Raw genomic sequence first — 57671 nt, forward strand, 5'->3', positions numbered from 1 at the left:
CTTCAATGCCCTGACGCAGCCGGCCCCGCCTTCGCCGCAAACGGCGGTTTCGCCAGCCACACCAGCACAATCAAGCCCATGAACGCCCACCCCAGCAACGTGAAGTAATCCACGGTGGAGAGCATGTACGCCTGGCTGGTCAGCACATGATCGAGCTGCGCATACGCCGGATTGCTCGCCCCGCCGAGGCTGTTCAGCGCCTCGCGGGTAGCCGGCTCGTAGGTGCTGATGCTTTCGCTCATATAGGCATGGTGCTGATCGGCCCGGCGAATCCAGATCCAGGTCGTCAGCGACGCCGCAAAACTACCGCCCAAGGTCCGCAGAAATGTCGCCAGGCCCGCGCCGTCGGCGATCTGGCTCGGTGGCAGGTCCGACATCAGAATGCTCAAGGTCGGCATGAAGAACAGCGCCACGCCAATTCCCATGAACAACTGCACCAGAGCGATGTGCTGGAAGTCCACTTCGTTGGTAAACCCGGCACGCATGAAGCAGCTCAGGCCAATCGCCAGGAACGCCAGCCCGGCCAGCAGCCGCAGGTCGAATTTATGTGCGTACTTGCCGACAAACGGCGACATCAGCACCGGCAGAATCCCGATCGGCGCCACCGCGAGCCCCGCCCAGGTTGCCGTGTAACCCATCTGGGTTTGCAGCCATTGCGGCAGAATCAGGTTGATCCCGAAGAACCCGGCGTAACCCAACACCAGCACAATCGTGCCGATGCGGAAGTTGCGGTGAGCGAATAGCCGCAGATTGACCACCGGGTGCTTATCGGTCATTTCCCAGATCACGAACACCGCCAGCGCAATCACCGAAATCGCCGCGCCGATGAGGATGAAGTTCGACTCGAACCAATCCAGATCGTTGCCCTTGTCGAGGATCACCTGCAATGCGCCGACGCCAATGATCAGGGTGATCAAGCCGACGTAATCCATCGGTTGGTAGCTGGTTTGCACTGGCCGCGCCTTGAGTTGCTGGCGCACCACCATCACCGCGAAAACACCGATCGGCACGTTGATAAAGAAGATCCACGGCCAGCTGTAGCTGTCGGTAATCCAACCACCGAGGATGGGGCCGGCAATCGGCGCCACCACCGTGACCATCGCCAGCAACGCAAGGGCCATGCCGCGCCTGGCGGGCGGATAGACGGCAATCAGCAGCGTTTGAGTCATCGGGTACAACGGACCTGCCACCAGGCCTTGAAGCACCCGAAAGCCAATCAGCTCCGGCATTGAGGTCGAGATACCGCATAGGAACGAAGCCAGCACGAACAGGATCGTCGCCCAGAGAAACAGCTTCACCTCGCCGAAACGCCGGCTGAGCCAGCCGGTCAGCGGCAGCGCGATGGCGTTGCTGACCGCGAACGAGGTAATCACCCAAGTGCCCTGCTCCGAACTCACGCCGAGGTTGCCGGAAATCGTCGGCAACGCCACGTTGGCGATGGTGGTGTCGAGCACTTGCATGAAGGTCGCCAGCGACAGGCCAATGGTGCTGAGCAGCAGGCTGGGCGGCGTGAAAGACGCGTTATTGCTCATCGCAAATCCTTTGGAGCTGAATTTTTTGGAGCGGGGGCTCCTGTGGCGAGGGGGCTTGTCGGAACGCCGCATCGCCCCGTTGGGTCGCGAAGCGGCCCTGGAAGATGGGACTGCTGCGCAGTCCAACGGGGGCGAGCCCCCTCACCACAAAGGCTCACTCCCACAGGGTCGGTGTGATGACCGATCAGCGTTGAACGGTTTTGCTGAGCGCAGCGCTGTTGTCATGGATCAACTGAGTGATCATCGCGTCGGCCTCGGCCAATTGACGGTCGTAGACATTGGTGCTGAACGAAGCCTTTTGCGGCGACTGTTGCGCCAGCACCGGGCCGCTCTGGTCACGCAGGTTCACATCGACCTGAGTCGACAGGCCGACCCGCAACGGGTGCCTGGCCAGTTCTTCGGCATTGATGTGAATCCGCACCGGCACCCGCTGGACGATCTTGATCCAGTTGCCGGTGGCGTTCTGCGCCGGCAGCAAGGCAAACGCGCTACCGGTGCCGGCACCGAGGCTGTCGATGGTGCCGCTGAACTTCACGTCGCTGCCGTACAGGTCGGCCTCGATGTCTACGGGCTGGCCAATGCGCATATCACGCAGCTGGGTTTCCTTGAAGTTGGCGTCGATCCACAGCTGATCCAGCGGAATCACCGCCATCAATGCGGTGCCCGGCTGAACGCGTTGGCCCAGTTGTACCGAGCGCTTGGCCACGTAACCGGTGACCGGCGCGATCAAGGTGCTGCGGGAGTTGTTCAGGTAAGCCTGACGCAATTGCGCGGCAGCGGACATCACGTCCGGGTGTGACGACACTACGGTGTCATCGACCAGGGCACTGGTGGTTTTGAGTTGCTGCCTGGCGTTGGCCAGGGCGTTTTGCGCCGAGGTCAGGTCGTCGCGAGCATGGGACAGTTCTTCCTGGGAAATCGCCCCGCCAGCGGCGAGGTTTTTCCGGCGATTGAAGTTGTCCTGAGCCTTTTGCACTTCGGCCTGCTGCGCATTGACCTGGGCTTTCATGCCGTCGACGTTGCTGTACAAGCCGCGAACCTGACGCACGGTGCGGGCCAGATTGGCCTGGGCACTTTGCAGGCCGACTTCGGCGTCGTTCGGGTCGAAGTTGATCAGCACCTGGCCTTCGTGAACCAGGTCGCCATCGTCGGCACCGATGCTGACCACAGTGCCGGTGACCAGCGGAGTGATTTCCACCACGTTGCCGTTTACATAGGCGTCGTCGGTGCTTTCGTTCCAGCGCCCATAGAGTTCGTGATAACCCCAGACGCCGATGCCGGCGAGGATCACCACGATCGCGAGCGCTGACAGCATGACTTTGCGTTTACGCGAATTGCGGGTGTCTTGTGCGTTGTCAGGGGTGGGTGTTGTTTCGGCAGTGGCCATGACAAATACCTCGAATCAGTTGTTCAGCGTGGCTGGGGTTGCATTGGCGGCGGCCAGGGTTTCGCCCTGGAAGCCGCCGCCCAGCGCCTGCATCAGTTGGATCGACAGGTCGATCTGCTCGGCATTCAGGTTGGCCAGCTGCCGCTGGGCCTGGAGCAGTTGCTGCTCGATGCTGAGCACGTCCAGGTAATTCCCGATGCCGGAACCGTACCGCTCAACCACCGTGTTGTAAGAATCCTGAGCAATGTCGGTGGCGCGCTGTTGTGCCCCGATCTGCCGGCCGATATCGCGCAGCTGGTTGATGGTGTCGCTGACGTCGCCCAGGGCTTTCACCAGGCTTTTGTTGTACTGCGCCACCGCGAGGTCGTAATCGGCATCGCGGGAATCGAGGTCGGCGCGCAGGCGGCCACCGTCGAAAATCGGCACCGAGATCGTTGGTGCAATGTTGAAGAAGCGACTGGCCGAACCGAACATCGCATCGCCCAGCAACGACTCGGCACCGGCCGCGGCGCTCAGGTTGAGGTTGGGGTAGAAGCGGGTTTTGCCGGCATCGATGTTCTTGCTCGCCGCCTCGACCCGCCAACGCGCGGCCACCAGGTCTGGACGCCGACCGAGCAACTCGGCCGGCAGCACCGATGGCAACGCGACGGCGCTGGCCTGGAGGATTTTCGGCCGGGCGATTTCGTTGCCGCGATCCGGGCCTTTGCCGAGCAAGACGGCCAAGGCGATTTTCGCGCTTTGCAGGCGTTTTTCGGCATCGATCAGGCTGGCTTCGGAGGTGGCTTCCAGGCTTTCGGTTTGCTGGAACTGGTATTGGCTGTCGATCCCCGAGCTCAGGCGACGCTGGCTCAGGTCGAGCATTTGTTTGGTGCGCTTGAGGTCTTCATTGGCCAGGTCGTAGACAATATGCGCCTGCCCCAGATCGCTGTAGGCGCGAGCCACGTCGGCGGACAACGTCAGCTGAGCGGCCTGTTGATCGACTTCGGCAGCACGGGCCTGGCCCAATGCTGCTTCCCAGGCATCACGCTGGCCGCCCCAAAGGTCAAAGTTGTAATTGAAACTGGCGCTGATGTTGCGCACGGTGGAGTACGCATCGCCCTCGCCCCTCGGGTCCTGATCCCGAGCCAGACGCGAACGGCTGACGCCGGCACTGGCATCGAGGGTCGGCATGCGCGCGGCATCCGCTGCGTAAGCGGCGGCACTGGCCTGGTGAGCGCGGGCGTCGGCGATTTGCATGTCGGGGCTGTCGTGCAGGGCTTCGCGGATCAAGCCGTCGAGCTGTGGGTCGCCGAGGCTCTTCCACCAGTCGCTTTTCGGCCAGGCCGCGGGCGACAGGGTTACACCGCTGAGGGATTGTCCGGCCTTGAGGGTTTTCGCATCGAGGCTTTTGCCTTCGGTGGTCAGTCCGCTGTAGCTGGCGCAACCGGCCAGGGTCATGGCCGCCAGCACCAGGCTCAGGCCGGCACGCAGGGTTTTACTGCTCATTTGTCACCTACCCGCAGCAGGGTGATCGAGTCACCGGCGGCCACCAGAATTTTCTTCAGGATCTGTTCCAGGGTTTTCAACTCCTCTGGGGTGATCGCGCCAGCCAGTTCATTCATGGCGTCGGCGCCGATCTCCGGCAGGCGGTCAGTCAACTGCTGGCCTTGTTCGGTCAACACCAACTGAACCTGACGGCGATCCGCTTCGGAGCGTTGGCGGGCGAGGAAGCCTTTCTGTTCCAGGCGGTCGAGCATGCGGGTCATCGATCCGCTGTCCAGCGACAGGTGACGACACAGCTCGGCGGGGGTATCGACGCCGAACTGGGCCATGATGATCAGCACTTTGAACTGCGCGGCAGTGATGCCGTGGGGTTCCATGTGCGTGTCGATGATCCGGTCCTTGAGCAGCGCAGCGCGCCCGAGCAGGAGACCGAGATGGCACGTGTGGAATTCGTCTGGGGTGAAATGCTTCATCTGACCACCAATTAGCTGCCTAGGCAGAGAATGTATGTCGAGATGTTACTGCCTAGGCAGCGAATGTCAACGTAATAGTTAGGTTGCTTGCTATTTGGTTGATCAATGGCTGGTGAGTGATCGTTCCCACGCTCTGCGTGGGAATGCCTCAACGGACGCTCTGCGTTCGGCTTGGGAAGGGACGCGGAGCGTCCCGGGCTGCATTCCCACGCGGAGCGTGGGAACGATCATCGCGGGCAAGTTCGCTCCCACAAGATTCAAGGTGATCTCTGTGGGAGGTTGCTTGCTATTTGGTTGATCAATGGCTGGTGAGTGATCGTTCCCACGCTCTGCGTGGGAATGCCTCAACGGACGCTCTGCGTTCGGCTTGGGAAGGGATGCGGAGCGTCCCGGGCTGCATTCCCACGCGGAGCGTGGGAACGATCAAGGAATGAAGTTGCATGTTTTGGGGCCGCTACGCGGCCCAACGGGGCGATGCGGCGTTCCGACAAACCCCCTCGCCACAGGGACCGCGCGGGGGTTTAGAAATCCCGCTTGTAGAAGATGTCCAGCGAACTGGCCACGCCGCCCGCTGCTTCGAGGTAGACCTTCTTGCTCAGCTTGTAACGCAAGGCGATGGTGTTGGCCGGTTCGAACACGCCAACGCCATAACGCAGGCTGAGCTTCTCGGAGATATTGCCGCTGGCGACCACGCTGGTGGCGTTGCCGCTACCCTCGGTATCGAGCTGGAAATCCTGAATCCCGAGGTTTTTCGCCAAGCCGCTGGTCACCCCCGAACTGCCCATCAAGCCCAGCCCGAGCGCCGCTTGAGCCAACATGTTGTTGTCCTCACCGTTGGTGCTCAGCGGGCGCCCCAGCACCAGATAGGACAACGCCTGTTCCTGGCTCATCGCCGGCTCGGAGAAGATCTGTGTGGTCGGCTGCTCGGCGCTGCCGCTCAGGCGAATGCCGGCGATCACGTCGTCGGTCTGGCGAATCGCTTCGATGTCCAGGTACGGCTGATCGATCGGGCCGGCAAAAAGCAAACGCGCCCGGCGTACGGTCAACCGCTGACCGTAGGCGCGATAACGCCCATCGTTGAGCCAGAGCTCGCCGCGGGTGTCCATGTTGTCGCCGATGTGCACATGACCTTGCAGGTTGGCGGTCAGGCCAAACCCGGCGAAGCTGAGTTTGTCCTGGCCGACCACCACATCGATATCCATCGCCATGGCCATCGGGGGTTTGCCCTCTTCGGTCTGCTGGCCGACGATCACCGTGTCATCGGACACCTTGACCGTCGATGGCGGCAACTCGCGCACGGTGATCTCGCCTTTGGGCACCAATACCTTGCCGACAATCGCCAGTTTGTCGTCCTTCACCGAAATCTTCAGGTCCGGCGCCATTTCCAGCTTGGCGTAGGGCTCGACGGTGACCGGCAATTGCGTACCTTTGAGCGCCAGATCCACCACCAATGCCTGACCCCAGGCGATGTTGCCGCTCAAAGTGCCCTGCCCGGTCTTGCCGCTTTTCCAGCCGCCGTTCAATTGCACGGTTTCGCCAGCAATCACGGCTTGAAGTTGCAGCGCTTCGAGGTCCATCGGCAGTTCAGGCCCGGAAATCTCGCCGTCGATGAGCAGCAGATTGCCGTTGACCTGCGGCGCCAGCAGCGTACCGGCGAGCGTGCCGCTGCCATTCAAGCGTCCGGTCAGTTTCTCGACCATTGGCACGAATGGCCGCGCCACCGACAGGTCCAGACCATTCAGGCGGAACGAGCCGGTCAGTGGCTTGTCCTTCGGCAACGGATTGATCTGCGCCTGGAGCATCAGTTCACCCAGCTTGCCGCCGACGAAATTGAGGTCAGTGTCGATGCGCTTGGGCGTGAGTTTGCTGTTGAGTTTCAGGGTCTGGTACGGGAAGTCCAGCCACTGGTCCTTTTCCTTGATGCGCAACGTGCCGCCGCTGGCATCGACGCTGATCAGGCCGTTCGGGCCGCTGGCCGGCAGGTCCAGTTGCAGGTCGGCGTTGAGCCGGCCCTTCCAGGCGAAATCCTTGGGCAACCACTGCGCCAGGCTGTCGATCGGGAACTGTTTGAGGTGATAACGCAGCTTCGGCTCAGGCATCAGGCGCTGGTCCTCACCGCACAGGCTGGCCGGGCCGGATGTCCAGCAATGGGCGCCGAAGTTGATCTTGCCGTCCGCCAGCCGTTCCAGCTTCGCCGGACCTTGCAGCTTCCAGTCCTGACCGCCGGCCTGGATATCGCCGCTGGCCAGGCGTCCACGCCAATTGCCTTGGTCCAGATTGCCGTCGAGGCCGAGCGCGAGTTTTAGCTTCGGCCCTTGCAGGTCGAGGGCGAGTTTCTGGTTTTTGATATCGCCCTGGCCGCTGGCGGTCAGCGTCCCCAGTGACGTTTCACCAGCCCGAATGCCGCTGCCCTTGAGGTCGATTTTCGCCCGTTGCGCGCTATCGAGGGTGGCGTCCAGATTCAGGCTTTGCAGGCGATTGTCTTCGAAGGCCAGTTGCGTGCCTTGCAGCCCGAGCTTGCCTTGCGGGGCCTTGAGTGTTCCGGCGACATCGACGCGACCATTGAGCTGACCGCGCAGTTGCGGCCACAACTGAGCCAGGCGCGGCAGCTTGATATCGATCTGACCGGCGAGCTTCTGTTGCAGGCTGCCCTTGCCGTTGATGCTGTTGTCGCCGAGGCGAACTTGCAGCGCGCTGAGGTTCCATTGCTCGCCACCGCCATCGGCTTTGGCCTGGATCACTGCCGGTTGACCGCGCAGTTTGCCTTTCAAGTCGAGATCAGCCGTCAGGCTGAGTGTTTCATTCTTCATCTCGCCCTTGCTGCGCAACGGTCCGGCCAGGATACCCGGCAACTCCGCGACCCAGTACGCCGGGTTGATCGCCGACAGGTCCAGCGCCGTGTCCCAGGCAATGCCATCGGCGAATTGCAGGTTCAGGTGCCCTTCGGCCTTGCCCTGCCCGGCTTCGAGTTGAAATTGTTGCAGGTAGATTTTCGTCAGGTCGCCGCTGAACGGGCTGGTCAGGCTGAATTCTCCGGCCGGGCCGTCGAGTGCCGCTTTGAAGCTGCCGAGGTATTTACCGTCGGTGTAGGAGACTTCACCATTGAAACTGCGCAATGCCACTTCAGGTTCGTCGATCAGTGGATAGAGGCTGTGCCACGGGAAATCCAGCCAGTCGATTTTGGCATCGGCGCTCAGGCCTTTGCTCCAGTCGAGGTTGCCGGTGAGCTTCAGGCTTTGCTTGTCGTTGGCCGTGAGGTCCAGTCCGGCGATCTGAGCGCCATTGGCGTCGACCTTGCCTTGCAGCAACAACGCGACGGGGCCTTTTTCGCCCGGCAACGTGGCTTTGCCGAGCAACTGGTAACCGTTTTTCAGGTCGCCGTCGCCGGTGAGTTCCAGTTGGTTGAGTTGCAGGGTGTCCGGCAGATCGGCACCGGGCTTGAAGCCGTCAGCGGTGATCCGTGCCTTGGCCGGCAGGTTCTCCACCAGTGGTTGCAGCTCCCCGGTCAATTGCCCGTTCAGGTAACCGCTGCTGTCGGCTTTCAGGTTCAGGGTTTTCAGCAGATCGCCGTCGACCTTCAGGGCCAGCGTCCAAGGCGCGGTGCCGGGGGCTGGCAGGGTCAGTTGGCCTTGCGCCTTGAGCGGCCAGTTGCCGCTGGGTTGCAGCAGGCCTGAAAGATTCAGGCTCAGGTCATCCCTTTGCAAATGAACGGAATCGATCTGCAGACCGTTGGCCGTCCAGTGCGCCGCCAGTTGCAGGCCCTTGAGTTCTTCGCTGCCGTTGAACAGCAGGCTGCCGACCTGGACGTCGCCCAGTTCGATGGCCAGCGGCAAATCCAGGTCCGGAAGTTCGATCGAACCGCTGCTGTCTTCATCCGTGCCCGGTGGAAATTGCAGGCTGACTTGATCGGCCTTCAGTTGCTCGATGCACAGTGCCATACGCGTCAGGCACAGCGGCGACCAGGCGAAAATCACCTTGCTCAGCTCAACCCGGCTGGTGTCTTGCTGCCACAACACACGGTCGGCGCTCCACTGTCCGCCCAATCGGCCCTGATAATTTTCCACGGTCAGACCCGGCACGAACCCCAACGCCCAGCGGCTGCCCGTCGCCGTACCCAGCACGGTGGTCACGGTCAAAACGACCAGCATCAGCAGCGCCAGAATCGCCAACAGCGTTATTTTCAAACCACGCTTCACAGCTCAGGCCCCATGGAAAAGTGCAGTCGAATGCCGCCGTCGTCGTCCATCGCATGGGCCAGGTCGAGGCGAATCGGCCCTACCGGAGAAACCCAGCGCACGCCGATACCGACGCCGGTCTTGAGGTTCGGCAGTTCGAGGGTATTGAAGGAGTTGCCCTGATCAATGAACGTCGCGACCCGCCATTTTTCGGCTACGGAGTACTGATACTCGACGCTGCCGGCAACCATGTAACGGCCCCCGATGCGGTCGCCCTCGGAGTTTTCCGGGGACAGGCTCTGATAGTCGTAGCCGCGCACGCTCTGATCGCCACCGGCAAAAAAGCGCAGCGATGGTGGTACCGATTTGTAGCCGTTGGTGGCGCTGCCGCCGACCTGCACCCGACCGAGGAAGCGGTGTTTGTCGAAGACCGTGGTCAAGCCCTTCACCAACGCGGTGCCGTAAAGCAGGTTGGTGTCGGAACCCAAACCTTCCTTGGCCACTTTGGTCTCGAATTCCAGGCGATAACCGTTGTGCGGGTCAATGCGGTTATCACTTTTAAGGTAGGAATAGCTGACGCCAGGCATCAGCAACGTGCTGAGCCCCGAGTCGTCACCAAGCCTGTATTCCTCGCGTTGCCATTTGAGCGACACCACTCGCTGCCAACCGCTGGGCAGCTTGCTGTGCCACTCGGGACCGATGGTCAGCAGTTTGCTCAGGGAGTCCTTGTCGGCGATTTCTTCGTTCTGATAGCCACCGGCGAACCGCAGCTTGTCGGTCAGCGGCGGGTCCAGGGGAATGTCGTAGAACACACCGACGTTCTGCCGAGGCGCCGAGACTTCGGTTTCCCAGCCATAGCTGTGCCCCTGAGGGTTGACCCAGTGCCGCGTCCAGTTGGCCTTGACCCGTGGGCCGACGTCGGTGGAATAACCCAGCCCGAGACCCATGGTCCGTGGTTTGCGGGTTTCGAGTTTGACGTCCACCGGGATCACGTCGTTCTTGGACGCCGTCGGCGCCGCATCCACCCGTACGCTTTCGAAATAGCCACTCGACTGCATGGCCTGGCTGAGCTCAGCGATCAGTTCGGAGTCGTAAGGCGCCCCCTCCTTGAATGGCACCATGCGTTGTAGCAGGTCCTCGTCGAACGGCGTGTCCCCTTCAAAACTGACTTTGCCCAATGAATAACGCGGGCCGCTGTTGTAGACCAGTTCGATATCGGCGACGCCGGCTCGCGGGTCGACCAACAATTTCTGGCTGCTGAAATAACCACTGAAAAAGCCAAAACGCGAGGCCTGATTCTGAATCAGGCGCTTGGCGTCTTCGTAATGGCCATGGTTAAGCACTGCGCCGGTTTTCAGCGTATTGCTTTTGGGCACACGGAATGATTTGAGGGAGGCAGCAGGGCCGTCGACGCGAATGGTGACGTTGCGCAAATGCACCGGCTCGCCGGGCTCGATGTTCAGCACCAGGCGCGGCGTCTTGCCGCCCTTCACATCCGAGTCGATCTGCGGCTGGTAATAACCCAAGGCCTGGGCGGCCTTGCGCGCCTGTTCTTCGGCGCCACGACTGAAGCGCAGCAAGGCTTCTTCGTCTCGATCGCCGAGGTTGCCAATATAGCCCTCTATATTGGCTTTCAGTTCATCGTTGGACGGTTTGATCCGCACATCCAATTCACTTTGCGCCAGTGCCGCGCAGCTGGTAATCAGCATCAGCGCGCCACTGGTAATTCTTCCTGGAAACTTCATAGGCGCGGATGCTATCACGAGCTTGGGAGCGTGATAGAGCCTGGCGTGCACCGAAAGTTCGACCTTTATGCCGTTGCTGTTTGTAACACCTGCGGATTGGCGTGGAAAAACACGTGTTCGCGAATCGGTCCTACGGCGACCTCACCGATTTCCTCGTAGCCCTGACGCTTATAGAACTCCAGATAACGAGGATTCCCGGTATCCAGGATCACACCCTCGGAGTGCTCATCCACCGCGCACCAGTTGTGCACCGCTTGCAGCAATTGTTCGCCGAAGTGTTTGCCCTGGAATTGCGGATGAACCCCCAGCAATGGCAGCAGGTGTACCGAGTCGGACGGCACGCAAGCCATCACCGCATCGTGATACTCGAGATAGCGTCGGGTGCAGCGAAACCCGGTGCTGAGCACCATGCGCAGACGCCAGGCCCAACTCTCTGTGATGCCAAGGCGACGTTGCGGCGGCGCGATCAACGCGATGCCGATCAACCGGTCGTTGACCAGCAGGCCGATGGCCGGCAAGTCCTGAAGAAAGTGTTGTTTGACCAGCTCGCGCACGGTGGCGCGGACCCGCTGTTCATAACCGGGGCGCTCCGCTTCGAACAGGTAGCCGAACGTCGGCTCATGCCGGTAAGCCTGGTACAGCAATGAACGTGCTTCGCGGGAATAGCCGCTGTCGAGCATGTGAATATCGGCGATGACAGTGGAAGTTTCGGGCATAACGGTTGATCTCCCCTGGCACAGGTCAGATGACTGCGCTCTTCTGGTTACGAGCCTATAGCGCTGGCACAGTTCCTTGCTGATCCGAATCAGTGTTGGTTGTGATGCCGCCATCGTCGGAACGCCGCCCGGAACCGGCTCGCTCCCACAAAGGTATAGACCAGACTCCTAACCTGTGGGAGCGGGCTTGCTCGCGAAGGGGCCCTCACCGCCAATATAGATCTGACAGAACACAGTGAATCCCCTCACCCCAACACTGGCCCCATTCCTACATGTCAGCTAGCATCGCCCTTTTGCCAGGACTGCCGACCATGAAGATCGTCTCCTTCAACATCAACGGGCTGCGCGCTCGCCCTCATCAGCTGGCGGCGCTGATCGAAAAGCATCAGCCAGATGTGATCGGACTGCAGGAAACCAAGGTGCACGACGACCAATTCCCGCTGGCCGAGGTTCAGGCGCTGGGCTATCACGTGTATTTCCATGGTCAAAAAGGTCATTACGGCGTCGCCCTGCTCTCGCGCCAGGAACCTATCGCGCTGCACAAAGGTTTCGTCACCGATGAAGAAGACGCTCAGCGCCGCTTCATCTGGGGCACGTTCGCCGACACCAATGGCGTGCCGGTGACCATCATGAACGGCTATTTCCCACAGGGCGAAAGCCGCGATCATCCGACCAAGTTCCCGGCCAAGGAACGTTTTTACAGCGATCTGCAGCAGTTGCTGGAAAGCCAGTTCAGCAACGATCAGCCAGTGGTGGTGATGGGCGACGTGAACATTTCCCCTGAAGACTGCGACATCGGTATCGGCCCGGACAACATGAAACGCTGGCTGAAAACCGGCAAATGCAGCTTCCTGCCGGAAGAACGCGAGTGGATGGCCCGGCTGAAGAACTGGGGCCTGGTGGACAGCTTCCGTCACTTGAACCCGGAAGTGGCCGACCGTTTCAGCTGGTTCGACTACCGTAGCCGCGGTTTTGAGGATGAGCCCAAGCGTGGCCTGCGGATTGACTTGATCATGGCGTCCCACGGGTTGTTGCCACGGGTGAAGGACGCAGGTGTGGATTACGAACTGCGCGGGATGGAAAAACCGTCGGATCATGCGCCGATCTGGCTTGAATTGAGCTGATCCGGTTTCGCTGATCGTTCCCACGCTCTGCGTGGGAACGATCCGTCACACCCTGTCATCTTTCAGAAACCTTACTGACTTATTCTCCCGGCACTTCCTTTGGCTTATAAGGTGCCGGCATGACGCTGCGCGTGTTGTTCCTGTCGATGCTGTGCGCCTGGCTGCCGCTGACGGCTTCGGCTGGCGCATTGCCGACGCCCAAGACTGGCCCGGTGCTGCGCATCCAGGGTTCCAACACCATTGGCGCGGCACTGGGCCCGGCGCTGGTTGAAGGGTTGATGCGCGAACAGGGCCTGCTCAAGGTTCACAGCGAGGCCCCGGACAAAGCCAACGAACTGCGCGTCATCGGTGAAACTGATCAGGGCCGCCGGGTCGCGGTGGATATTGCGGCCCACGGTTCCAGTACCGGTTTCACCGCCCTGAAAACCGCCACCGCCGACCTCGCCGCCTCCTCGCGTCCGATCAAGGACAGCGAACGGGCAGACCTCGCACGCTTGGGCGATTTTAAAAGCGCCGGCGCCGAGCAGGTCATCGCCATCGACGGCCTGGCGATCATCCTTCATCCGCAAAATCCATTAAGTGAACTGAACACCGAACAACTGGCGCGAATCTTCAGCGGCGAAGCAAAAACCTGGGAAGAACTCGGCGGCAGCGGTGGGACGATTCATCTCTATGCGCGGGATGACCAATCGGGCACCTACGACACGTTCAAGGAATTGGTCCTCAGTCGTCGTGGGAAAACGCTGAGCAGCGCTGCGAAACGGTTCGAATCCAGCGAGCAATTGTCCGACGCGGTTAGCCTGGACCCGCAAGGGATCGGCTTCATCGGCCTGCCTTACGTGCGTCAGGCCAAAGCCGTGGCGATTGCCGATGGCCAATCCCAAGCCATGTTGCCGCTCAACAGCTTGATCGCCACGGAAGACTATCCATTGTCGCGCCGGCTGTTCTTTTACCTACCGCCCAACGGCAAAAACCCTTGGGCCGCCGCATTGGTGGCGTTTGCCCAAAGCAGCAAAGGTCAGGCGATTGTCGCGGCCAATGGTTTTATCGCCCAGACCGTCCAGGCCATGACGGTCACGCCAAATGCATTGATGCCGGAGGGTTATCAGGCGCTCAGTCGCCATGCCCAGCGCCTGACCGTTAATTTCCGTTTCGAAGAAGGCAGTGCGATGCTGGACAACAAGGCGCGGCAGGACCTGTCGCGGGTGCTCGACTATATACAGCAGCACGAGAAGACCAATCGGCAGGTGACACTGGTGGGGTTTGGCGACGCCAAAAGTGATCCGGCGCGGGCCGATCTGCTGTCGAAACTGCGCGCCATGGCGGTGCGGCGGGAACTGGTGAAAAGCGGCGTGGTGTTTCGCGAGATTCGTGGTTTTGGCGCCGAGATGCCGGTGGCGGCCAATAGCGCAGATGAAGGACGAATCAAGAATCGGCGGGTTGAGGTTTGGGTGTATTGATGCCTCGGCTGATTCAGAAACACCCTTTGCGGTAAGTGGGCGTCCTGTGGCGAGGGGGCTTGTCGGAACGCCGCACCGTCCCGTTCGGCTGCGAAGCAGTCGTAAAACCGATGAATGCAGTCTTCCTGAAAAACGCGGGCAACCGGTTTGGGGCGGCTTCGCCACCCAACGGGGGCAAGCCCCCTCGCCACAGGTTTTCGTTTGCCTCAAGAATTCCTTGAGCCGTTAGCCAAGCAGTTTCTGCAACTGCGCCGTGGTATCCACCGCGCCCATGGTCTTGGCGGCATCCAGCGCAGACACGCCATTGGCGTCCTTGGCTTTCGGGTCGGCGCCTTTGCTGATCAGGTAGTCGACAATTTCCACGCGATTGAACATCGCCGCCATCATCAGCGCAGTGCGACCGTCGAAGGACGAACCTTCCACTTGCGCGCCGCCTTCAACCAGTGCCTTGACCACCGCCAGATCACCCTTGAACGCCGCGCCGGCAATCGGGCTCTGGCCGTTGTCGTTACGGATTTCCGGGTCGGCCTTGTGTTCGAGCAGGACTTTCACCGTCTCCACATGGCCGTGGTAAGCGGCCAGCATCAGCAGCGTATCGCCCTTGTGGTTACGCAGGTTCGGCGGCAGGCCCTTGGTCAACAGCGCAGCCATCATGGCCGCATCGCCCTCACGCGCCTTGTTGAATACCTGTTCGGCAAATTCAGCGGCTTCTTCGGGGGACATCTGGCGGCTTTGGTCGGACATTGGGCACTCCACGTTCTGTTATTCGCAAAGCCGACAGTTTCCCGAGCAGCCCCGAGGCTGTCACTTCTTTTTTCTCATGGACGGCCATAGCCACATTCAATAGCGCTGCATTCAATAACGAAAAGCGCCGCCGTGAATATCCGCCAGCAACTGCGGAGTGACCTGCACGTAAGTCTGGGTCCCTGGCAGCCAGGCATAGATCGGATCATCACCGGTCTTGCCGGGGTCGAAGGCTTCATCCTTGAGCCGGGTCTTCTGATATTTGAAAGTACCGGTAGTCTCCATTTTCACTTTCACCCGCAGGAACAACGGCACCGCATAGGCGGGCATTTGCTCACGGGCGAACGCCAGCAGTTCACTGAAATCCAGGGTCGCCAGGGACTCGGCTGGCGTTATCGCCGCCATCCCGGCACGCCCGTTGGTGTTGCGGATTTCCACGCCGTAGGCCACGGCTTCGGAAATATGCGGGTGTTGCAAAAGAAGGTTCTCGACTTCGGTGGTCGAGACGTTTTCGCCCTTCCAGCGGAAGGTATCTCCCAGCCGGTCAACAAATTGCGCGTGACCGAAACCGATGTTGCGCAGCAGGTCACCGGTATTGAAGTAACGGTCGCCCTTCTTGAACACGTCGTGCAACACAACCTTTTCGGTCTTCTGCGGATCGGTGTAGCCGTCCAGCGGTGCCTTGTCATCGATCTTCGCCAGCAACAGCCCCTGCTCGCCTTTGGCGACTTTGCGCATGAATCCGCTGGCATCCCGAATCGGCGCGCCGCTGTCGTGGTCGTAGGCCGCCAACTCCCATGACATCAGGGAAAAACCGACGGTGTTGTCAAAGTTGAGGATGTTAGTGAAGCCGATGTTGCCGTCGCTGGCGGCGTACAGCTCACAGATATGGTTGACCCCGAATCGTGTCTTGAACTCGCCCCATGCGCCGGGGCGCAGGCCATTGCCGATCATCTTCGTCACGCGGTGCTGGCTGTCGTCGGCGCTGGGCGGTTGATCCACCAGGTAGCGGCACAATTCACCGACGTAACCGAGGGTGGTCGCGCGGTACTTGCGCACGTCGCTCCAGAACTGACTCGCGCTAAACTTGCGGCGAATGGCAAAGCCCGAGGCGCCACTGATTGCCGAGCCCCAGCACACGCACAACCCGGTGGCGTGATAGAGCGGCAAGGTGCAATAGACGACATCCTCCGGGCGCATATTCAGGGCGATCAGGCCGAAACTCGTGGAGCTGCGCATCCAGCGGCCGTGCTTGAATACCCCGGCCTTGGGCAAGCCGGTGGTGCCCGAGGTGTAGATATAGAAACAAGGGTCGTCGAAAAAAACCTGCTGACTGCTGGCGGGGTTGGCGCTGGAGCTGTCGGCACTGGCGGTCATCAGGTTGATGAACCCGTCGGGCGCAATGCCCGGATGACTGAAGGTGTCTCGATCAGCGACAAACCAGCTGCGCGTCGCCTCGATCGACACCCGTTCGCGAACCGCCGAAAACGCCGGCACCAACTCTTCTCCGACGATGATCGCCGCGGGTGCCACCAGGTTCAGGCTGTGAGCCAGGGTATCGCGGGTCTGAGAAGTATTGAGCAAGGCACTGATCGCGCCGACCTTGGCCACTGCCAGGATCGTCACCAGCAGTTCCGGGCGATTCTCGATAAAGACCGCCACCACATCGCCCTTGCGGATGCCTTGGGCAATCAGATGATGGGCAATGCGATTGGCCCATTGGTTGACCTGAGCATACGTAAGCGCCACTTCGCCCTGCAGCAATGCCGGGCCATCGGGATTGCGCAACGTCGCTTGCTCGAAGCTCCAGCCCAGGCCACACGGTTGGGTCGGGTCCTTGACGTTGGCGGCTTTCATGCCCTTCACCACACGCGGAATGGCTTTGGCAATGGAAGGCAGCTTGCGGAGCATCATGCTCCAGGTAATCGTGTCGTTTGGCGTGCGGCTCATGGTTGCTCCCGGTCGATCTTTTTATTGTTCGGGCGGCGTTGATTGAGGCCGAAAATACGTCAGCGGTTCCTGAGCTGTACACGCGGTTTTTGAAATGATTTGTATCCACGTCTGCGGCATTCGTAATCGCGAGCTTGTGCCGGGCAATTGGTTCCATCGAATCGATGTCGACCACGCAAAATGCAGGATGCACGATGGCCATTCATGCAGATTGCACGAAAGTGCGAAAACACTGAAAAACTAACTTGTTGATATATAAGTATTTTTAAAAAATCAGGTGCTGGCACAATCACTGCAACTACCTCTGCATGCTTGCCATTCAAGAGCTAACGGAGCTGATAGACATGAACCTGATACAAGAAAAATTTTCGTCCCTGTTCTCCAACTTCGAAGTGACCACCCAGCCACGTCCGGATGGTGGCATTTTGCTGACCTTGAGCAGCGCCGACGGCAAAGTCTTCAAACGCTCGATTTCCTACCAGCAACTGCATGCAGGTGATCAGCTGTCCTGGGTGATCAGCGCCATTCGCCGTGACATCGCCGAACAGGCCAGCGAACTGCCGCAGATTTCCATGCTGCAAAGCCAGCAACGGTTTGCCCTGCCGACGTATCACTCGGCTTAAACCGTTCCGGGGCTGTAACCAAACAGGCCGTGAGAGCTTTCGCTCCACGGCCTGTTTTGTTTCTGACGTTGCGCAATCCCTGCTTCTGATCTTCGATCCCTGATCTCAGCTCCTACAGGGCATCGCCTCAGTCTTCAAGACGCGGGAAACGACTGGCGATGTCTTCGCCGGTGAAATTGGCCACCCAGCCGTCAGGGTTGTTGAACAAGCGGATCGCGATGAAATGCGGATGCTCGCCCATGTCGAACCAATGCCGGGTGCCAGCCGGTACCGAGATCAGGTCGTTTTTCTCACAAAGCACCGCGTAGACGTAATCGCCGATGTGCAGGGAAAACAAGCCACGCCCGGCGACGAAAAATCGTACTTCGTCTTCGCCATGGCAATGTTCGTCGAGAAATCTGGCGCGCAATTCGGCTTTTTGCGGGTGATCGCTGTTCAGGCTGATGACATCGACTGTGATGTAACCACGTTCGGTCATCAGCTTGTCTATTTGCTCCTGGTAAGCGGCGATCACTTCTTCCTGACTGGCGCCGGGCTGGATTTTCGCCGCGGCTTGCCAGCGGTCAAAACGCACACCCTGCTCGGCCAGGGTCGAAGCGATGTCTTCGACATGCGTCAGCACCTTGTTAGGCAAGTCAGGGCTTGAGACGTGGTAAACGGACAGGCTGCTCATTTGGCAACTCCTTAACGGTTCAGCTTTTTATGGTTCAAGAGTGAGCGCATCTTCAACTCGCACTCGAACAAAAATTCAAAGGCCTCGATCTGCCGCAGCGCACGCGCAAGGCTCACGGTCTGTCCTCTTGCATGCGTGTGGCAATAATAACGGCTGCCGCGAAGGCTGCGAGGCTGGCAATACTAAAGGTCAATGCGGGGCCGAGGGCATTCCAGCTATAGCCGGAATACAACGCACCCAGTGCGCCGCCGGTGCCGGCCAGTGCGGCGTACAACGCCTGGCCCTGCCCTTGTTGGCGCGCGCCGAAGCTACGTTGCACGAACTGGATGGCTGCCGCGTGAAAGCTGCCGAAGGTCGCCGCGTGCAGCACCTGGGCAAACAACAGCACCCAAAGGAACTCCGCGAACGAACCGAGCAACAACCAACGCAACGCCGCCAGCAGAAAACTTGCCAGCAGCACCCGTCGCACGGAGAAGCGCGCGAGGATCTTGCTCATGGCCAGAAACATCAAGACTTCGGCGACCACACCGACCGCCCAGAGCATGCCGATCAGCCCACGGCTGTACCCGAGTCGCTCCAGGTGCAAGGTCAGGAAGGTGTAATAAGGACCGTGGCTCATTTGCATCAGCGCTACGCAACCGTAAAACGCCAACACCCCGGGACTGCGCAACTGCCTGAGAAAACCGTCCCCCGCCGGTCGTTCACCCTGAACCGGTTGAGCGTTGGGCACCCACAGGCTGCTCACCACGATCCCGGCCATGATCAGCACCAGCGTCAGCGGATAGATATCCAGGCTCAACCCTTCGAACAGCCGTCCGAGCGCGACCACGGTAATGATGAAACCGATGGAACCCCACAGGCGGATCTGACTGTAGCGGTTAGTCTGGCCCTGCAAGTGCGCCAAGGTGATGACTTCGAACTGCGGCAACACCGCGTGCCAGAAAAACGCGTGCAAGGCCATGACCATCGCCAGCCAGGCGTAGGTCTTGCTGATGAAGATCAGCGAGAACGTCAGCAGCGTGCAGACTGCACCGAAGCGCACGATGGCCAGGCGTCGGCCGGTGTAATCACCGAGCCAGCCCCAGATATTCGGCGCCACGCAGCGCATCAGCATCGGGATCGCCACTAGCTCGCCGATGCGCGCGCTGGAAAAGCCCAGGTGATCGAAGTACAGCGCCAGAAACGGCGCTGTCGAACCGAGCAAGGCGAAATAGAACAGATAGAAACTGGAGAGCCGCCAGTACGGGAGCGCCGCCACTGTCCTTAGACCGCAGCGGCTGTGAGGTCAGCCATTAAAGCTGACCCAGCACCGGCGTGCTCACGCGCACGTCCAGGTTCTGCCCACGGTGACGCAACAGGTGATCCATCAGCACGATGGCCATCATCGCTTCGGCGATCGGTGTGGCGCGGATGCCGACGCACGGGTCGTGGCGCCCCTTGGTGATGACGTCCACCGGGTTGCCATGGATGTCGATGGAACGACCCGGCGTGGTGATGCTCGAGGTTGGCTTGAGCGCCAGGTGCGCGACGATCGGCTGACCCGACGAAATGCCACCTAAAATGCCGCCCGCGTTGTTGCTGAGGAAACCTTGCGGGGTCATTTCATCGCGGTGCTCGGTGCCGCGTTGGGCAACGCTGGCGAAACCGGCGCCGATTTCCACGCCTTTGACCGCGTTGATGCTCATCAGCGCGTGAGCGAGTTCGGCATCGAGACGGTCGAAGATCGGCTCGCCAAGGCCCGGCATTACCCCTTCGGCGACTACGGTGATCTTCGCGCCAACCGAATCCTGGTCGCGACGCAACTGGTCCATGTAGGCCTCCAGCTCCGGGACTTTGTCGGGATCAGGGCTGAAGAAGGCGTTCTCCTCCACCGAATCCCAGGTCTTGAACGGGATTTCGATCGGGCCGAGCTGGCTCATGTAGCCACGAATGACGATGCCCTGAGTGGCCAGGTATTTTTTCGCAATCGCACCGGCCGCCACGCGCATGGCCGTTTCACGGGCCGAGCTGCGACCGCCGCCACGGTAATCGCGCTCGCCATATTTGTGGTGATAGGTATAGTCGGCGTGGGCCGGGCGGAACAGGTCCTTGATCGCCGAGTAATCCTTGGACTTCTGGTCGGTGTTGCGGATCAGCAGGCCGATGGCGCAACCGGTGGTGCGCCCTTCGAACACGCCGGAGAGGATTTCGACTTCGTCGGCTTCCTGGCGCTGGGTGGTGTGGCGGCTGGTGCCGGGTTTGCGGCGATCCAGGTCACGCTGCAGATCCTCCAGGGAGATCTCCAGGCCCGGCGGGCAGCCGTCGACAATGGCGACCAACGCCGGACCATGGCTTTCGCCCGCGGTGGTGACAGTGAACAGCTTGCCGTAGGTATTGCCGGACATGCAGGACGCTCCGTGAATTCGAACCAAATACGTAATGCGCGCCAGTATACGCAGGCTACCCAAGTAGTTCATCCTCGAACCTTATGGGTGCCTGCGAGTCCAACCGGCATCTTGTTCATGATGGCGTGATGATGCTGCGAGTTATTGCCTTGAGCCTTACCCTCTTTACCGGCTTTGTACAGGCCACTGTCCTGCAACGCCCGATCACGTTGGACACCGGCACCGGCGAGCTTTTCGGCTCGTTATTGCTGCCCAAGTCCGACACGCCGGTACCGGTTGTCCTGATCATTTCTGGCTCCGGTCCTACAGATCGTGACGGAAACAACCCCGACGGCGGACGCAACGACAGCCTCAAGCGTCTCGCTTGGGTGCTGGCCAAACACAACATCGCCAGCGTGCGTTATGACAAACGCGGCGTGGCGGCGAGCCTTGCGGCAACCCCGGATGAACGAAACCTGTCGGTTGAAGCCTACGTGGCCGACGCCGAGGCCTGGGGCCGGAAGCTCAAATCCGACCCGCGTTTTGGCCAGTTGATCCTGCTGGGCCACAGCGAAGGCGCCTTGATCGCCAGCCTCGCGGCGCCGAGCCTGGACGCCGCCGCGGTCATTTCCATGTCCGGCAGCGCCCGGCCGATCGATCAGGTACTGCGCCAGCAATTGAGCAATCGCCTGCCGCCACCGCTGATGCTGCGCAGCAATGAACTGCTCGACAGCCTCAAGGCCGGCCGCACCGACGACAACGTGCCGCCGCAGTTGCAGGTGATTTTCCGCCCGAGCGTGCAGCCGTATCTGATTTCATTGTTCCGCCAGGACCCGGCGGCAGCATTCGCCAAGTTGAAGATGCCGGCGCTGATCATCCAGGGCAGCAATGACATCCAGGTCGGTGTCGGTGACGCCAGGCTGTTGAAGGCGGCCAAACCGGACGCCGAACTGGCGCTGATCGAAGGCATGAACCACGTGATGCGCATCGTGCCCAACGATGTAAAACGGCAATTGGCCTCTTACAAGGATCCGCAATTGCCACTGGCGGCCGAACTCGGCACGCGAATCCTCGGGTTTATTGACGGACTTCGCGCCAGTTAAGCGGGGTCAGGGGGCGTTCTCAACTAGTTTTCACGCCGCGTTGTCGCCTTAAAGCGGGCCAGGCAAGGCGCAGGCCGCTGGTAATGGTTGTTCCCTTTCCAAGGCCTGCAACGCAGCCTGGCCCGCTTTAAGGCACAACCCGAAGGGCCGGGCCTGCTGTTGTGCAGGGCTGCGTTGCTCGAAGCTTGTTTGGAATGACCAAACCACGCTTCTCGCGCCTTGCCCTGCACAACAGCAGACCCGGCGCGGCGTGAAAACTAGTTGAGAACGCCCCCTAGCCCTCCAGTCCTGAAAAAAACGGCCGATAAGCCTTTGTCGCCAGCGCTAAGACTGGCGACAAGCAGAGCTTGGACAGGATCTCGCCGTTATGACTGATACCCAGACTTCACCCGACACCACTGCTGAAAAAGACGCTCCACCAGTGGTCGAGCTGCCGTGGGCGGACGTCCACGCCGAGCACCACAAGATGCTCCGTCTGGCGCCATTGAAAACCGACCGCAACACCGGTGGACGGCCGCTGCGCTTTGTTGAATTCGGTTACGCCGAGCGCAACAACAAGGAACACAGCCTGATGCGCATGAGCATTGCGCTGCCCGGCCAGCGTGTGCGCAAGGAACAGAATCATCTGGACGTGTGGGTCGATCACGCCACCAAGCGTGTGCATTTTGGGCCTGACAGCGGTTTGCAGATCGAACCGATGAACCGTGGCATCGGTCGCTTCATGGCCGCTCAGGGCATTACCTGGGCGAAAAAGAGATGGCCCGGCTACACCGTCGACGGCACCGACCTGAACAATAAGGATGCGCTGAACGAAGACACTCGCCTGCGCCGCGATCACTTCTTGCGAATGCATGGTTTCGACGTGATCTACGCCGACGCCCAGCATTTGAAGGGCAGCGTCAAAGAAGTGCAGGTCGGCGACCTGTTGAGTGACTGGAGTACGGAAAAACTGCAGATCGTGGAAATTCTCGAGGCGGCGCAGATGCTCCAGCAGGCCGAGCAAAATCTCGCCGAGCAGGAAGTCAAACTGAAGAAACACGAAGAAAAGGTCAGCAAGTACAAGCGCGAAGACGCCGGACTGCGCTTTACCATTACCTGTCTGGTGGCATTTGCGGTGTTTCAGGCGGGGTTGTTGATCTGGATTGCCACGCACCGCTGACTGATCGTTCCCACGCTCCGCGTGGGAATGCAGCCCGGGACGCTCCGCGTCCCAAAGCGGACGCAGAGCGTCCATTGAGGCATTCCCACGCAGAGCGTGGGAACGATCATTACGGGTTAAACGCGAGAAGCAAACAGCGCCTGATGGTTGCGGCACTGTTCCGCCGTCAGCATGAACACGCCATGCCCACCGCGCTCGAAATCAAGCCAGGCGAAATCGACTTCCGGGTACAGCGCCGAGACGTGAACCTGGCTGTTGCCCACTTCGACAATCAGCAAGCCTTTCTCGGTCAGGTGATCCGCCGCTTCGGCGAGCATGCGACGCACCAGGTTCAAGCCATCATCACCGCAGGCCAGGCCGAGCTCCGGTTCGTGCTGGTATTCGTCCGGCATGTCGGCGAAATCTTCCGCATCGACGTAAGGCGGGTTCGACACGATCAGGTCGAAACGCTGACCCGGTAAACCATCAAATCCGTCGCCCTGAACCGTGTACACCCGCTCATCGACGCCATGACGCTCGATATTCTGGTTGGCCACTTCCAGTGCTTCGAACGACAGGTCGGCCAGCACCACTTCGGCGTTCTGGAACTCGTAGGTACAGGCGATACCGATGCAGCCGGAACCGGTGCACAGGTCGAGAATCCGCGCAGGTTCGGCGCCCAGCCATGGCTCGAAACGTTTTTCGATCAGCTCGCCAATCGGCGAACGCGGGATCAATACGCGCTCATCGACAATGAACGACATGCCGCAAAACCACGCTTCACCCAACAGGTAGGCGGTAGGGATACGTTCTTCGATACGGCGCTTGAGCAAGCGTTGCAGCTTGACCAGCTCGTCTTCTTCAAGATTGCAGTCGAGGTAGCTGTCGGCGATTTCCCACGGCAAGTGCAAGGCACCCAACACCAACTGACGCGCTTCGTCCCAGGCGTTGTCGGTCCCATGGCCGAAAAACAGATCCTCCCCATGGAAGCGGCTGACGGCCCAACGGATATGGTCACGCAGGGTACGAAGTCGGGAAGTGATCACGGGGCAAACTCCAAAAAAAACGACTGGCGATTCTAACAGCCAAAACGCGTCTCGACGACGCGGGAAAACTACCGAGGCGAATGTAGGACTATTCTGTTTTTTCAGCTGGCTATTGAACAAAACGAGCCTATTGACAAGGCTGCGAGCCAGCAAAGACGGCGCCTACGATGGTAGCGATTCACAGAAGCGCTCAGCCAGAGGACAATGTCGCAAAAGCCCCACTCGAAGGAGCCCCAGAATGTCCGTTCCAAAAACGATGTTTCAACTCAGCGGCCGCGGTTACGCGGCAGCCGTTCTGAGTCATGCGACCCTTGTCATCATCGATGCCCAGAAAGAATACCTCAGCGGCCCATTGGCCTTGAGCGGTATGGATGCTGCCGTCGCGAACATCAAGCAACTGGTGGCCGCTGCCCGTGCAGCCGGTCGGCCGATCGTGCATGTCCATCACCTCGGCACCGTCGGTGGGCTGTTCGATCCACAAGGTGAGCGCGGTGAATTCATCCCGGGCCTGGAACCACAGGGCGACGAAACCGTCATCGGTAAATTGCTACCGAGTGCGTTCCACGGCACCGAACTGCTGGAACGCCTGCAGAACCTCGGCTCGCTGGACCTGATCGTATGCGGCTTCATGAGCCACTCCAGTGTCAGCACCACGGTGCGCGCTGCGAAGAACCTGGGCTTTCGTTGCACGCTGGTAGAAGACGCCTGCGCGACCCGCGACCTGCCTTACAAGGGCGGCGTCCTGAGCGCAGCCCACGTTCAGCAGACGGAAATGGCTATCATGGCGGACAACTTCGCCACCCTCGCGCAGACTCACGAACTGATCTGATCGACGCTCGATGAGCGGTGCATGCCGCCGCTCATCCGCAAAAGCCTATCATTTGCTGTAATTGTCTTAGCCTCAGGAACATCCCGGTCAACTCCCGGTCGAAGGGCCGATACCCATTGAGGAAGGTCGGAATGAAGTTATCCGATGGTTTTGACGCTCGCCGCTTGCGGCCCAAAGGCCAACGCAACTGGCGTTTTCGAATCGGCGCGGCATTTGCGGCCGTGCTGTCGATGTGCGGCGTGTTGATGGCGATGGCAGGCGCCGCCAGCCTGCTTGGCCATGCCCCCGCCCTCGGCGAGTTGAATACCAACCGGGTCGGGTCGGCAGTGATTCTGGCGATTGGCCTGTTCGTGCTGTACCTCGGCGTGTGGCTGTGGCGCCGCTGCCGTCGCCGCGCGCGGCAGTCGCAAGCGCTGAACATCTCCCCGCATTTGATGAAAAAGCACGACTGAGCCGAGTGCCGTGCGTTTTCTCGCGCCCCATTCGTCTCGAGTTGGGTAAACTGGCCGCCCTTCGCGGAGGCTGACATGCAAGACGACGATTTTTCCCTGTTCAAAAGCGCGATCCAAGGCGTCAAGCCGATCAAACACGATCGCGCCGAAACCGGCAAACCCAAAGCTGACCGCGCGCAAATCGCCAAGTTGCGTCAGGCCGCCACTGTGCGCACCGACGCCACCACCGTTGACGGGCTGTCCGATCAGTTCGTTATCGATGTTGGCCCGGAAGACGAGCTGATGTGGGCACGTGACGGCGTTCAGGAAAGCCAGATGCGCAAGCTCAAGATCGGCCAGATCCCATTCGAAGGCAGCCTCGACCTCCATGGCATGAGCGTGGAAAAGGCCCGGGAAACCCTCTGGGAGTTTCTGGCCGAAGCGACCAAATTCGAAATCCGCTGCGTGCGCGTCACCCACGGCAAGGCAGTGCGTCTGGACGGCAAGCGACCGATGATCAAAAGCCACGTCAACACCTGGCTGCGCCAACATTCACAAGTGCTCGGTTTCACCTCGTGCCAAGCTAAACACGGCGGCGCCGGAGCAGTTTATGTGATGCTCAAACGGACCATGATGGAAGGTCGTGACGAGTAAAGCGGTCGCCTTGTAAATGCACTCATAACACCCAGGACGGGAATATCCATAGCACGTTGTAGAGATAACGATTTGCAATGATATAGGAGCCCCCGTAATACTCCGCAGATGGAATTCAAAGAACGACTCAAAGCAGCCCGCCAATACGCCAAGCTCAATCAGACCGAGCTTGCCGCGCGCGCAGGCCTGACGCAAACCTCAATCTCCGATCTTGAGCGCGGGAAATCGAAGGCAACAGCCTTCGCTGCCCAGATCGCTTCAGTATGTGGCGTTTCACCGATGTGGCTGGCTGAAGGTGTCGGGGACATGCTTAACGGGGTGTCCGATACGGTTCAGTTGAATCGCCCTGCTCCAAGCGTTGCAATGTCAGACATTCAGCCTTGGGACGACAGCACGCCCCTGGATGACGACGAGGTGTATGTCCCCTTCCTGCGTGAAGTTGAGCTGGCGGCCGGTTCAGGCCGTTTCGTGATCGCGGAAAACGACAGCGCCAGGCTGCGTTTCTTCAAGAAAGACCTGCGTCATAACAACGTGCAGTTCAACCATGCCAAGTGCGTACTGGTGAGCGGAAACAGCATGATCCCGGTACTGCGCGACGGCGCTACCGTTGGCCTGAACGTCGCAAAGAACTCGCTCGGCGATATCGTCGATGGCGAGATGTACGCGATCAATCACAACGGTCAGCTGCGCGTGAAACAAGTCTACCGACTGCCCAGCGGGATCCGCCTGCGCAGCTTCAACCGTGACGAGCATCCGGACGAGGACTACACCTTCGCCGAAATCCAGGAGCAGCAGATTGCAATCCTGGGTCATGTCTTTTGGTGGGCGATGTATTCACGGTGAACCAAGTTGCAGTGACTCGGGAACGTCCAGTGCCATGACGTTCGACGCCATCCAAGAGTAGCCCGCCAAGCGCGGGCTTTTTTTGTATTTGGAATATAGGCGTCGAATAAAATATGGGAATGCCCATTGACATGAAATATGGGAACGCCCATATTTGTATCCGGGCCAACGGAAATCGATCGGAAGCTGCCAGGCATCACTTCTGCCCATTTACTGAGTGGGCAGAAGGATGCAGGCCTGCATCAAACGCAAGGCTCACCAGAGCAAAAAACGACATCAATGGACTGAGGCAAAAACCATGACTGTAGACATCAGCAACTTCACCATCGCTACCCCGCTTCCTATCTCCGACACCAACCCGATTGCGCTTGAGCTCATCGGCTGGCGCGCACTGATCGAATGCCCCGACGTCATCTCAATGCTTGACGATGGTTCGGTGCAGATGACGGCGCCGACACTTGGAGCCTCGAGCAAAAGCACGCTACGAACCCGCTGCGAGTGGAAAGAGCCAGGTTACTGGCTGTTCTCCAGCGCAGCGGACCACTGGAACCGCCAGGAAATGCGACTGACCAAAGTCAACTCGCTGCAGAAAGTCGTGATCGGCCAGATTCATGTGAAGGGTTCAGAACGACCTCCGGTAAAGGTGTTCTGGAACAAAGGAAAAATCACCATGGGGTTCCGGTCAAGCTACCTCCAGGACGATCCGGTCAACTCGACGGTTTTGGAGAACGTGCCGCTCGGTGCACTTTTCAAAATCAACATTCACGCCAACTCGAGCGGCGCCGTCTCTGTATCGGCTAGCTGTAACGGCGTTAAATCCACTTCCGCGATCATGCGCCTCGACAACACCTGGGACACGAAAACACTCGCCTTCCACGGTGGCGTGTACAACCAGATCGATTACTCCGACACCACCGACCCGCTAGATGGTTCGGTCTGCATCATCAGCGATCTGTCGATCACTCACGTCTGATACGACCTGCTTCGGCCTGATGAGTCATGACAGGCTTCAGGAAAGCATCACTGCTGCACCTTGGCGACAGGGTGTAGCGGGATGCGGATAAAATCCGCCTGGCCAGTGGAACCGACAAACACTTCCGCGCCGCACTGGCCGAAATGTCGCTTCGCGCCCGTCGGCATACAACTGCCGGCACACATACGCTACCATGTGCCTCATGTCGGGGATGAACCCTGCGTTTATTGCCACTCAGCTCGGTCATGGCGTTCAGATGTTGCTATCGACCTCCGCCCGATGGATCAACTCCAGCATCGACTGGTGTGAACTCGGGACGCTTGAAAAGAGCTTGATTGGTACACAATTGGTACAGACAGAAACAGTACCCCTCTGAAACCCTTATGGAATCAGCCTCTGTGACACTGGAACAGAACTACACCGCGATTCTCGGCCAATTGGGCGAGGACGCCTCCCGCGAGGGCCTGCTCGACACGCCAAAACGTGCCGCCAAAGCCATGCAGTACCTCTGCCGCGGTTATGCACAGACACTGGAAGAGGTCACCAACGGTGCCTTGTTCAGCTCCGACAACAGCGAAATGGTGCTGGTGAAGGACATCGAGCTCTATTCGTTGTGCGAACATCACCTGCTGCCGTTTATCGGCAAGGCTCACGTCGCCTACATCCCGAGCGGCAAGGTATTGGGCCTGTCGAAAGTCGCGCGGATCGTCGACATGTACGCACGCCGCCTGCAGATCCAGGAAAATCTCAGCCGCCAGATCGCCGATGCGGTCCAGCAAGTCACCGGCGCCCTGGGCGTTGCAGTGGTGATCGAGGCCAAGCACATGTGCATGATGATGCGCGGTGTGGAGAAACAGAATTCGACGATGATCACGTCGGTGATGCTGGGTGAGTTCCGCGAAAACGCGGCCACCCGTAGCGAGTTTCTCAGCCTGATCAAGTAATTCGCAGCAGAAGAAAACCGGCATTCATCGCCGGTTTTTTTTCGCCTGCGAAAATCAGGTAAGCTGCGCGCCTTCTGTTTGCCCCTGTGAGGCTTATACCGTGTTCGTTAAAGCGCTTCGTGTCGGCCTTGGCCAACTGATCATCTTCATCGACTTCATCACCCGCCCAAGCAAAAAGCAGCGCCCCGCCGAGGTTCAGGCTCAGGTCAACACGGCCGCCAAGGACCTGACCCTGTATCAGTTCCACGCTTGCCCCTTCTGCGTGAAAACCCGCCGCACCCTGCGCCGCTTGAACGTACCGGTGGCGTTGCGCGACGCGAAGAACAACGAACAGGATCGCCAGACCCTGCTGGAACAGGGCGGCAAGATCAAAGTTCCATGTCTGCGCATCGAAGAGAACGGCCAGACCACCTGGATGTACGAATCCAAGGTGATCATCGATTATCTGGACAAGCGGTTTGCCGCGGCCTGAGTTTTTTGTGGCGTGATTGATGGCTTCTCCGCGAGCAAGCCTCGCTCCTACAGGTATTCGCTAGCCCGTGTAGGAGCAAGGCTTGCCCGCGAAGGCGCCCGCCAGGCGCCACAAAATCCAGACCAAAATAAACCGGCTCTAGAGCCGGTTTGTTTGTTTCTACCTTCAGGCTGCTTTTGCCGCCTGAGCCTGACGCACCACCGCAGCCAATCGCTTGAGCCCTTCGTCCAGCCGTGCCGGGTCAATGTGGCTGAAGTTCAGGCGCAAATGCCCCGGATTGCTGTCCGGTTCAGGGAAGAACGGCTCGCCCGGCATGAACGCCACATCCGCTGCCAGTGCAGCCTTGAGCAACGTACGCGTGTCCAGCGGCTGCTTGAGTGTCAGCCAGAAAAACAGCCCACCCTGCGGCACGTTCCAGTCCGCAAAATCTGCAAAATGCGTTTCCAGGGCTGACTGGAACGCGTCTCGACGAACCCGGTAGAAGTCCCGCAGCTCGCTCAAGTGATGCTGGAATTTGTCGGTGCCGATCCATTGCAGCGCTTGCCACTGACCCACGCGATTGGTGTGCAGGTCGGCCGATTGCTTGAGTTTCAGCAAGTGCGGGAAGAGATCCGGACTGGCGATCAGATAACCGACTCGCAGTCCGGGCAACAGGGTTTTCGACACGGTGCCGGTGTAGATCCAGCTGGCCTTTTTCAAGCGACTGACGATCGGCGTGGCGCTGCCGCCATCAAACGTCAGCTCGCGGTAAGGCTCGTCTTCGATCAAGGTCACGCCGAACTCATCCAGCAAGGCGGCCACGGCATCGCGCTTGGCTTCGCTGTAGCGCACGGCCGATGGATTCTGAAAAGTCGGAATCAGGTAGATGAACGCCGGACGGTGTTTTTCCAGACGAGTACGCAGTTGAGCCAGGTTCGGACCATCAGCCTCCAGCGGGACAATGATGCAGTCGGCGCCGAACAGCTGAAAAATCTGCAACGCCGCCAGATAAGTCGGCGCCTCGAGCAAAATCTCGGTGCCGTTGTCGATGTACAGCTTGGCCGCCAGATCGAGGGTTTGCTGGGAGCCGCTGACCACCAACACCTGACTCGCGTCGCAAGGTAAGCCCAGCGCCCGAGCCTCTGCTGCCAACGCTTCACGCAGCGCCGGCTCACCTTCGCTCATGCCGTATTGGCCCATGGACAGCGGCATGTCGGCCCACTCGACTTTCGGCAGCATGGCTTCGGCCGGCAAGCCACCGGCGAACGACATCACTTCCGGGCGCTGGGCAGCGGCGAGGATTTCACGGATCAAAGAACTTTTAAGGCGCGAGACACGTTCGGAAAATGCCATGGGGTCACCGGTAGCGAGGCCTGAGGAAAATGAGTCAAACTAGTTGACCAAAATTACGACAGACCGAACGGATACGTCAATATGCTTGACCTTAAAAACCCCGCGACTCAGCAACAAGCGATGGAAGCGTTTTTCTTCGGTTACCAGGCGTTCACCGCGAAGGCCGACGAAATGCTCGAGCGTCGTGGCTTGAGCCGGGTGCATCAACGCATTGTGTTTTTCATCGCGCGCTACCCGAACTTGAGCGTCAAGGAGTTACTGGCGTTGCTTGGGGTGACGAAGCAGGCGCTGAATATTCCACTGCGTCAGTTGGTGGAAATGCATCTGGTAAACAGTGTCGCGTCCGAAACCGACAAGCGTAAGCGGTTGTTGGAACTCACCGACGATGGCGCGCGGTTTGAGCAGTCGTTGCGCCGTGAACAGGTGAAATTGCTGGAGCGGGTGTTTGCCGAGGCTGGGGAGACGGCGGTGAATGGGTGGTTGGCGGTGAATCTGGCGCTGGGTAAAGCCCAGGTCTTTCCTGACTGATCGTTCCCACTCTCTGCGTGGGAATGCATCCCGTGACGCTCTGCGTCACATCAACGGCGGACGCAGAGCGTCCATGGCGGCATTCCCACGCAGAGCGTGGGAACGATCGTCTATAGCCGATATATCCCGATCAACAAACTTTTCGTCTACAAAATCAAAAACATTATTTGCTTTATTTGTATACAAAAGCATAATCCACTTCGTGCGAGTTCCTGACCAAGCAGTCAACAAATTCGCAAGCACCTCAAAGGGTCGCTGCCACCCTCATGGGTCCGGCCCTGGAAATAACAATAAAACTCTTGAGGAGTACTCGCTGTGGAAAGCCGCAAATCCGAAGCCCCGACGCTGGAACTCTCGCCGCCAATACGCAATGGCTGGCTGGAGCGCATCTTCAAACTCAGCTTGCATGGCACCACGGTGAAGACCGAGCTGATTGCCGGCCTGACAACCTTCATCACCATGGCCTACATCATCTTCGTCAACCCCAACATCATGGCCGATGCCGGGATCGATCACGGTGCCGCGTTCGTCGCCACCTGCATCGCCGCCGCACTGGGTTGCCTGTTGATGGGTCTGTACGCCAACTGGCCGGTCGGGCTCGCGCCGGGCATGGGCCTCAACGCCTTCTTCACTTACACCGTGGTCGGCACCATGGGTTACAACTGGGAAACCGCCCTTGGCGCGGTGTTTGTTTCCGGTGTGTTGTTCATGTTTCTGACTTTTTCGCGGATCCGCGAATGGCTGCTCAATAGCATCCCGGTGAGTTTGCGCTTTGCCATGGGTGCCGGCGTGGGCTTGTTCCTGGGGCTGATAGGTTTGAAAACCGCGGGCATCGTGGTTGATAGCCCGGCTACCCTGATCAAGCTCGGCTCCCTGCGCGAACCTGGCCCGCTGCTGGCCGCCATCTGCTTCCTGATGATCGCCGTACTCAGCTACCACAAAGTGTTTGGCGCGATTCTCATCAGCATCATCACCGTCACCCTGGCGGGCTGGGGCCTGGGCCTGGTGAACTACGAGGGCATCATGTCCGCCCCGCCGAGCCTGGCACCCACCTGGATGGCCATGGACGTCGCCGGTGTATTCAATATCAGCATGATCAGCGTGGTGCTGGCCTTCCTCTTCGTGCACATGTTCGACACCGCCGGCACCCTGATGGGCGTCGCCCAGCGCGCCGGTCTGGTGAATGCTGACGGCAAGATCGAAAACCTCTCCCGCGCCCTCAAAGCCGACAGTGCTTCCAGCGTATTCGGTGCGGTGGTCGGTGTTCCGCCAGTCACCAGCTACGTGGAAAGTGCCGCGGGTGTCGCCGCGGGTGGTCGGACTGGTCTTACCGCTGTGACCGTAGGTGTGCTATTTATTGCCGCAATGTTTTTCGCACCGCTGGCTGGCATGATCCCCGCTTACGCCACCGCCGGTGCGCTGATTTATGTGGCGATGCTGATGATGGGCGGCATGGCGCATATCGAATGGGACGAGGCGACCGACAGCATTCCGGCGATCGTTACCGCGATCATGATGCCCCTGACCTTCTCGGTCGCCGACGGCATTGCGCTGGGCTTTATCACTTACGTGGTGCTGAAGGCTTTCACCGGTAAGCACAAGGAAATTTCCGTCAGTCTGTGGGTGCTCTGCGCGATCTTCATCGCCAAGTTCATTTTCTTGTAAGCCGTCTGCGTTTCGAAAACAGTGTTTCAAAACAGCCTCACCCCGTCGGGTGAGGCTTTTGTGCAAATGGAGGAAAGTGATGAGTCTGGAAACCTGGCTGCTGTTCAGCGGCGCTGCGCTGGTGGTGATCCTGATCCCGGGGCCACTGTCTTTGCTGATGATCAGCAACAGTCTGAATTACGGTTTGCGCCGTTCTTACCCGGCGTTTCTGGGGGGCGTAATTGCGTCGATCTGCTTGCTCAGTGCGTCGGCGCTGGGTTTAGGCGCCTTGCTGTTGGCATCGGAACAGTTGTTCAGCGCGCTGAAGGTCGTCGGGGCGCTGTACCTGTTCTACCTGGCCTGGCAGAGCTGGCAGCAATCGCGTCTGCCCTCCCACGGCGCTGAAGTGCCCCAGGCTGCCCCAGTGCCACGCTTTCGCGCACTGTTCGGGCGCGCGTTCATGTTGGGCGCCAGCAACCCGAAAGACATCCTGTTCTTCGCCGCTTTCCTCCCGCAGTTCCTCAGTGCCGAGCAGCCATTCCTGCCGCAGTTGCTGGTGATGATTGTGACCTGGACCGTGCTGGATCTGCTGTGCAAGTTGGCTTATGGGTTGGGTGCCCATGGTGCGGCGCGGTATTTGCGCAGCGGCAAGGGGCAGAGTTGGTTTAACCGGGTGAGTGCCGGGTTGTTCAGTGGTGCGGGCGCGGCATCCTTGTTGAGCCGCTAAACAGCAAAAGCTTCGCGAGCAAGCCCGCTCCCACATTGGATCATCGTCGAACACAAATACTATGTTCACTGAAGATCCAGTGTGGGAGCGGGCTTGCTCGCGAAGGGGCCCTTCCAGATACCACACTTCTGACAGGCAAAAAAAAGCCCGCAGTGTGAGCGGGCGAAAGACCAAAGAAGCTTTATGCGCAGATTCTTGGGGGAGTCTAGCTTCCTCTGTAGGTCGAATAGCTATAAGGCGAAATCAGCAACGGCACATGGTAGTGATCCTGCTCGGCAGAGATGCCAAAACGCAGCACCACCACATCCAGGAATGCGGGTTCTGGCAGCTGAACGCCACGGGCGCGGTAGTAATCGCCCGCATGAAACTGAACCTGATAGACCCCGGACCGGTAGTCATCGCCTTGCAGCAGCGGGGAATCGACCCGGCCGTCGCTGTTGGTTATCGCAGTGGCGACCAATTCCAGCTGCGAACCTTCAACGCGGTACAACTCGACCTTGATCGAGCTGCCCGGGCAACCATGTGCAGCGTCTAAAACGTGAGTAGTCAAACGTCCCATTGATTCTGCGCGCCTGCCTGCATGGAGCAGTCAGACCTCGCGCCTCCCGAAGTCAGTTGAAAAGGAGACCGCACCGATTCGGAGCACGAAACGTTGCGGCGAGCGACTGATTAAGACACTTTTCAAAAAAATTGTACACAATAAAAACAACATATTTACCGCCATCCCCGTCATTCAGGAATTGCCGCTGAATCTGCCACTGAGCCATAGAGCCAAAGGACCTTTCATCTATTAGCTGACCAGTCAGGCAGGTTTCTTGCAATAACATGTGTAGATGACAATCAATGAAAAATGCAAAAAAACAGGCTTACAAAGTGGATATAAAGTTGTATACAATCAGCCCATCGCTGTGACGCCAGCCTTGCAACTCATCGCCAGGCCGCGCACACAAACCGTTACCACGAATAAGAAGGAAGACTGCAGTGAGCGCTGACTACCCACGCGACCTGATCGGTTACGGCAGTAACCCTCCTCACCCACACTGGCCGGGCAATGCCCGCATCGCCTTGTCCTTCGTGCTCAATTACGAAGAAGGCGGCGAGCGCAACATCCTGCACGGCGATAAAGAATCCGAAGCCTTCCTTTCGGAAATGGTCTCGGCGCAGCCGCTGCAAGGCGCGCGCAACATGAGCATGGAATCCCTTTACGAGTATGGCAGCCGTGCCGGCGTCTGGCGGGTTCTGAAACTGTTCAAGGAATTCGACATTCCGCTGACCATCTTCGCCGTGGCCATGGCCGCCCAGCGTCACCCGGACGTGATTCGCGCGATGGTCGATGCCGGCCACGAAATCTGCAGCCACGGCTATCGCTGGATCGACTACCAGTACATGGACGAAGCGCAAGAACGCGAGCACATGCTCGAAGCGATCCGCATCCTCACCGAAATCACCGGCGAGCGCCCACTGGGCTGGTACACCGGCCGCACCGGTCCAAACACCCGTCGACTGGTGATGGAAGAAGGCGGTTTCCTCTATGACTGCGACACCTACGACGACGACCTGCCCTACTGGGAGCCGAACAACCCGACCGGCAAGCCGCATCTGGTGATCCCGTACACGCTGGACACCAACGACATGCGCTTCACCCAGGTCCAGGGTTTCAACAAGGGCGACGATTTCTTCGAATACCTGAAAGACGCGTTCGACGTGCTGTACGCCGAAGGTGCCGAAGCGCCGAAGATGTTGTCGATCGGCCTGCACTGCCGTCTGATCGGCCGTCCGGCGCGTCTGGCCTCTCTCAAACGCTTTATCGAATACGCTAAAAGTCATGAACAGGTGTGGTTCAGCCGTCGCGTCGACATCGCTCGCCACTGGCACGAAACCCACCCGTATCAAGGGGCCGCGAAATGAGCCACTTCCAAACCCTGAAGCCCTCGACCCTGAGCCGCGACGCGTTTGTCGCCGCCTTCGCGGACATCTACGAACATTCGCCATGGGTGGCCGAAAAGGCCTTCGACCTGGGCCAGGACGCTTCGATCGACCAGATCGAAACCCTGCACCAGCGCATGAGCGACATCCTGTTGAGCGCCGATCACGAAAGCCAATTGGCCCTGATCAACGCTCACCCGGACCTGGCCGGCAAAGCTGCCGTCCAGGGCCAACTAACCGAAGCCAGCACCAATGAACAGGCTGGCGCCGGTATTCACCAATGCACGGCCGAAGAGTTTCAACGCTTCACCGAGCTGAACGACGCCTACAAGGCCAAGTTCAAGTTTCCCTTCATCATGGCGGTAAAAGGCAGCAACCGGCATCAGATCCTCGCGGCGTTCGAAACGCGCATTCATAACGCGGAAAACACCGAGTTCAAGTGCGCGCTGGCGGAGATCAACAAGATCGCCTTGTTCCGATTACTGACCCTATAGCGAACTTGGCCCGAGCGTTAAAAAACGCGAAAACGCCCAGGGCCCTGCAAGCATCCCAAGCCAACTAATTAAAGGCAGACAAGAAGAATGAAAGCTTACGCCGTACCTTTCGAGAAGTTCGTCAACCTGGCCGACGCCCGCCTGGGCACCAAGATCATCTCGGTCACCGATGACTGGTTCGCTGATGCCAACCGCCTGTTCCAGCCGACCCCGGCGGTGTGGAAGGAGGGCGTGTTCGATGACAACGGCAAGTGGATGGACGGCTGGGAGTCGCGCCGTAAGCGCTTCGAAGGCTACGACAGCGCGGTGATCCGCCTGGGCGTTCCGGGTTCGATCAAGGGCGTGGACATCGACACTTCATTCTTCACCGGCAACTTCCCGCCGTCGGCCTCGCTGGAAGCCTGCTTCCTCGCTTCGGGCGAGCCGGACGACAACACCCAGTGGACTGAAGTGCTGTCCGCCGTCGAGCTGCAAGGCAACAGCCACCATTACCACGAAATCAGCAATGACAAGGCGTTCAGCCACCTGCGCTTCAACATCTACCCGGATGGTGGCGTGGCCCGTCTGCGTGTTTACGGTATTCCGTTCCGCGACTGGTCCGCTGTGGGCGACAACGAGCAAGTGGACCTGGCAGCAGCCCTGAACGGTGGCCGCGCCCTCGCCTGCTCCGATGAACACTTCGGTCGCATGAGCAACATCCTCAACCCGGGCCGCGGCATCAACATGGGCGACGGCTGGGAAACTGCACGTCGTCGCACGCCGGGCAATGACTGGGTGATCGTCGCACTGGGCCATGCCGGCGAGATCGAGAAAGTCATCGTCGACACCCTGCACTTCAAGGGCAACTACCCGGACACGTGCTCGATCCAGGGCGCGTTCGTGAAGGGCGGCACCGACAGCCAGATCGAAACCCAATCGCTGTTCTGGCGAGAATTGCTGCCGGCGCAGAAACTGGAAATGCACGCCGAACACACCTTCGCCGAACAGATCAAGGCGCTGGGGCCGATCACCCACATCCGCCTGAACGTGTTCCCGGACGGTGGCGTGAGCCGCCTGCGGGTTTTGGGCAAGGTCGCTAAATAAGCCGTAATGATCGTTCCCACGCTCCGCGTGGGAATGCATCAATGGACGCTCTGCGTCCGCTTTGGATGTGACGCGGAGCGTCACGGGCTGCATTCCCACGCAGAGCGTGGGAACGATCAACAGAACTCAACGAAAAGAAGACCAGCATGCGCACATTGACGATTGAACCGCTGACCAAAGAAGCCTTCGCCCCTTTCGGTGACGTGATCGAAACCGACGGCAGCGATCACTTCATGATCAACAACGGTTCGACCATGCGCTTTCACAAACTGGCGACGGTGGAAACCGCCACGCCAGAGGACAAGGCGATCATCAGCATTTTCCGCGCCGACGCGCAGGACATGCCGCTGACCGTCTGCATGCTGGAGCGTCACCCGCTGGGCAGCCAGGCTTTCATTCCGCTGCTCGGCAACCCCTTTCTGATCGTGGTCGCGCCACTTGGCGATGAACCTGTATCAGGCTTGGTCCGCGCCTTCGTCACCAACGGCAGGCAGGGCATTAATTACCATCGCGGCGTTTGGCACCATCCGGTGCTGACGATCGAAAAGCGGGATGACTTCCTGGTGGTTGATCGCAGTGGCACAGGCAATAACTGCGATGAGCATTTTTTCAAAGAGGATGAGCGTTTGATCCTCGCCCCCCACCAATAAGAGAAGGTCTGATCACTCGACAACAGAGTGACAGGCGAGAGGTAAAGACTGTGGAAGCACATCTGTTGGAATGGCTGAACCTGAGCGTGCGCTGGGTTCACATGATTACTGGCGTGGCCTGGATCGGTGCGTCGTTCTATTTCGTCTGGCTGGAAAACAACCTCAATCGGGTCAACCCGAAAAACGGGCTGGCGGGCGATTTGTGGGCGATCCATGGCGGCGGTATCTATCACCTGGAAAAATACAAACTGGCCCCACCGACCATGCCGGACAACCTGCACTGGTTCAAATGGGAAGCCTATTTCACCTGGCTGTCGGGGGTCGCGCTGCTGTGCGTGGTGTTCTACTCCAACCCGACGCTCTACCTGCTCGCTCCGGGCAGCAGCCTGACCGGCCCTGAAGGGGTCGCACTGGGCATTGCCTCGTTGTTCGTTGGCTGGTTCGTCTACTCCTTCCTCTGCGACTCGGCCCTGGGCAAACGTCCTGCCCTGCTTGGTTTTATCCTGTTCGTACTGATCATTGGCGCCGCTTACGGCTTCAGCAAAGTGTTCAGCGGTCGTGGTGCGTACCTGCACGTCGGCGCGATCATCGGCACCATCATGGTCGGCAACGTGTTCCGCATCATCATGCCGGCCCAGCGCGCGCTGGTTGCCGCGATTGCCGAAAACCGCACGCCGGATCCGGCGCTCCCGGCCAAAGGCTTGCTGCGTTCGCGTCACAACAACTACTTCACCTTGCCGGTGCTGTTCATCATGATCAGTAACCACTTCCCGAGCACCTACGGCAGCCAATACAACTGGCTGATCCTGGCCGGGATCGCGGTGCTGGCGGTGTTGGTGCGTCACTACTTCAACACCCGTCATGACAGCCACAAATTTGCCTGGACCCTGCCCGCCGCGGCAGTGGGCATGATCTGCCTGGCTTACGTGACTGGCCCGGCGCAGATGTCCAGCGCACCTGAAGTGGCCAAGGCGCCTGGCACCATCGAGTACCAGCCGTTGCCGGAAACTGCCCTCGGTGGTGGCGTGAAACCTGAAGCGGCGAAACCTGCTGCACCTGCCGCTGCACCGGCTCAGGCGTCCAACGCCGGCCCCGGTTTCGACAAGGTGCACAGCGTGATCCAGGAACGTTGCACGGTTTGCCATTCTGCCAAACCGACCAGTCCGCTGTTCAGTGCTGCACCGGCCGGCGTGATGCTCGACACCCCCGAGCAGATCCGCCAGAACGCCGCACGCATCCAGGCACAAGCCGTCACCAGCCAGATCATGCCACTGGGCAACATCACCCAGATGACCCAGCAGGAACGTGACCTGATCGGTGCCTGGATTGTTCAGGGAGCCCCAACCCAATAAGCAACACGCCGTTGTGGCGTGGGAGCTTTTGTGGTGAGGGGGCTTGCCCCCGTTGGGCTGCGAAGCAGCCCCAAAACCGACATTTGCGTTCCGTCTGAGAGACCGCATCCGCTGGTTTTACGACTGCTTCGCAGTCGAACGGGGGCAAGCCCCCTCGCCACAAAGGCTCCCTCGCCACAGGTCTGCCTGATACAAACATCACAAGAATAAAAAAGATCCGAGGTGTTGCATGTCCGAGCTATCCAAAGCCCGCATCCCCGACGCACCCGCCATTCAGCGTTTGCCCCTTTTGCAACTGATCCTGGTCGGCCTGCAACACGTTCTGCTGATGTACGGCGGAGCCATCGCGGTGCCGCTGATCATCGGACAGGCCGCGGGCCTGAGTCGTGAAGAAATCGCCTTCCTGATCAATGCCGACCTGCTGGTAGCCGGGATCGCGACCATCGTGCAGTCCCTGGGCATCGGCCCCATGGGCATTCGCATGCCGGTGATGATGGGCGCCAGTTTCGCCGCAGTGGGCAGCATGGTCGCCATGGCCGGCATGCCTGGGATCGGCCTGCAAGGGATCTTCGGCGCGACCATCGCCGCCGGTTTCTTCGGCATGATCATCGCGCCATTCATGTCCAAAGTCGTACGCTTCTTCCCGCCGCTGGTGACCGGCACGGTCATCACCTCGATCGGTTTGTCGCTGTTCCCCGTGGCCGTGAACTGGGCCGGCGGTGGTGCGGGCGCCGCTCAGTTCGGTTCACCGATTTACCTGGCCATCGCCGCGCTGGTGCTGGCCACCATTCTGCTGGTCCACCGCTTCATGCGCGGTTTCTGGGTCAACATTTCCGTGCTGATCGGCATGTGCCTGGGTTACGTGCTCTGCGGCCTGATCGGCATGGTCGACCTGAGCGGCATGGCCCAGGCGCCGTGGCTACAATTCGTGACCCCGCTGCATTTCGGCATGCCGAAGTTCGAACTCGCACCGATCCTGTCCATGTGCCTGGTGGTAGTAATAATTTTCGTCGAGTCCACCGGGATGTTCCTGGCGCTGGGCAAAATCACCGGCCAGGACGTCTGCCCACGGATGCTGCGCCGCGGCTTGTTGTGTGATGCCGGCGCTTCGTTCTTCGCTGGTTTCTTCAACACCTTCACCCACTCCTCTTTCGCGCAGAACATCGGCCTGGTGCAGATGACCGGCGTGCGTTGCCGCTCGGTGACCATCGTCGCCGGCGGTTTGCTGGTGGTGTTGAGTCTGTTGCCGAAAGCGGCGTTTCTGGTGGCCTCGATTCCGCCCGCCGTACTGGGCGGCGCGGCGATTGCGATGTTCGGCATGGTCGCCGCCACCGGGATCAAGATTCTTCAGGAAGCCGACATCGGTGACCGTCGCAACCAGTTGCTGGTGGCGGTGAGCATCGGTATGGGGTTGATTCCGGTGGTCCGTCCGGAATTCTTCGCCCACCTTCCGCTGTGGATGAGCCCGATCACCCACAGCGGCATCGCCATGGCCACGCTGAGTGCGCTGTCGCTGAACCTGCTGTTCAACATCCTCGGCGGCGCCGAACGCGCGGCCATCAACGACTGCCACGCGCACCCGCACTGATCTACCAACGCCACAGAACCTGTGGGAGCGGGCTTGCTCGCGAAGGGGCCATCAGCCTCAACTTCATTGTTGACTGACCTACCGCTTTCGCGAGCAAGCCCGCTCCCACAGGGGGAAAACCTGCACCTCCAACAATAAAAACAAGAGGGAGCAACAGATGATTCGGACACAGACAAACATGCTGTTAGGCGGTGGTCTATTGGCCGCCAGTCAGGCCATGGCCGGCGATCTGCTGCTGTGGCAGACCAACAGCCTGAGCTATCTGTATGGCAAGGATTTCGCGGTCAACCCGTCGATCCAGCAGACGATAACCTTTGAGCACGCCGACCGCTGGAAGTACGGCGACAACTTCCTGTTCGTCGACAGCACTTACTACAACGGCGAGAAAGACCGCAACAAAGGCGTTCACGCCTACTACGGCGAGTTCAGTCCACGCCTGTCTTTCGGCAAAATCCTCGACCGCCGTTTCGAGTTCGGCCCGATCAAGGACGTGTTGCTGGCCATGACCTACGAGAATGGCGAAGACGACACCGAGGCCTATCTGATCGGCCCCGGTTTCGACCTCGCGGTACCGGGCTTCAATTTTTTCACCTTGAATTTCTACTATCGCCAGACCGAAGGCTCACGTCCCGGCGACGATGTCTGGCAAATCACGCCGGCCTGGTCCTACACCTTGCCATTGGGCAATTCGAACCTGTTGATCGACGGCTACATCGACTGGGTCGTCGATAACGACCAGAACTCGCGGGGCACCTACCACGCCAACCTGCACGTGAACCCGCAGATCAAATATGACCTGGGGAAAGCCTTGGGCTGGCGAGAGAAACAGGTGTACGTCGGCGTCGAATACAGCTATTGGAAAGACAAATACGGCATCGAAAACAGCACCCGCTTCGACACCAATGAAAACACCACCAGCCTGCTGGTGAAGGTGCATTTCTAGATGATCCGCAACGGTGCTCCAAACCTGTCGTCGGTGCGCTGTTGCGGGGCACTTGAGACCTGGCCAAGGAGTCAGTATTCTCCGCGGCCGCCCGAATCCGGTCTAAAAAAAAGCCCGGATTTAATTCCTGACCAGAAAGCCAACTTATCCCGGCCCTGGACGGTATCAAGGCACCCAAAAACACTCTCAATCGACTGCTCTTGAGCCGCCGAGCGGGAGTTTTTTGGCTTTTCAAAAGCCTTGGCTCAGCTCTTGCTAACAGCACTGAAGCTGACCGATTGGATGATTTTTTACAGCGACAGAAAAAGGCGCCACACCAGAGCGCCAACCTTAGAAAAATAACGTGGAACACCTACTTTTTGGGAGCAACCGAATGAAACGTACGTGCACTAGCCTGATGCTGGCGGGATCTTTGCTGGCCGGGGGGCAGGCCATGGCCGGCGACTTGCTGCAATGGCAGAACAACAGCTTGACCTACCTGTATGGCAAAGACTTCCAGGTCAACCCGCGCATTCAGCAGACCGTGACCTTCGAACACGCCGATGGCTGGAAATACGGCGACAACTTCGTGTTCGTCGACAAGATCTTCTACAACGGCAAGGAAGACTCCTTCGCCGGTGAGAACACCTACTACGGTGAAATCAGCCCGCGCCTGTCGTTCGGCAAGATCTTCGATCAGAAACTCGAGTTCGGCCCGATCAAGGACGTGTTGCTGGCCATGACGTACGAGTTCGGTGAAGACGATACCGAGTCCTACCTGATCGGTCCTGCTTTTGACCTGGCCATCCCCGGCTTTGATTACTTCCAGCTGAACTTCTACAACCGTCATACCGAAGGCGACCGCCCGGGGGACAATATCTGGCAGGTCACACCGGTCTGGTCCTACACCATCCCGGTGGGCGATTCGAACATCCTGGTCGATGGTTTCATGGACTGGGTGGTCGACAACGACGTCAACAAAAAAGGCGAATACCACGCCAACCTGCACTTCAATCCACAGGTCAAATACGACCTGGGCAAGGCGCTGAACCTGGGCGAGAAGCAGTTGTACGTGGGTGTCGAGTATGACTACTGGAAAAACAAGTACGGCATCGAAGACAGCCAGGGTTTCAAGACTGATCAGAGCGTGACCAGTTTCCTGGTCAAGGTGCACTTCTGATTCGGCAGCGTCTGTAAGGACGCCATTGCGAGCAGGCTCGCTCCCACATTGGAATGCATTTCAACTGTGGGAGCGAGCCTGCTCGCGAATGGCCGCAACACAAAAAATCTCAAGCCGAAACCACAGGCTCCGCCAACCCGAGAAACCGACACAACTCCCCGCGCTTGGCCAACGCATCCCGCCGCCCCAAATCAATCAATTCGCTGCAATACCCCGCCTCGAACAGCAGATAACTCAGCACCCCCGCCCCGCTCGTCTTGGTCGCCCCCGGCCCGCGCAGAAACAGACGTAGCGCCGCCGGCAACTCCTGCCGATGCCGCGCCGCAATCTCATCGATCGGCTGACTCGGCGAAATCACCAGCACATCTATCGGCGCCACACCCAGCGCACGCGTCGGTGTGCCATCGGGCAGCAGATGACTGAACTGATTGAGCCGCTGCAGCAACTCGATGTCACTTTCCAGGCTGTCAATGAACGTGCTGTTGAGCATGTGCCCACCGATTTGTGCCAGGCTCGGTTGCTGGCCGGTGTAGGCGCGTTGCAGCGGTTGTTCCGGGTCGACGCCGCGGGGGTTGCCGCTGACGCCCACCACCAGCACTCGGCTGGCGCCCAGGTGCAGCGCCGGGCTGATCGGTGCCGACTGGCGTACCGCGCCGTCGCCGAAATACTCTTCACCGATTTTCACAGGCGCAAATAACAGCGGAATGGCTGAACTGGCCAGCAAGTGATCGACCGTCAATTGCGTGGGAACGCCGATCCGCCGATGGCGCAACCAGGCATCGATGGTGCCGCCGCCCTGATAAAAGGTCACGGCCTGACCGGACTCGTAGCCGAACGCGGTCACCGCAACCGCCTGCAACTGCTTCTGTGCAATGGCCTCGGCAATCCCGCTCATCTGCAGTTTGTCGTCGAGCAGCCCACGCAGCGGCGAACTGTTGAGCAAAGCCACCGGCACCTGAGCGCCAATCCCGAGCAAACTGTGGCTGACAAAACGGCTGGCCTGGTGGATCACGCCCGGCCAGTCGCTGCGCAGCACCAGATGACTGCGAAAGCCCTGCCAGAAGGCTGTCAGACGTTGAATCGCACCACGAAAATCCATCGCCCCACTGGCGAGGCTGACTGCGTTGATTGCGCCGGCCGAAGTGCCGACGATCACCGGAAAAGGATTGCTCGCCCCCACCGGCAACAACTCGGCAATCGCCGCCAGCACACCGACCTGATAAGCCGCCCGAGCCCCGCCGCCGGAAAGAATCAACCCTGTTACCGGTTCAGCAGGACTCATCGCAACACTCCATGGTGCTTATAAGGACGGTGTTCAACCGCGTTTTGCGTACAGCTTCGGTTCGCCCGGTGGACGACTCTTGAAGCGGCGATGCGCCCAAAGGTATTGCTCCGGACATTCGCGCAAGACGCCTTCGATCCATTGGTTGATCCGCAGGCAATCGGCCTCTTCGGTTTCGCCGGGAAAGCCCTCGAGCGGTGCATGAATCACCAGTCGATAACCGCTGCCGTCCGCCAGACGTTCCTGAGTGAACGGCACCACCAGCGCCTTGCCCAACCGCGCGAACTTGCTGGTGGCGGTGACGGTGGCAGCCTGAATCCCGAACAGCGGCACGAAGATACTTTGCTTGGCGCCGTAGTCCTGGTCCGGTGCGTACCAGATTGCCCGGCCTGCGCGCAGCAATTTGAGCATGCCGCGCACGTCGTCACGCTCCACCGCCAGCGAATCGACGTTGTGCCGCTCGCGTCCCAGGCGCTGGACATAGTCGAACAATGGATTCTTGTGTTCGCGGTACATGCCATCAATGGTGTGCTGCTGGCCGAGCAAGGCCGCGCCGATTTCCAGCGTGGTGAAGTGAACGGCCATCAGGATCACGCCTTTGCCGTCGCGCTGGGCTTTTTTCAAATGCTCCAACCCTTCGACATGGGCCAGCTTCGCCAAACGCTCGCGCGACCACCACCAGCTCATGGCCATCTCGAAAAACGCGATGCCCGTTGAGGCGAAGTTTTCCTTGAGCAGGCGCTTGCGCTCGGCAGCGGTTTTTTCAGGGAAACACAGTTCGAGATTGCGCTTGGCTATGCGCCGTCTGTCGCCCGCTACTCGATACATCAATGCACCCAGGGCGCGACCGATCGACAGCAACGCCGGATACGGTAGCTGGACAATCAGCCACAACAGCCCCAAGCCACACCACAGCGGCCAGAAACGTGGAGATAGAAATGCTGTTCGAAAACGCGGGCGATCCATTAAAGGTTCCGGAAAGACAATGGCCGCGCATTCTACATCGTTCGACCCGGCTTGCGGCTCGCGGGCGTTCTCGTTATAAGTCTCGGCACTTTTAGTGACAAGTCGTTGTATGCCGACCATGAGCCAAACCGAACCGCTAGACCAAGATCCCGTGTTCCAGCTGAAGGGCAGCATGCTCGCCATTACTGTGCTGGAACTGGCTCGTAACGACCTCGAGAACCTCGATCGTCAACTGGCCGCCAAGGTCGCCCAGGCGCCTAACTTCTTTAGTAACGCGCCACTGGTGCTGGCCCTGGACAAACTCCCGGCCGGCGAAGGCGCGGTCGATCTGCCGAGCCTGATGCGCGTCTGCCGCCAGCATGGCCTGCGCACCCTGGCGATTCGTGCCAGCCGTATCGAAGACATTGCCGCGGCCATTGCGGTCGACCTGCCGGTGCTGCCACCGTCCGGCGCCCGTGAGCGTCCGTTGGACCCGCTCGAAGGCCAAGTGAAGAAAAAACCGGAAAAACCGCCGGAGCCGACAATCAAGCCAACGAAAATCATCACCTCGCCCGTACGCGGTGGGCAGCAGATTTATGCCCAGGGCTGCGATCTGGTGGTGATCTCCTCGGTCAGCCCGGGGGCGGAACTTCTCGCCGATGGCAACATCCATGTATACGGCCCGATGCGTGGTCGAGTGTTGGCCGGTGTCAAAGGCGACACGAAAGCCAGGATTTTCTGTCAGCAAATGAGCGCTGAACTGGTCTCCATCGCAGGGCACTACAAGGTTTCGGAGGATCTGCGTCGCGACCCTTTGTGGGGCGCGGGCGTACAGGTCAGCCTGTCGGGCGATGTGTTGAACATCATTCGGCTTTAACGGATACTGCCGCATTTTCCAAACATCTCTAAAACGTAGCGAAAACGGCTCAAACGAAGTAGGAAAAAGGCCATAAGCAGTGTTTACCCGAGGTAAGCGCCGCTCTGGGCCGAATTCCAGCCAAGGCTGTCCGACTGCAGTAGTTTTTCTAGAGATGTTTTTCAGGGGCTAAATGTCCTTTTTCCTTAGGGGTGAAACACCTTGGCCAAGATTCTCGTGGTTACATCCGGCAAGGGTGGTGTGGGTAAGACCACCACCAGTGCTGCTATCGGTACCGGCCTCGCATTGCGCGGTCACAAAACAGTTATCGTCGACTTCGACGTCGGTTTGCGGAATCTCGACCTGATCATGGGTTGCGAGCGCCGTGTGGTGTATGACTTCGTCAACGTGGTAAACGGCGAAGCCAACCTGCAACAAGCCCTGATCAAAGACAAACGCCTGGAAAACCTCTACGTACTGGCCGCCAGTCAGACTCGCGATAAAGACGCGCTGACCGTGGAAGGCGTGGAAAAAGTGTTGATGGCGCTCAAGGAAGACTTCGAATACGTGGTCTGCGACTCGCCGGCCGGTATCGAAAAAGGTGCCCACCTGGCCATGTACTTCGCAGACGAAGCGATTATCGTGACCAACCCGGAAGTGTCCTCGGTTCGTGACTCAGACCGCATGCTCGGCCTGCTGGCCAGCAAATCGCGCCGCGCGGAAAAGGGCGAAGAGGCAATCAAGGAACACCTGCTGCTGACCCGCTACAACCCGCAACGAGTCAGTGACGGCGAAATGCTCGGCGTCGAAGACGTCAAAGAGATTCTGGCGGTCGCCCTGCTGGGTGTCATTCCAGAATCCCAGGCCGTACTCAAGGCTTCCAACTCGGGCGTGCCGGTCATTCTCGACGACCAGAGCGATGCCGGTCAGGCATACAGCGATGCGGTCGATCGCCTGCTGGGCAAAAACGTGGAGCATCGTTTTCTCGATGTAACGAAGAAGGGATTCTTCGAGCGCCTGTTTGGAGGTAGATAATGAATCTTTTTGACTTCTTTCGTGCCAGCAAAAAAGTCAGCACCGCGTCGGTAGCGAAAGAGCGTCTGCAGATTATCGTGGCGCACGAACGCGGCCAACGCAGTACACCGGACTACCTGCCAGCCTTGCAGAAGGAATTGGTCGAGGTCATCCGCAAGTACGTCAATATCGGGTCCGATGACGTGCACGTCGCTCTGGAAAACCAGGGCAGTTGCTCGATTCTGGAACTCAATATCACCCTGCCAGATCGCTAGTCGATCCGGCGGGAGCCACGGCGGTTCAGGCCTTCCAGATCCTGTGTGGGGGCGAACTGTGGTGAGGGGGCTTGTCGGAACGCCGCATCGCCCCGTTTGAGTGCGCAGCACTCACAGGACCTTCGGTACACCGAAAGTTTTGGGGCTGCTTCGCAGCCCAACGGGGCGATGCGGCGTTCCGACAAGCCCCCTCGCCACAGGTCGCTCCTACGGGTGTGAGGCCTGAGCCGCCGTTGGCGTTTGTTACGAGGCTGTTTTAATGCCGTTGTCCAACATCCATATCATCCATCAGGACGCCGCCGTACTGGTGGTGAACAAGCCAACCCTATTGCTCTCTGTCCCTGGCCGGGCGGATGACAACAAGGATTGCCTGATTACCCGCCTGCAAGAAAACGGCTACCCGGAAGCGCGAATCGTCCATCGTCTGGACTGGGAAACCTCCGGCATTATTCTGTTGGCCCGTGATCCGGACACGCATCGCGAGCTGTCTCGGCAATTTCACGACCGTGAAACCGAAAAGGCCTACACCGCACTGTGCTGGGGACAACCGGAGCTGGACAGTGGCAGCATCGATCTGCCCTTGCGCTACGACCCGCCGACCAAGCCACGCCACGTCGTCGACCATGAATTCGGCAAACATGCCCTGACCTTCTGGCGGGTGTTGGAACGTTGTGGCGATTGGTGTCGGGTCGAATTGACGCCGATCACCGGCCGCTCCCATCAGTTGCGCGTGCACATGCTTTCCATCGGCCACCCACTGCTGGGTGACGGGCTGTATGCCCACGAGCAAGCACTGGCCGCCTGGCCACGACTCTGCTTGCACGCAAGCATGCTGAGCTTCACTCACCCGCAAAGCGGCGAGCGCTTACGCTTCGAATGTCCTGCTCCTTTTTGAGCAACCGCAGAATCTAAAAACGCCCTTCAATTGAAGGGCGTTTTTTGTTACAAATAGAAGTGAAAATAATGTGAAATTATTGTCATGAATTTGTAATGAAACGTAAACTGCCATCACTTTGAAAGCAGGCAGGAAGCCCCTCGTGCTCAGCAACAAGACATTCCAAGACGACTACCCATTCACCTTCTGCCTGTTCAACACCACCCTGCACTTTAGCGAGCAGCCTTCAGCCGAAGCACAACAGGCGCTTGAACAGCTCATACACAAACGACGCGCGCACAAGCTCACCCGTGCCAGTGCGCCGCTGGCTTCCGGCGATACGCCGCTGTTTGCCAAGGTCCAGCCGCTGGATACCCTGAAGGCAAAAATGCGCGTGACCTTTGGCAAACCACAGCGCAATGGCCGATTCGACTGGCCGCTGGAAGAATTGATCAATACGCTCGAAGCGCAGCGCCGTGGCGTGCAGATGCCGCCGCTGCAAGGGTTCGGTTACACCAAGGACCGACTGGGGCTGACCCAGGAATATTTCATTATCACGCGCCTGCTCGACGACCATATCGACGGCGTGCAATGGCTTAAACGCAACCCGGGCAACGTCGAAACATTCATTCTCGACGCCTTCGATTTGTTGAGCTCATTGGCGCGTAAAAACATCACGCACATGGATTTCTGGGCTGGCAACATCATGATCCCGCAAACACCACAGACTCAGCTCAAAGCCATCGACTTTGAAAACTGTTTTGCCGGCCAGACAAACCATCAAAGCGAAACCCTGGGTTTTCAACTGGGCTTCTTCTATCGCCGGGACATCTACAAGCTCATCACCGAAGCCGCTTACGACCGCCTGGTGAACGAGTACATTCGACAGATCCCGGGTATCTCGAAGGAAAAATTCGACGAGGTGTACCTCGCGAGCAAACATGAGCATGTAGGCCGCAAGCAACGTCGCGAAGTGTTCCTCAAGGGCAAGCTGATCACCGGCTAATACTCTTCGACAGCCAGCAGCCGGCGTACGTCGAACGGCATTGTCTCTGCAATGCCGTGAGCCAATACGTTAAACTTGCGCCATTGCTGTCTGGAGCTACTTATGCGCGAAGAGTTGAACCAAGGCCTGATCGATTTCCTCAAGGCCTCCCCTACCCCATTCCATGCCACCGCCAGCCTTGTTCAGCGCCTGGAAGCGGCAGGCTTTCAACGCCTTGACGAGCGCGAGCCATGGGCCACCGAAGCCAATGGCCGTTACTACGTCACCCGTAACGACTCCTCGATCGTCGCGTTCAAGATGGGCCGTCATTCGCCCCTGCACGGCGGCATTCGCCTGGTTGGTGCGCACACCGACAGCCCGTGCCTGCGGGTCAAACCCCAGCCGGAACTGCAACGCCAGGGCTTCTGGCAACTGGGCGTCGAAGTCTATGGCGGCGCATTGCTGGCGCCATGGTTCGACCGCGATCTGTCCCTGGCCGGCCGCGTGACCTTCCGCCGTGATGGCAAGGTCGAGAGCCAACTGGTCGACTTCAAGGCACCGATCGCCATCATCCCGAACCTGGCCATTCATCTGAACCGTGAAGCCAACATGGGCTGGGCGATCAACGCCCAGACCGAACTGCCGCCGATCCTCGCGCAATTTGCCGGTGACGAGCGCGTGGACTTCCGTGCCGTGCTCACCGATCAACTCGCCCGCGAACATGGCCTGAACGCCGACGTGGTGCTCGACTATGAGCTGAGTTTCTACGACACCCAAAGCGCCGCGGTCATCGGCCTGCATGGTGACTTCATCGCCGGGGCGCGCCTGGACAACCTGCTGTCGTGCTATGCCGGCCTGCAAGCCTTGCTGACCACCGAAACCGACGAAACCTGCGTCCTGGTCTGCAACGATCACGAAGAAGTCGGCTCCTGCTCGGCCTGCGGTGCCGACGGCCCGATGCTGGAGCAGACACTGCGTCGCCTGCTGCCTGAAGGCGATGAGTTCGTGCGCACCATTCAGAAATCCCTGCTGGTCTCGGCTGACAACGCCCACGGCGTGCACCCCAACTACGCCGACAAGCACGATGCCAACCACGGCCCAAAACTCAACGCCGGCCCGGTGATCAAGGTCAACAGCAACCAGCGCTACGCCACCAACAGCGAAACCGCCGGGTTCTTCCGTCACCTGTGCATGGCCGAAGAAGTGCCGGTACAGAGCTTCGTGGTACGCAGCGACATGGGTTGCGGCTCGACCATCGGCCCGATCACCGCCAGCCACCTGGGCGTGCGCACTGTGGACATCGGCCTGCCAACCTTCGCCATGCACTCGATCCGCGAATTGTGCGGCAGCCATGACCTGGCACACCTGGTCAAAGTGCTGAGCGCGTTTTACGCTTGCCGCGAACTGCCGTAACAAACCCTGTGGCGAGGGAGCTTGCTCCCGCTGGGCTGCGAAGCAGCCCCGAATTCCACTGATGCGGTGTTTCAGGAACACCGCATGTATAGGTGTTTGCGGCTGCTGCGCAACCGAGCGGGAGCAAGCTCCCTCGCCACAGTGGTCTCGCCGCTCTCGGATACACCTCACCACCGGTCGCCCAAAAGCCGCCTAGACTTTAACTACCCCTTTGACAAGGCAGTCGCCCATGATCTCGTTATCTTCGTTTCACGCCATGCTGATTCCAATTCTCTCCGGGATGATCATGTTGGCAATCGGCTTCAATTTCCGCGATAAAAACCTCGGCGTGTTCGCGATGTGGATCGGCATGTTGACGATCCTCGCCACCGTGGTTTTCAAGATCCTCGCCAAACTCAACGAATAAATCCCCAGCCCTGGCTCGCATTGATTTTGACGGGCTCGTACACTCGGTCGATCTGCTCATTCCAAGGTTGACCGCCTAGTGTTCGCTCGTCTTTTTGCCCTGCCGTGTTTGTTCCTTGTCTGTCTCATGACGCTGCTGCCGATGGCGCCTGCCCAAGCGGTCGGCTTGCCTGGCCTGCTCAACAGCTCGGCAAAACAGCCAGAGGCGCAAGAGCCTTTGGGACAATCCCTGGACGAAGTCATCAAGTCGCTGGAGAACGACCAGCAACGCGCCCAATTGCTGGCGGATCTGAAGAAGCTGCGCGACGCCACCAAAAAGGCCCAGCCGGTCGCCGAAGCAGGCGTCCTGGGACTGATCGGTGGCACCCTGGCCAGTTTCGAAAAACAGTTTTCAGGCGCAGACAGCCCTCTCACGCGCTGGTCCGAAGAATTCAAACTGGCTGAGGATGAACTGACAGCGCTGGTGCTGCCGGCCAATGAATGGCTGCCGATCATCTTTGCCTTCGCCATGATCCTGATGCTCTGGAGTTTGCTGGCGGCGGCGCTGATCTGGGTCAGCCACCGGGTGCGGATGCGCTTCGGCCTCACCGAAGAACTGCCGCAGCACCCCAAGGCCCTGGACATGTTGCGCTTTGCCCTGCGCAAACTCGGACCGTGGCTGATTGCGTTGGTCATCACGGTCTACATGAGCTACGCACTGCCTTCGTCATTGGGCAAAAGCCTGGCGATGGTGCTGGCTTATGCGCTGGTGGTCGGCACCTGTTTTTCGGCAATCTGTGTGATCGCCTTTTCGCTGCTCGACGGCCCACACCGCCATCGCGCCCTGCACATCCTGCGGCATCAAGCCTTTCGGCCCCTGTGGCTGATCGGCAGTTTCGCCGCCTTCGGTGAAGCCCTGAGCGATCCGCGCCTGGTCGAAAGCCTTGGCAGTCATCTGGCGCACACCGCCGCAACAGTCGCCAACGTACTGGCGGCGTTGTCCACGGGCCTGTTCATCCTACGGTTCCGTCGCCCCATCGCCCACTTGATCCGCAACCAACCGCTGTCCCGGCGCCTGACCCGGCGCGCCCTCAGCGACACGATCGAGATTCTCGGGACCTTCTGGTACATGCCGGCGCTGGTGCTGGTGGGGATTTCGCTGTTCGCCACGTTCTTCTCGGCCGGCGATACCAGCACTGCATTGCGTCAGTCGCTGATTTGCACTGTGTTGCTGGTGTTGTGCATGGTCATCAATGGCCTGGTGCGCCGCCATTCACTCAAACCACAGCGCAGCGTGAAGCGTCATGCCCTGTATTCGGATCGCCTGAAAAGCTTTTTCTACACACTCGCCCACCTGGTGGTGTGGCTGGCGTTCATCGAACTCGGCCTGCGGGTCTGGGGCATGTCGCTGATCCGCTTCACCGAAGGCGAAGGCCATGAAGTCAGCGTCAAACTGTTCAGCCTCGGCGGCACGCTGATTTTTGCCTGGCTGATCTGGATTCTCAGCGACACCGCCGTGCACCACGCCCTCACCCGCTCGCGCAAAGGCCTGGCGAATGCCCGCGCACAGACAATGATGCCGTTGATTCGCAATGTGTTGTTCGTGGCGATTTTCATCATTGCGCTGATTGTTGCCCTGGCCAACATGGGCATGAACGTCACCCCCTTGCTGGCCGGTGCCGGCGTGATCGGCCTGGCCATCGGGTTCGGCGCACAGTCGCTGGTGGCAGACCTGATCACCGGGCTGTTCATCATCATCGAAGACTCGCTGGCCATCGACGACTACGTCGACGTTGGCGGCCACCTGGGCACTGTCGAAGGGCTGACCATTCGTACCGTGCGCCTGCGGGACATTGACGGCATCGTCCATACCATTCCGTTCAGCGAAATCAAAAGCATCAAGAACTATTCCCGGGAATTCGGCTACGCGATTTTCCGGGTGGCGATACCTTCCAACATGGACATCGATAACGCGATCAAACTGATGCGCGACGTCGGCCAGAAGATGCGCACCGATCCACTGCAACGGCGCAACATCTGGTCGCCTCTGGAGATCCAGGGCGTCGAGAGTTTCGAGTCAGGCAACGCAATTCTTCGCGCCCGGTTCAAGACCGCGCCGATCAAGCAATGGGAAGTGTCCCGAGCGTTCAACCTGTCGCTCAAGCGGCACCTGGACGAAGCCGGATTCGACCTGGCGACACCACGCATGAGCGTGCAGGTGATCACGGCGGGTGGTGGCGAAGCGCAGGAATAGCACTTAACTGCATCGCTCAAGTCATAGGCACTGAAGCCAAAAAACAATAGTCATGGAGAGTACCGATGCAGCTGACCCGCATTGCACAAACGTGTTTGCTGACCTTGTTCGGCGCACTGGCCGGCCACGCCAGCGCCGACACACTGGAAGGCGCCCGCACGCACATCGCCGAACAGGCCAAAGCCCTGGAACCCGAACTGCTGGAAACCCGCCGCGATATCCACGCCCATCCGGAACTGGGCAACACCGAAAAACGCACGTCGGAAATGGTCGCCAAACAACTCCGCGCCATGGGCCTGGAAGTGAAAACCGGCGTAGCCCGCACTGGCGTCGTCGCCATCCTCAAAGGCGCTCTGCCCGGACCGACCGTAGCATTGCGCGCCGACATGGATGCGCTACCGGTCAAGGAAGTCTCGGACCTGCCTTTCGCCTCGAAAGCCAAAGGCACCTACCTCGGTAAAGAAGTCGACGTGATGCACGCCTGCGGCCACGACGCTCATACCGCAATCCTGCTCAGCACGGCGAAAATTCTTACCGGCATGCGCGACACCTTGCCCGGTACCGTCGTGTTCTATTTCCAACCGGCAGAAGAAGGCCCAAGCGATTTTATCCCCGATGGCAAAAACACCTGGGGGGCAAAAATGATGATTGAGGAAGGCGTGATGAAATCGCCGAAACCGGATGCGGTCTTCGGCCTGCACGTCTGGGCCGGCGTCCCCGCCGGCCGGATCGCCTATCGCCCAGGTCCGACCCTGGCCAGCTCCGATGACCTGCGCATTAAAATTCTCGGCAAGCAGACCCACGCCGGGCGCCCATGGGACGGCATCGACCCGATCACCGTCGGCGCGCAAACCATCGTCGGCCTGCAAACAGTGATCAGCCGCCGGACAGACATCTCGTCTTATCCGTCAGTGGTCAGCATTGGCACGATCAACGGCGGCACCCGTTACAACATCATTCCCGAGTCCGTGGACATGAGCGGCACGATCCGCTCCTACGACTACGCCATCCGTCAGAAGCTGCACGCAGATGTACGCCAGACTGTCGAGAAAATCGCCGAAAGCGGCGGTGCCAAAGCTGAAGTAACGATCATCGAAAAGTATGACCCGACGATCAACAACCCGGCGCTGACCGAGAAGATGCTGCCGACCTTGCGCTGGGCGGCCAAGAACGACGTGGTGCAAGGGCCGTTGGTGGGCGGGGCGGAAGATTTTTCCTTCTACGCTAAAGAGGCGCCAGGACTGTTTGTATTCTTGGGAGTTACGCCCAAAGATCAGGACATGAGCAAGGCTGCGCCGAACCATAATCCGGGGTTCTTTGTGGATGAGGCGGCGCTGGTGGTGGGCGTGCGGACGTTGGCGTCTTTGGCTACGGACTATCTCTACGCCAACGCCAAACCCTGAGCCAGAAACCTGCCCCCCCCTAAAACGCAGACAAAAAAATCCCCGAACCAGTCGGGGATTTTTTATGTTCGATCAATCAGCCCGAGAGCGGATCAATCTTCGCGATAGCGACGCAGCTTCAACTGCTTACCGGCAACGCGAGTGTCCTTCAGCTTGGTCAGCAGACGCTCCAGACCATCTTCCGGCAGCTCAACGAGGCTGAAGCTGTCACGCACCTGGATGCGACCGATTGCTTCGCGAGCCAGACCACCCTCATTGAGGATAGCGCCCAGCAGGTTCTTGGCAGCGATACCATCACGCGCACCCAGCGCGGTACGGCAACGAGCACGACCTTCGGCCAATGGAACCGGAGCACGACGCTCACGATCACCACGGTCCGGACGATCACCGGTACGCTCTGGACGATCGCCACGCGGTGCGTTGTTCGGCACCAGTGGACGTTCTTTCTCGATGGCAGCCAGGGTCAACGCCTGAGCGTTGGTTGCCTTGCGCAGCAGAGCAGCGGCCAGTGCACGCGGGGTGCAACCGATGTCGGCGGTCAGGCGATCCAGCAGATCACCGTGAGTCGACTCGGCATCAGCCACCAGCGGCGACAGGCTGTTGGTCAGTTTCTTGATACGGGCATCGAGAACAGCCTGGGCGTCCGGCAGGCGGACTTCGGCAACTTTCTGACCGGTTACACGCTCGATCACTTGCAGCATGCGGCGCTCACGCGGAGTCACCAGCAGCAGTGCACGACCTTCGCGACCGGCACGGCCGGTACGGCCGATACGGTGAACGTAGGACTCTGGATCGTACGGCATGTCAACGTTGAACACGTGAGTGATGCGCGGAACGTCCAGACCACGAGCAGCAACGTCGGTCGCCACAACGATGTCCAGACGGCCATCCTTGAGGGATTCGATCACGCGCTCACGTTGGTTCTGAGCAATGTCACCGTTCAGCGCAGCGGCTTTGTAGCCTTTGGCTTCCAGGGCACTGGCCAGGTCCAGGGTCGCTTGCTTGGTGCGCACGAACATGATCAGGGCATCGAAGTCTTCGACTTCCAGCAGGCTCAATACAGCCGAGGTCTTCTGGTCAGCGTGAACCAACAGGTGAGCCTGTTCGATCGCGGTAACGGTCTGAGTCTTGGTCTGGATCTTCACGTGTTGCGGATCGCGCAGATGGCGCTCGGCAATGGCACGGATCGACTGCGGCAAGGTAGCCGAGAACAATACGGTCTGACGGGTTGGCGGCAACGACTTGAAGATAACTTCGAGGTCGTCCATGAAACCCAGCTTGAGCATTTCGTCCGCTTCATCGAGAACCAGGTGGTTCACGGTCGACAGAACTTTTTCGTCGCGACGCAGGTGGTCGCACAGACGGCCCGGAGTGGCGACAACGATCTGTGCGCCATTACGGATTGCTTTCAGTTGTGGGCCCATAGGGGCGCCGCCGTAAACGGCCACAACGGTAACGCCCGGCATTTGCTTGGCGTAGGTTTCGAAAGCGGTTGCTACTTGCAGCGCCAACTCACGGGTTGGCGCCAGGATCAGGGCTTGCGGCTCGCGCTTAGCAGGATCGATGCGATGCAGGATCGGCAGGGCGAACGCAGCGGTTTTACCCGTACCGGTTTGCGCCTGACCAATCATGTCGTGACCGGCCATGATGATCGGGATCGATTGCTGCTGAATAGCCGAAGGTTCTTCGTAGCCAGTCGCGATGACGGCTGCAAGAATATTCGGATTAAGATTAAAAGCGGCGAAGCCGCCGGTTTCCTGGGTCATGGGTCTGCCTCTAAGTGCATCCGCAAAGACCCATGCTCCAAAGCTGCGCATGCCGTGTAAGACTCAAGAGTCGCCCTGGCTGCTTTGTCGGCGGGGATTTGCGAAAACGAATGAATGAAAAAGATTCGTCAAGGGAGAGTCCGCTGTGCGGACGTGCAGCCGAAGCTGACTTCGGGGAATTGCGCTACCTAAACGCGGCCCGGTTAAAGGCCGGCGCGCACTATACCGGAATTCGCTCAAAAAGGGAGCTTTATTTGTCGGAAAACTGCGGTGTTTAGCGTTCTGTCACACGCTTTGCGGACAATCGGACAACAGTCTATTTTTCAAAGGCCCAGCCCTGCTGACGATCGCGCTAAAACGGTTCACCCTTGTCACGCAGACCTGCCGCCTGCCCACCCTTCCCCGCCCGAGGAAATACACCATGAATCAGCCCTGTTCCAGCCGTGTGAGCCGTGAACGGCACGGTCACGTCCTGATGATCGGCCTGGACCGAGTGGCCAAACGCAACGCCTTCGATCTCGACCTGCTCAACGAACTGAGCCTGGCCTATGGCGAGTTCGAGGCCGACAGCGAAGCGCGGGTGGCGGTGGTATTCGGCCACGGTGAGCATTTCACCGCAGGGCTCGACCTGGTCAGCGCCAGCGCGGCCCTGGCTGACGGCTGGCAGGCACCGCCCGGCGGCTGCGATCCGTGGGGAGTGTTCGCCGGCCCCCGGGTGAGCAAACCGGTGATCGTCGCCGCGCAAGGCTACTGCCTGACCATCGGTATCGAATTGATGCTGGCCGCCGATATCAACCTGTGCGCCAGCAATACCCGTTTCGCCCAGAAAGAAGTGCAACGCGGGCTCTTCCCGTTCGGCGGCGCCACGCTGCGCCTGCATCAGGTCGCTGGCTGGGGCAATGCCATGCGCTGGCTGCTGACCGGCGATGACTTCGATGCCCATGAGGCGTTGCACCTGGGGTTGGTACAGGAAGTCATGGCCAGCGAGGACCTGCTGCCCCGAGCGATTGAGTTGGCTGAGCGGATTGCCCGGCAAGCGCCGCTTGGGGTTCGGGCGACGTTGATGTCTGCAAGGCAGGCGCGTTATGAAGGGGAAACCGCGGCGGCCCAGGCATTGCCGCCGATGGTGAAGAAGTTGCTGGCCAGTGAAGATGCCAAGGAAGGCGTGCGGTCGATGATCGAGAAGCGACCCGGCGTGTTCAAAGGCCGATGACTGCCCACCTGTGGCGAGGGGGCAAGCCCCCGTTGGGCTGCGCAGCAGCCCTAAAACCATTCAACCGGGGGTAACAGCTCAACCGCATCAGCCTGATTTTGGGGCCGCTTCGCAGCCCAACGGGGGCAAGCCCCCTCGCCACAGTACCTCGCCTGCCTTCACGTCGCCGGGCGGATTGCCTTGATCAACGACTGCAACGAATACCCCAACCGCGGCGCCAGCCCTTCGGCGCGGGCGATCAAGCCGTCCATGTCCAGTTCCTGATCCAGCTCCGAAGGCACGAGCAGAATCACATTGCCCTCCTTCACCGGCAATTCCCAGTAATGCCGGTGATAGAGCCCGCGAAACAATGCGGCGCCCAACGGCTTGCCATCATCGGTGGCCCACTGGTTGATCACCAGCCAACCACCCGGGTTCAGGCGTTTTTGACAGTTTTCCAGGAAATTCCACGCCAGATGCCCGACACCTGGCCCGACATCGGTGTAGAGGTCGACAAAAATCAGATCCGCCGGCTCAGCGGTATCGAGCAGCTCCAGCGCATCGCCCACCCGGATATACAGTCGCGGATCGTCATCCAGCCCAAGGTATTCAATGGCCAGGCGCGGCACGTCAGGGCGCAACTCGATGGCTTCGACGTCTTCCAGCGGCAGGAACTTGAGGCAGGCCTGGGTCAGTGTGCCGGCACCGAGGCCGAGGAACAG

Annotated in this window: 52 protein-coding genes (1 of these 52 running past the window's edge); 33 read left to right on the forward strand and 19 right to left on the reverse strand. The window is 59.5% G+C overall.

The window, feature by feature from the left end:
- Positions 1–2 precede the first annotated feature (2 nt).
- The 7 genes from PFAS1_RS01440 to PFAS1_RS01470 form a co-directional block, all read right to left on the reverse strand.
- Positions 3–1532, reverse strand: coding sequence for a DHA2 family efflux MFS transporter permease subunit (locus tag PFAS1_RS01440; RefSeq protein WP_076027940.1), 1530 nt, complete (start codon positions 1530–1532; stop codon positions 3–5).
- Between the two features lie 184 nt (positions 1533–1716).
- Positions 1717–2919 (reverse strand): HlyD/EmrA/EmrK family protein, encoded by a 1203-nt coding sequence (locus PFAS1_RS01445; RefSeq protein ID WP_076027941.1) that lies wholly within the window; start codon positions 2917–2919, stop codon positions 1717–1719.
- Between the two features lie 15 nt (positions 2920–2934).
- Positions 2935–4404: an efflux transporter outer membrane subunit gene (locus tag PFAS1_RS01450; RefSeq protein WP_076027942.1), complete on the reverse strand. Its 1470-nt coding sequence runs from the start codon at positions 4402–4404 to the stop codon at positions 2935–2937.
- The gene (locus PFAS1_RS01455; protein ID WP_033057114.1) at positions 4401–4874 is read right to left on the reverse strand and encodes a MarR family winged helix-turn-helix transcriptional regulator; all 474 of its coding nucleotides are present in this window, start codon (positions 4872–4874) and stop codon (positions 4401–4403) included. Before PFAS1_RS01455 ends, PFAS1_RS01450 begins: the two co-directional genes overlap by 4 nt.
- 521 nt (positions 4875–5395) lie before the next feature.
- On the reverse strand, positions 5396–9070 hold the full coding sequence (locus PFAS1_RS01460) for a translocation/assembly module TamB domain-containing protein (RefSeq protein ID WP_076027943.1): 3675 nt from the start codon (positions 9068–9070) through the stop codon (positions 5396–5398).
- Entirely contained in the window at positions 9067–10794 is a 1728-nt protein-coding gene (locus PFAS1_RS01465) for an autotransporter assembly complex protein TamA (RefSeq protein WP_076027944.1), read from the reverse strand. The genes PFAS1_RS01460 and PFAS1_RS01465 overlap by 4 nt, the downstream gene beginning before the upstream one ends.
- Positions 10795–10859: 65 nt before the next feature.
- Positions 10860–11510, reverse strand: a complete 651-nt coding sequence (locus PFAS1_RS01470; RefSeq protein ID WP_046047485.1) for a GNAT family N-acetyltransferase — start codon at positions 11508–11510, stop codon at positions 10860–10862.
- 311 nt (positions 11511–11821) lie between these two features.
- On the opposite strand from PFAS1_RS01470, the gene xthA reads away from it, so the two are divergent.
- Together xthA and PFAS1_RS01480 are read left to right on the forward strand one after the other, a co-directional pair.
- A complete protein-coding gene (gene xthA / locus PFAS1_RS01475) occupies positions 11822–12634 on the forward strand; it encodes an exodeoxyribonuclease III (RefSeq protein ID WP_076027945.1) in 813 nt (270 codons plus the stop codon).
- Between the two features lie 119 nt (positions 12635–12753).
- Positions 12754–14094 (forward strand): substrate-binding domain-containing protein, encoded by a 1341-nt coding sequence (locus PFAS1_RS01480; protein WP_076027946.1) that lies wholly within the window; start codon positions 12754–12756, stop codon positions 14092–14094.
- Positions 14095–14319: 225 nt separating this feature from the next.
- On the opposite strand, the gene PFAS1_RS01490 is transcribed toward PFAS1_RS01480, so the two are convergent.
- Complete coding sequence (locus PFAS1_RS01490; protein ID WP_056740408.1) at positions 14320–14838, reverse strand: ankyrin repeat domain-containing protein; 519 nt, start codon at positions 14836–14838, stop codon at positions 14320–14322.
- A gap of 111 nt (positions 14839–14949) precedes the next feature.
- Positions 14950–16788, reverse strand: coding sequence for a long-chain-acyl-CoA synthetase (locus PFAS1_RS01495; RefSeq protein ID WP_076027948.1), 1839 nt, complete (start codon positions 16786–16788; stop codon positions 14950–14952).
- 344 nt (positions 16789–17132) lie between these two features.
- Between PFAS1_RS01495 and PFAS1_RS01500 the strand changes: the two genes are divergently transcribed.
- A complete protein-coding gene (locus PFAS1_RS01500) occupies positions 17133–17411 on the forward strand; it encodes a DUF3509 domain-containing protein (protein ID WP_076027949.1) in 279 nt (92 codons plus the stop codon).
- A 127-nt stretch (positions 17412–17538) separates the two neighbouring features.
- On the opposite strand, the gene PFAS1_RS01505 is transcribed toward PFAS1_RS01500, so the two are convergent.
- The 3 genes from PFAS1_RS01505 to aroC form a co-directional block, all read right to left on the reverse strand.
- Entirely contained in the window at positions 17539–18084 is a 546-nt protein-coding gene (locus PFAS1_RS01505) for a 1,2-dihydroxy-3-keto-5-methylthiopentene dioxygenase (protein ID WP_076027950.1), read from the reverse strand.
- Positions 18085–18196: 112 nt separating this feature from the next.
- Entirely contained in the window at positions 18197–19342 is a 1146-nt protein-coding gene (locus tag PFAS1_RS01510; RefSeq protein ID WP_076027951.1) for an MFS transporter, read from the reverse strand.
- Between the two features lie 34 nt (positions 19343–19376).
- Positions 19377–20468: a chorismate synthase gene (gene aroC, locus PFAS1_RS01515; protein ID WP_074878277.1), complete on the reverse strand. Its 1092-nt coding sequence runs from the start codon at positions 20466–20468 to the stop codon at positions 19377–19379.
- 83 nt (positions 20469–20551) lie between these two features.
- Here aroC and PFAS1_RS01520 point away from each other — a divergent pair, with 83 nt between their 5' ends.
- Complete coding sequence (locus tag PFAS1_RS01520; RefSeq protein ID WP_074878279.1) at positions 20552–21550, forward strand: alpha/beta hydrolase; 999 nt, start codon at positions 20552–20554, stop codon at positions 21548–21550.
- Positions 21551–21917: 367 nt separating this feature from the next.
- Entirely contained in the window at positions 21918–22709 is a 792-nt protein-coding gene (locus PFAS1_RS01530; protein ID WP_076027952.1) for a hypothetical protein, read from the forward strand.
- A 116-nt stretch (positions 22710–22825) separates the two neighbouring features.
- Here the strand turns inward: PFAS1_RS01530 and prmB are convergent, their stop codons facing one another.
- Positions 22826–23734, reverse strand: a complete 909-nt coding sequence (gene prmB / locus PFAS1_RS01535; RefSeq protein ID WP_076027953.1) for a 50S ribosomal protein L3 N(5)-glutamine methyltransferase — start codon at positions 23732–23734, stop codon at positions 22826–22828.
- A 238-nt stretch (positions 23735–23972) separates the two neighbouring features.
- On the opposite strand from prmB, the gene PFAS1_RS01540 reads away from it, so the two are divergent.
- From PFAS1_RS01540 to PFAS1_RS01575, 7 genes are all read left to right on the forward strand, one after another.
- Positions 23973–24563: a cysteine hydrolase family protein gene (locus tag PFAS1_RS01540; protein WP_074878285.1), complete on the forward strand. Its 591-nt coding sequence runs from the start codon at positions 23973–23975 to the stop codon at positions 24561–24563.
- A gap of 131 nt (positions 24564–24694) precedes the next feature.
- Entirely contained in the window at positions 24695–25015 is a 321-nt protein-coding gene (locus PFAS1_RS01545; RefSeq protein WP_076027954.1) for a hypothetical protein, read from the forward strand.
- A 75-nt stretch (positions 25016–25090) separates the two neighbouring features.
- Complete coding sequence (locus tag PFAS1_RS01550; RefSeq protein ID WP_046047498.1) at positions 25091–25648, forward strand: Smr/MutS family protein; 558 nt, start codon at positions 25091–25093, stop codon at positions 25646–25648.
- Between the two features lie 108 nt (positions 25649–25756).
- Positions 25757–26491, forward strand: a complete 735-nt coding sequence (locus tag PFAS1_RS01555) for an XRE family transcriptional regulator (protein WP_076027955.1) — start codon at positions 25757–25759, stop codon at positions 26489–26491.
- Positions 26492–26789: 298 nt separating this feature from the next.
- A complete protein-coding gene (locus tag PFAS1_RS01560) occupies positions 26790–27464 on the forward strand; it encodes a polysaccharide lyase family 7 protein (protein WP_076031482.1) in 675 nt (224 codons plus the stop codon).
- A gap of 398 nt (positions 27465–27862) precedes the next feature.
- Positions 27863–28408, forward strand: a complete 546-nt coding sequence (folE, locus tag PFAS1_RS01570; protein ID WP_207250594.1) for a GTP cyclohydrolase I FolE — start codon at positions 27863–27865, stop codon at positions 28406–28408.
- Positions 28409–28508: 100 nt separating this feature from the next.
- Positions 28509–28880, forward strand: a complete 372-nt coding sequence (locus PFAS1_RS01575; protein ID WP_074878295.1) for a glutathione S-transferase N-terminal domain-containing protein — start codon at positions 28509–28511, stop codon at positions 28878–28880.
- Positions 28881–29045: 165 nt separating this feature from the next.
- Here PFAS1_RS01575 and PFAS1_RS01580 read toward each other — a convergent pair whose 3' ends face one another.
- On the reverse strand, positions 29046–30212 hold the full coding sequence (locus PFAS1_RS01580) for an aminotransferase-like domain-containing protein (protein WP_076027956.1): 1167 nt from the start codon (positions 30210–30212) through the stop codon (positions 29046–29048).
- Positions 30213–30293: 81 nt separating this feature from the next.
- Here PFAS1_RS01580 and PFAS1_RS01585 point away from each other — a divergent pair, with 81 nt between their 5' ends.
- From PFAS1_RS01585 to PFAS1_RS01595, 3 genes are all read left to right on the forward strand, one after another.
- Positions 30294–30740 carry a MarR family winged helix-turn-helix transcriptional regulator gene (locus tag PFAS1_RS01585; protein WP_076027957.1) on the forward strand — a complete coding sequence of 149 codons (447 nt, stop codon included), beginning with the start codon at positions 30294–30296 and terminating at the stop codon, positions 30738–30740.
- A 315-nt stretch (positions 30741–31055) separates the two neighbouring features.
- Entirely contained in the window at positions 31056–32405 is a 1350-nt protein-coding gene (locus PFAS1_RS01590; protein WP_076027958.1) for an NCS2 family permease, read from the forward strand.
- A gap of 79 nt (positions 32406–32484) precedes the next feature.
- On the forward strand, positions 32485–33111 hold the full coding sequence (locus PFAS1_RS01595) for a LysE family translocator (RefSeq protein WP_074878299.1): 627 nt from the start codon (positions 32485–32487) through the stop codon (positions 33109–33111).
- Between the two features lie 205 nt (positions 33112–33316).
- Here PFAS1_RS01595 and uraH read toward each other — a convergent pair whose 3' ends face one another.
- Positions 33317–33670, reverse strand: a complete 354-nt coding sequence (gene uraH / locus PFAS1_RS01600) for a hydroxyisourate hydrolase (RefSeq protein ID WP_076027959.1) — start codon at positions 33668–33670, stop codon at positions 33317–33319.
- A 422-nt stretch (positions 33671–34092) separates the two neighbouring features.
- On the opposite strand from uraH, the gene puuE reads away from it, so the two are divergent.
- From puuE to PFAS1_RS01645, 8 genes are all read left to right on the forward strand, one after another.
- On the forward strand, positions 34093–35019 hold the full coding sequence (gene puuE / locus PFAS1_RS01610; protein ID WP_076027961.1) for an allantoinase PuuE: 927 nt from the start codon (positions 34093–34095) through the stop codon (positions 35017–35019).
- On the forward strand, positions 35016–35531 hold the full coding sequence (gene uraD / locus PFAS1_RS01615; protein WP_076027962.1) for a 2-oxo-4-hydroxy-4-carboxy-5-ureidoimidazoline decarboxylase: 516 nt from the start codon (positions 35016–35018) through the stop codon (positions 35529–35531). The genes puuE and uraD overlap by 4 nt, the downstream gene beginning before the upstream one ends.
- A gap of 87 nt (positions 35532–35618) precedes the next feature.
- Positions 35619–36614 (forward strand): allantoicase, encoded by a 996-nt coding sequence (gene alc / locus PFAS1_RS01620; protein WP_076027963.1) that lies wholly within the window; start codon positions 35619–35621, stop codon positions 36612–36614.
- A gap of 146 nt (positions 36615–36760) precedes the next feature.
- Complete coding sequence (locus tag PFAS1_RS01625) at positions 36761–37264, forward strand: ureidoglycolate lyase (protein ID WP_007898831.1); 504 nt, start codon at positions 36761–36763, stop codon at positions 37262–37264.
- A gap of 50 nt (positions 37265–37314) precedes the next feature.
- Entirely contained in the window at positions 37315–38616 is a 1302-nt protein-coding gene (locus PFAS1_RS01630) for a urate hydroxylase PuuD (protein WP_076027964.1), read from the forward strand.
- 229 nt (positions 38617–38845) lie between these two features.
- A complete protein-coding gene (locus tag PFAS1_RS01635) occupies positions 38846–40204 on the forward strand; it encodes a nucleobase:cation symporter-2 family protein (RefSeq protein WP_076027965.1) in 1359 nt (452 codons plus the stop codon).
- A gap of 157 nt (positions 40205–40361) precedes the next feature.
- Positions 40362–41147: an outer membrane protein OmpK gene (locus tag PFAS1_RS01640; RefSeq protein WP_076027966.1), complete on the forward strand. Its 786-nt coding sequence runs from the start codon at positions 40362–40364 to the stop codon at positions 41145–41147.
- A 373-nt stretch (positions 41148–41520) separates the two neighbouring features.
- Complete coding sequence (locus tag PFAS1_RS01645; protein WP_074878312.1) at positions 41521–42306, forward strand: outer membrane protein OmpK; 786 nt, start codon at positions 41521–41523, stop codon at positions 42304–42306.
- Positions 42307–42415: 109 nt separating this feature from the next.
- On the opposite strand, the gene PFAS1_RS01650 is transcribed toward PFAS1_RS01645, so the two are convergent.
- Both PFAS1_RS01650 and PFAS1_RS01655 read right to left on the reverse strand, forming a co-directional pair.
- Positions 42416–43588: a patatin-like phospholipase family protein gene (locus tag PFAS1_RS01650; protein ID WP_074878314.1), complete on the reverse strand. Its 1173-nt coding sequence runs from the start codon at positions 43586–43588 to the stop codon at positions 42416–42418.
- A 33-nt stretch (positions 43589–43621) separates the two neighbouring features.
- The gene (locus tag PFAS1_RS01655) at positions 43622–44554 is read right to left on the reverse strand and encodes a lipid A biosynthesis lauroyl acyltransferase (protein WP_076027967.1); all 933 of its coding nucleotides are present in this window, start codon (positions 44552–44554) and stop codon (positions 43622–43624) included.
- Between the two features lie 118 nt (positions 44555–44672).
- Between PFAS1_RS01655 and minC the strand changes: the two genes are divergently transcribed.
- The 9 genes from minC (at position 44673) to PFAS1_RS01695 (ending at position 53991) form a co-directional block, all read left to right on the forward strand.
- Positions 44673–45410 carry a septum site-determining protein MinC gene (minC, locus tag PFAS1_RS01660; RefSeq protein WP_076031483.1) on the forward strand — a complete coding sequence of 246 codons (738 nt, stop codon included), beginning with the start codon at positions 44673–44675 and terminating at the stop codon, positions 45408–45410.
- Between the two features lie 201 nt (positions 45411–45611).
- On the forward strand, positions 45612–46424 hold the full coding sequence (gene minD / locus PFAS1_RS01665) for a septum site-determining protein MinD (protein WP_008146172.1): 813 nt from the start codon (positions 45612–45614) through the stop codon (positions 46422–46424).
- The gene (minE, locus tag PFAS1_RS01670) at positions 46424–46678 is read left to right on the forward strand and encodes a cell division topological specificity factor MinE (RefSeq protein ID WP_007898843.1); all 255 of its coding nucleotides are present in this window, start codon (positions 46424–46426) and stop codon (positions 46676–46678) included. The genes minD and minE overlap by 1 nt, the downstream gene beginning before the upstream one ends.
- 259 nt (positions 46679–46937) lie before the next feature.
- Complete coding sequence (locus tag PFAS1_RS01675; protein ID WP_046037585.1) at positions 46938–47573, forward strand: RluA family pseudouridine synthase; 636 nt, start codon at positions 46938–46940, stop codon at positions 47571–47573.
- A gap of 142 nt (positions 47574–47715) precedes the next feature.
- Positions 47716–48558, forward strand: coding sequence for a lipopolysaccharide kinase InaA family protein (locus tag PFAS1_RS01680; protein ID WP_076027968.1), 843 nt, complete (start codon positions 47716–47718; stop codon positions 48556–48558).
- Positions 48559–48660: 102 nt separating this feature from the next.
- Positions 48661–49950, forward strand: coding sequence for a M18 family aminopeptidase (locus tag PFAS1_RS01685; RefSeq protein ID WP_074878319.1), 1290 nt, complete (start codon positions 48661–48663; stop codon positions 49948–49950).
- 229 nt (positions 49951–50179) lie between these two features.
- On the forward strand, positions 50180–50356 hold the full coding sequence (locus PFAS1_RS29700) for a hypothetical protein (protein ID WP_198044943.1): 177 nt from the start codon (positions 50180–50182) through the stop codon (positions 50354–50356).
- Between the two features lie 78 nt (positions 50357–50434).
- Entirely contained in the window at positions 50435–52588 is a 2154-nt protein-coding gene (locus tag PFAS1_RS01690; RefSeq protein WP_076027969.1) for a mechanosensitive ion channel family protein, read from the forward strand.
- Between the two features lie 65 nt (positions 52589–52653).
- A complete protein-coding gene (locus PFAS1_RS01695) occupies positions 52654–53991 on the forward strand; it encodes an amidohydrolase (protein ID WP_076027970.1) in 1338 nt (445 codons plus the stop codon).
- Between the two features lie 92 nt (positions 53992–54083).
- On the opposite strand, the gene PFAS1_RS01700 is transcribed toward PFAS1_RS01695, so the two are convergent.
- On the reverse strand, positions 54084–55757 hold the full coding sequence (locus PFAS1_RS01700; protein WP_076027971.1) for a DEAD/DEAH box helicase: 1674 nt from the start codon (positions 55755–55757) through the stop codon (positions 54084–54086).
- Between the two features lie 421 nt (positions 55758–56178).
- On the opposite strand from PFAS1_RS01700, the gene PFAS1_RS01710 reads away from it, so the two are divergent.
- Positions 56179–56970, forward strand: a complete 792-nt coding sequence (locus PFAS1_RS01710) for a crotonase/enoyl-CoA hydratase family protein (protein WP_076027972.1) — start codon at positions 56179–56181, stop codon at positions 56968–56970.
- 158 nt (positions 56971–57128) lie between these two features.
- Here PFAS1_RS01710 and PFAS1_RS01715 read toward each other — a convergent pair whose 3' ends face one another.
- Positions 57129–57671: the 3' portion of a spermidine synthase gene (locus tag PFAS1_RS01715; RefSeq protein WP_076027973.1), read on the reverse strand. It continues 213 nt past the right edge of the window; only the last 543 of its 756 coding nucleotides appear in the window; its start codon lies off the right edge, out of view; it ends in the stop codon at positions 57129–57131.

It is taken from the genome of Pseudomonas frederiksbergensis, assembly GCF_001952935.1.
Taxonomy (GTDB): Bacteria; Pseudomonadota; Gammaproteobacteria; order Pseudomonadales; family Pseudomonadaceae; genus Aquipseudomonas; species Aquipseudomonas frederiksbergensis.

Excerpts from the sequence above, each read along its gene's own strand:
- PFAS1_RS01585 (WP_076027957.1), top strand. The coding sequence starts at position 30,294 with ATGCTTGACCTTAAAAACCCCGCGACTCAGCAACAAGCGATGGAAGCG.
- PFAS1_RS01710 (WP_076027972.1), top strand. The coding sequence starts at position 56,179 with ATGAATCAGCCCTGTTCCAGCCGTGTGAGCCGTGAACGGCACGGTCAC.
- PFAS1_RS29700 (WP_198044943.1), top strand. The coding sequence starts at position 50,180 with ATGATCTCGTTATCTTCGTTTCACGCCATGCTGATTCCAATTCTCTCC.
- uraH (WP_076027959.1), bottom strand. The coding sequence starts at position 33,670 with ATGGGACGTTTGACTACTCACGTTTTAGACGCTGCACATGGTTGCCCG.
- minE (WP_007898843.1), top strand. The coding sequence starts at position 46,424 with ATGAATCTTTTTGACTTCTTTCGTGCCAGCAAAAAAGTCAGCACCGCG.
- uraD (WP_076027962.1), top strand. The coding sequence starts at position 35,016 with ATGAGCCACTTCCAAACCCTGAAGCCCTCGACCCTGAGCCGCGACGCG.
- PFAS1_RS01640 (WP_076027966.1), top strand. The coding sequence starts at position 40,362 with ATGATTCGGACACAGACAAACATGCTGTTAGGCGGTGGTCTATTGGCC.
- PFAS1_RS01490 (WP_056740408.1), bottom strand. The coding sequence starts at position 14,838 with ATGTCCGACCAAAGCCGCCAGATGTCCCCCGAAGAAGCCGCTGAATTT.
- PFAS1_RS01495 (WP_076027948.1), bottom strand. The coding sequence starts at position 16,788 with ATGAGCCGCACGCCAAACGACACGATTACCTGGAGCATGATGCTCCGC.
- PFAS1_RS01500 (WP_076027949.1), top strand. The coding sequence starts at position 17,133 with ATGAACCTGATACAAGAAAAATTTTCGTCCCTGTTCTCCAACTTCGAA.
- PFAS1_RS01635 (WP_076027965.1), top strand. The coding sequence starts at position 38,846 with ATGTCCGAGCTATCCAAAGCCCGCATCCCCGACGCACCCGCCATTCAG.
- PFAS1_RS01455 (WP_033057114.1), bottom strand. The coding sequence starts at position 4,874 with ATGAAGCATTTCACCCCAGACGAATTCCACACGTGCCATCTCGGTCTC.
- PFAS1_RS01650 (WP_074878314.1), bottom strand. The coding sequence starts at position 43,588 with ATGAGTCCTGCTGAACCGGTAACAGGGTTGATTCTTTCCGGCGGCGGG.
- minC (WP_076031483.1), top strand. The coding sequence starts at position 44,673 with ATGAGCCAAACCGAACCGCTAGACCAAGATCCCGTGTTCCAGCTGAAG.
- PFAS1_RS01675 (WP_046037585.1), top strand. The coding sequence starts at position 46,938 with ATGCCGTTGTCCAACATCCATATCATCCATCAGGACGCCGCCGTACTG.
- aroC (WP_074878277.1), bottom strand. The coding sequence starts at position 20,468 with ATGTCCGGCAATACCTACGGCAAGCTGTTCACTGTCACCACCGCGGGC.
- PFAS1_RS01580 (WP_076027956.1), bottom strand. The coding sequence starts at position 30,212 with ATGGCATTTTCCGAACGTGTCTCGCGCCTTAAAAGTTCTTTGATCCGT.
- xthA (WP_076027945.1), top strand. The coding sequence starts at position 11,822 with ATGAAGATCGTCTCCTTCAACATCAACGGGCTGCGCGCTCGCCCTCAT.
- PFAS1_RS01595 (WP_074878299.1), top strand. The coding sequence starts at position 32,485 with ATGAGTCTGGAAACCTGGCTGCTGTTCAGCGGCGCTGCGCTGGTGGTG.
- PFAS1_RS01540 (WP_074878285.1), top strand. The coding sequence starts at position 23,973 with ATGTCCGTTCCAAAAACGATGTTTCAACTCAGCGGCCGCGGTTACGCG.
- PFAS1_RS01440 (WP_076027940.1), bottom strand. The coding sequence starts at position 1,532 with ATGAGCAATAACGCGTCTTTCACGCCGCCCAGCCTGCTGCTCAGCACC.
- PFAS1_RS01470 (WP_046047485.1), bottom strand. The coding sequence starts at position 11,510 with ATGCCCGAAACTTCCACTGTCATCGCCGATATTCACATGCTCGACAGC.
- PFAS1_RS01505 (WP_076027950.1), bottom strand. The coding sequence starts at position 18,084 with ATGAGCAGCCTGTCCGTTTACCACGTCTCAAGCCCTGACTTGCCTAAC.
- PFAS1_RS01465 (WP_076027944.1), bottom strand. The coding sequence starts at position 10,794 with ATGAAGTTTCCAGGAAGAATTACCAGTGGCGCGCTGATGCTGATTACC.
- PFAS1_RS01450 (WP_076027942.1), bottom strand. The coding sequence starts at position 4,404 with ATGAGCAGTAAAACCCTGCGTGCCGGCCTGAGCCTGGTGCTGGCGGCC.
- PFAS1_RS01560 (WP_076031482.1), top strand. The coding sequence starts at position 26,790 with ATGACTGTAGACATCAGCAACTTCACCATCGCTACCCCGCTTCCTATC.
- PFAS1_RS01695 (WP_076027970.1), top strand. The coding sequence starts at position 52,654 with ATGCAGCTGACCCGCATTGCACAAACGTGTTTGCTGACCTTGTTCGGC.
- PFAS1_RS01700 (WP_076027971.1), bottom strand. The coding sequence starts at position 55,757 with ATGACCCAGGAAACCGGCGGCTTCGCCGCTTTTAATCTTAATCCGAAT.
- PFAS1_RS01530 (WP_076027952.1), top strand. The coding sequence starts at position 21,918 with ATGACTGATACCCAGACTTCACCCGACACCACTGCTGAAAAAGACGCT.
- alc (WP_076027963.1), top strand. The coding sequence starts at position 35,619 with ATGAAAGCTTACGCCGTACCTTTCGAGAAGTTCGTCAACCTGGCCGAC.
- PFAS1_RS01520 (WP_074878279.1), top strand. The coding sequence starts at position 20,552 with ATGGGTGCCTGCGAGTCCAACCGGCATCTTGTTCATGATGGCGTGATG.
- PFAS1_RS01545 (WP_076027954.1), top strand. The coding sequence starts at position 24,695 with ATGAAGTTATCCGATGGTTTTGACGCTCGCCGCTTGCGGCCCAAAGGC.
- PFAS1_RS01555 (WP_076027955.1), top strand. The coding sequence starts at position 25,757 with ATGGAATTCAAAGAACGACTCAAAGCAGCCCGCCAATACGCCAAGCTC.
- PFAS1_RS01655 (WP_076027967.1), bottom strand. The coding sequence starts at position 44,554 with ATGGATCGCCCGCGTTTTCGAACAGCATTTCTATCTCCACGTTTCTGG.
- PFAS1_RS01550 (WP_046047498.1), top strand. The coding sequence starts at position 25,091 with ATGCAAGACGACGATTTTTCCCTGTTCAAAAGCGCGATCCAAGGCGTC.
- PFAS1_RS01685 (WP_074878319.1), top strand. The coding sequence starts at position 48,661 with ATGCGCGAAGAGTTGAACCAAGGCCTGATCGATTTCCTCAAGGCCTCC.
- PFAS1_RS01480 (WP_076027946.1), top strand. The coding sequence starts at position 12,754 with ATGACGCTGCGCGTGTTGTTCCTGTCGATGCTGTGCGCCTGGCTGCCG.
- PFAS1_RS01625 (WP_007898831.1), top strand. The coding sequence starts at position 36,761 with ATGCGCACATTGACGATTGAACCGCTGACCAAAGAAGCCTTCGCCCCT.
- PFAS1_RS01445 (WP_076027941.1), bottom strand. The coding sequence starts at position 2,919 with ATGGCCACTGCCGAAACAACACCCACCCCTGACAACGCACAAGACACC.
- PFAS1_RS01645 (WP_074878312.1), top strand. The coding sequence starts at position 41,521 with ATGAAACGTACGTGCACTAGCCTGATGCTGGCGGGATCTTTGCTGGCC.